Here is a 57,671-nt window from a genome sequence, read left to right as displayed (position 1 = left end):
CGGTAAATTGCTGGAATAAACCCCGCGCCGATACCCTGAATTTTATGAGGCCCTGATTGACCACCAACTAGTACTGGACTGCTGCTTGGCTCAACTGCGATCGCTTGAAAACTAGGCTTACGCTGTTTAATAACTTCTGCAACTCCCGTAACAGTCCCACCAGTACCCACTCCCGCCACAAGGATATCTACTTTTCCCTCGGTGTCTTTCCAGATTTCTTCTGCTGTGGTTTGGGCGTGAACTTTGGGGTTAGCGGGGTTGCGGAACTGCTGCAACATATAGGCATTGGGCGTTTGAGCGACAATTTCCTCTGCACGAGCGATCGCTCCTCGCATCCCCTCTACACCTGGTGTTAACTCTAGTTGAGCGCCATAAGCTCTGAGCATGGCTCGTCGTTCTTGGCTCATCGTGTCAGGCATTGTTAGAATCAGATGGTACCCCTTGGCCGCTGCCACCATTGCCAGCGCAATTCCTGTATTACCAGAAGTTGGCTCCACTAAAGTAGTTTTTCCAGCGTAAATCAAGCCTGCTTCCTCTGCTGTTTCCACCATGCTTACCCCAATCCGGTCTTTGACAGAAGCCGCTGGGTTCATGCTTTCTAGCTTCACAACAATCTGAGCCACAGCTCCCGATGTTTGGGGAATCTTGTTTAATTGAACTAAAGGAGTCCGTCCGACTAACTCTGTAATATCTTTCGCTATACCCATATTCGGTACTCCTTTTTGACTAAATGTAATACATTGGACTCTGCTGAGCACGAGCCTCTCTTTCTTGGCACAAGTCCTGGAGCGTATGACGTCTCAAAACCTCAATCGCGGCAGCGTTGGCTTGATCCCAGATTTCATAAACCAAACACCTTTCGAGAGTAGGAGGTTCAGAGCTTTCTTTCTCTTTGCGCTCACCTTCGACTAAAGTGACAATCTCCAGTAAGGTAATTTGCCAAGGTTCACGAACTAAAACAAAACCTCCTTTAGAGCCGCGTTGACTCTGCACCACACCAGTACGCCGGAGGTTGGTCAAAATTTGTTCTAGATAGCGTTCGGGTATAGGTTGTTTGGCAGTGATCTCGCTCATGGTCAGAGGAACTTTTTTTCCGTGATGGCTTGCCAGTTCTAAAAGTGCCAGTAGCGCGTATTCAACCTTGGAAGACAGATCCAGGAGAGCGTAGTTTTGGCTATTCAAGTCTGTACTCAATATACTACGGTTAGTCAATTGATTTATCGCGTTTTGTGCTAAATTAATTTTTTTCAAAGTGTTGGATGTGATAGCATCCCACTATCCACAAATAAACTATAAATCTATCGTCTTACCGTAGATTATCTTACAAAATTCCCAATAATGGCCTAATCTTTTCGGAAATTATGTGAATTTCTTTTCAGAGCCTTGCCTAGCAATGATGATCTCAACTAGAAAGTATGCTACTAACTGATTTGCGGACTATTTTTGAACGTGACCCCGCAGCCCGTAATTGGCTGGAGGTATTGTTTTGCTATCCTGGACTCCAAGCTTTACTGTGCCATCGAACGGCACACTGGCTATATAAAATGGGAGTTCCCTTTATACCTCGGTTTATTTCACACATTAGTCGGTTTTTAACTGGAATTGAAATCCATCCTGGGGCGTTAATTGGTCAAGGAGTATTTATTGACCACGGTATGGGAGTAGTGATTGGTGAGACAGCAATCGTGGGTGATTATGCCCTGATATATCAAGGTGTTACCCTCGGCGGTACTGGTAAAGAAAGCGGCAAACGCCATCCAACTTTAGGCTCTCATGTGGTTGTGGGAGCAGGTGCGAAGGTATTGGGTAATATTCAAATTGGCGATCGCGTCCGTATCGGAGCAGGTTCGGTAGTGTTGCGAGATGTGCCCAGCAACACCACAGTAGTCGGGATTCCAGGACGGGTGACTCGTCAGAACAATTTGAGTAGCAATGTTCTGGATCATGATAAAGTCCGGGATGTGGAAGCTGAAGTGATTCGAGCTTTATTTGAAAGAGTCAAAGCTCTAGAAAAACAGTTCGAGCAGATGGAATCTCCAGCAATGTCTCTAACAAAAGTTGCTAATGGACATACCGACAAAGCTAAAAGCAGTAATTCTGATGGGATGATTGAAGATTTTCTGGATGGTGCGGGAATCTAGGCATTTTCAGGGGTGTAGCCGACTAATTACCAATTCGTAATGCGCTACACCCCACTGCGTACCCCTACGGAAAAGCTACGCGGAGGTCTCGTAGAGAAGATAATAGTTTGCCATAACCTGATATATATATACTACGGTTAATCTATCGAAAAACAGTTTTATATATTATGGTGTCTTTATACTCAAGCTTTGCTGACCCGCTTAGTAAGAATTCTAAGCAACTTTTTACCCGGCGGGCATTCTTGCCAGAACAGGAAAATAATCTTTGGAAAATTGAAGCGGGTTTTGTTCGGACTTTTACCTATCTAGAAGATGGTACAACCGTTGCGCTGGGATTGTGGGGCCCTGGAGATGTCATCGGTAAAGCTTTGTCAAAATTGGAACCACATCAGATGGAATGTCTGACTAAAGTTGAGGCGGTAATCTTACCTTTAGAGGAATGGCCACAACTAACAGAAACTCTACTTGCTCACATCCAGCAGGCTGAAGAATTGATGGTTATTCGTAGTTATAAAAAAGTGGATACCATGCTGATCAAGCTGTTGGCATGGTTATCGAATAAGTTTGGTTCGGAAGTTGAAAAGGGACGTTTAATAGATATGCGTCTGACTCATGAAGACCTTGCGGAAATGTTGGGTTCAACTCGTGTGACAATTACTCGTATTCTTGGGCAGTTTGAGCAGGAAGGCTTGATTGATCGTCTGTCTCTGCATCGAATCGTGCTGCGAGAAGAAGATATTTGGTACTATGAAATTTAAATTATTTCAACAATTATAGCCATCGTTACTTGTTTAGTTGTTACGCATTGAAGTTGCACTTTAGTTGGATGTATTGAACTAATTTATTCATAACAGCTATAAAGCGATCGCTAGGAGTAGAGATGTGCATGTGCGCGACATCGACGATAAACTTCGAGCAAACTTAAATCAATGAAACCAATACCTGTTGCTTCTATTCTGCGCGTATGCAAAAAACAACACAACAGCATTAAACACCACAGTATGCTCTTAGAATTTAGTTATTTATATTGATATGTAAAGTATCATATTTAACAATCTTATCTGACTGCGAACTTGTGAAGAGGAATTTGCTCACTATCGTCAATCATTTTTAGTAAAGCAAGGGTATGATTACCGCATTAAAGTGTTGGAAAAAAATTAGGCATGATTAAACATCATCTGTGTTAACTAATAGTAAAGACATAATTAAATACTAAATATACTCTTAATTTATAGTCAGGCTTTAGTTTTCAGATAGGGAATTTTAATGGCTGAAGCCCTAACTACGAACTCTCGTTTATTTGCACTGACTCACTTACTAGCTTTAATTGCGTTGAGCAGTGCGATCGCTAAATCTTATCTATCATTAAATACCTAAATAGCTAAGTAATTACCATTGATGTGGAACAATTCATCTTCAATGTAGCTCAATTACTTTGTTCCTAAATTTACCTTTGTGGTAGTTGCTAATTTCTGAAATAACTGCATACCTCTATCGCTGCGTGTTCCCTTCAAGAACTGTTTTACTGACTCAATATCAGCTTCAGTCTAACTTCCAAACCTCCTAATCTTTGATTTTGTTACTATGTATCAGAGACACGCACTATATGCGGTGATTGCTTAAAGGAATATCTTTGAACACATTTTCCAAGGAATTGAAAAAAAATTCTAGAATGTTTTAGTGGCACTAGTATCTGCTTAAACCAGAAAAAAATATGAATTGAGGTAATAATTTTAATGATTAGAGTCCGCAAATGGCAATCTGGCTTTGCTTTACTAGTTGGATTGGGAATAGTGATTAGTGCTGTTACGCATTTGGTAATAGCAGCTCCTAAACTAGCTCAATCTAAATTTACAGATATTCAAGGTAACTGGTCTCAATCATGTATCACACAACTGGCTAGCAAAGGTATTATCAGTGGTTATCCAGAAGGTACTTTCCGACCAAATTCCTCTGTGACTCGATCTGAGTTCGCAGCAATGGTTAACAAGGCTTTCCCCAACGCAAAAAAGACTCGTAACTCAGTTAAGTTTGTCGATGTTCCCTCGAATTACTGGGCCTACAATGCGATTGAAACAGCTACTCAAACAGGATTCTTGTCAGGCTATCCCGGTAAAGTATTCAATCCCAGCCAAAACATTTCTCGCGCTCAAGCTTTAGTAGCTTTAGCTAGTGGCTTAAATTACTCTCCAACTCAGTTTGCTACTACAACGCTAAATAATAACTTTACTGATGCAAAAACGATTCCTGGCTATGCCTATGCTGGAATAGCAGCAGCAACCGAAAAAAATCTTGTCGTCAATTATCCCGATGTTAAGTCCCTAAAACCCAATAAATTAGCTAGTCGAGCTGATGTGTCAGCTTTTTTATGTCAAGCTTTAGCAGGTGGCTCTGAGCAAGCTTCGGGCATTCCTGAACAGTATATTGCAGGTCGTACTAGCTCAAAATCTAAATACTATTACGTAGACGCCAAAGGGTCAGATACAGCTAAAGGCACACAGTCTTCACCTTGGCGTACCCTAAACAAAGCCTTCGCGTCTGTTCCTCCTGACCAGGGATATACTATTCAAATTGGAGCCGGGACTTTTGATGTAGGCAAAAAAGTTTCAGTACCATCAGGAGTAAACCTTGTCGGTTCAGGAGTTAATTCAACTACTCTCACCGGAGAATTGCGGTTGGTTGGAGTTAAAAACATAACCATTAGTCGCATGAAATTTGATGGTAAAAATCGTGCCTATGAATTGGGTATGTATATTCTAGATGCCAATAAATTGACAATTCACGATTTGGCATTTAATAGCTATGCCACTACAGCGATCGATATGGAGAGGGTATCTGGTAGCAATATCTACAACATTAGCATTACAGATAGTTCCTATAACAATCGGATCGCTGGTGGAGGTGGTAAGCAATCACACGCTTTTGGTATCGGAAACCTGACAAATGTTAATTTGCATGACATGAATATCGACACCAGAAAACGTGGTGGCGGAGGAATGAGAACAATTAGCGAGGATTGGGTAGGGAAACCCAGCGGTTCCAAGTTTAAAGAGGGGAACTTAAGAAATGTCAAATTTTATAACTTAGATATTAAAGTCGATAAATGGAACGCTTGGGGAAGCGGTTATACTCCACAAATGGCTTTGGAGCTTTGGCACGCAAACTGTTACAACTGCGAGATTTATAACTCTACCTTTAGCAGTACGCTATCATTAGCATCCCCTGCTAATAAACAGCCAACTAGCATCCACGCACATCATAATCTCTGGTATGGGCCAGATAATCCCTTCTACGCTTGCGAGGTATCTAGCAACAATATCGAATTTGACCATAACTATATTCGCGGAGGCGCTTATCCCCTTGCCTCATTTGGGATTAAATTTCAAAACTTGAATGTCCATCACAACATCTTTGAAAAAACAGGTGGGCCTACTGTAGTCGGCCATTTTAGGGAGAAAAGGGACAATTTCAAGTTTACTAACAACACAGTGTATGCTAAAAACTCAAAAGATCCCTTCTTCCGGCTTTTTAAAGGGGATGGTGATAATCAGGAGATTCGTAATAACATTTTCTATAACTCATCTGATGAAATCAACAATTCGTTGGGAGCGTCGGCTGGTGTAGCGAATAACATCTTTTTCAACATCAAACCAGCGGGATCTCAGGCGACGAAGCTTGACCCTAAATTCAAACTTTCAGGAGCTTTACCTTCACCATACTATATGCCTAATAGCGGCAGTAAAACAGTTAACTTCGGTGCTATCAAAACAGGTGATCCAGTGTGGATAGTAGGAAAGAAGACTAGCGGAAACGGTTAAAGTAGATATAGCAGTTTTCAATTGAATAAATCACAATTTAGAAAGCTGCTTAAAACTGGCTTTAACCTTAATCAGCATTAAATAGACTTCTTGCAAAAATCCGAATAAAACCAAAAATAACCACAGATAAATATCTGTGGTTATTTTTGGTTCGATTTAACAAATATTGACTTATGCAAGAAGTCCAATGTAATTAAGAATTCTCATCCAGGATTGTTCCTTCTATATTGGCGCCATCTAAATTGGCTCCACTCAAATTTGTCTGGTTCAAGTCGGCTTGGGTGAGGTTGGCTTGAGTCAAGTCTGCTATGGTTAGATCTGCTCCACTCAAATCGGCTCCATCTAAATTTGCAGCTTTCAAGTTTGTCTTTTGTAACTCCGCCTCGCTGAGGTTTGCTTGAATTAACTTGGCAACAGTCAAGTCAGCCTGACTCAAATTAGCTCCATCTAAAAATGCTCCATCTAGAATGGCTCCATCTAAGATGGCTCCACCTAAATTGCTGCCACTAAGGTTGGCATGGCTCAAATTTGCTCCGTTGAGATCTGCCTCAATCAAACTAGTTTGCGCTAAGTTAGCATGGCTCAGATTAGCTCCATCTAATGTGGCTCTATCTAAAATTGCTCCACTAAGGTTAGCTTCCCTTAAATTTGCTTCACTCAGGTTGACAGCAGTAAAGTCTCTTACGCCTGCTGCATAGTTTTTCAGGAGTTCATCTGCTTTCATATCTGTTATGTCTGTTTTGCTAGTGTCTGTCGCTGTGCTAATGAAACGTTTAGTTGAGGCAATCCAGACTACCCAGATAGGCAGAAAATCGCCAGCACCGCAACATCAGGATTAGTATCGTGACTCAACAACAGTGAATGCTGGACTATTAACTAACTTTAGCTATCCTAAACTACTAGCGCCACTATCTATAGTTAGTAATTAATTTCATCCTTATGAGAGATATTTAGAGATTTAAAAATAATCCTACGCCGATCGCGCGATCGTTCGCCGAACTTTATGCCAAATTAACCCAGCAACAATCAACCCTAAACCCACTTGCCAGATAGAAGATTCCACCCAGAAAGCTAAGAAAAGACAAGATAAAAGACCTATCCAAGCCACCCATACAGGATAGAGTCGCTCGGTTGAGGTGAGGCGTAAAGCTGCTAGATTAGTAACTGCGTAGTAAATTAAGACACTGAAGGCACTAAACGACCAAGTTGTTTTCACATTGCCTAAAAGTACTAGTAAGGCGATCGCTATTCCCACAAATATCACAGCCCAGTATGGCGTTGTCTGTTGTTGGTTAAGACGTGCCAAAAATCTTGGAGCATCCGAGCGACGTCCCATTGCGAGTAATACGCGGGATAAACCTAAAATTAAGTTCAGTAGCACACCCAACATCGCTGTCATCGCCCCAATAGCTAAGACAAAGGCAGCACCCGAACCAGCAACACTGCGGACTGCTACCTCTAGGGGAGCGGCTTTTGTCTGTTGAGTGGCATTACCTAAGACATCTGCTCCCACAGCCCCAATCCCAACTGCTGCTACTGTTATATAAAGCACCATTGTCAGCAGCAGACAGACAATCATAGCTTTAGGAATAGTTTCTCTTGGTGAACGTGCTTCTTCCCCCATTGTGGCAATGCGGCCATAACCTGTATAGGCGACAAACATCAAGGCACTAGCATGGAGTATCGCTCCTGGTGAACTTGTAAAAAATGGTGTCAAATTGTCCATCCCTACCTCAGCAGCCCGCGGTAGACAAACTAGGACAAAGAACCCCAAAGATAATAACGTTACCGAGACAATCACGGTATTAGCAACATTAGATCGTCGGATACCACTTAAAACAACCAGCGTGACGATTACTACAGATAAAAGGGCTATGGGAACAATCCAAGTGGAATTCCAACCTAAGACGTTAAGCAAGTAGCCGGCAAAACCTAAAGCGGCGGTTGCAGCCGAAGCAGTCTTTGCTACCAAAAACATCCAACCAGCTGTAAAACCCAAAGCGGGGGTGAGATACTTGTAACCATATTCATAAGTGCCACCACTGACAGGTTGATTAGCTGCCAACTGGGCGCTGTTGAGTCCATTACAAGTAGCGACAATTGCCCCTATTGCTACCGCCAGAATTACCGCAGGCCCAGCAATCCCCGCTGCAATTCCAATACTGACAAATACACCCGTACCAACAATCGAACCCAGTCCCATCAGAGTTGCACCAGCAACCCCTAACTCTCTTTTCAGTTGGGGCGGTGAGTTTGTAAAGGACATCTTTGATCTCCCTGTGCGAACTGCAAGAAGTGGCGTTCATTGCTGAGGATATCATTACAGAGATGTTGGTAGATAATAATTATTTTTAATTACAATAAACATATAGTGTATAAATTATATATTTATTTTATTAAGAGCAAATTTTAGTTCTTTGTGGCTTTGTATTATCGTTTCTAAGAAACGCTATGACGTAAAAAAGCTTTATAAAAGAAAAACCTATGGTTATCAATATTTCTACAGTCACTTTATCCCAGCCTGAAAACCTAAAGCTGCATATCTTGCTAGAACGTGACAATCAAAAAAAGGTAACAGCTTACGTATTAGAATTTCCTAGTTTTCAAGTTGAAGCTTCCACTGAGAAACAAGCTTTAGAAGAGTTGCAAAAACTGCTGTATGCTCATCTTGAAAATCTAGAAATAATACCTGTAGAAATTATATTGTCTCAAAGTAAAACAGAAAATCCATGGCTGAAGTTTGCAGGTGTGTTTCAGGATGACCCAGATTTTACAGAAATTGCTGAAAATATTATAGCAGAACGTAACATACACGACTAGAAAAGGAGATTAAAGGTCTGATTGAGAGAAATTAATGAGCCTTTATATACTTGATACAGATCATGTTTCGCTATTACTGCAAGGTAACAAAGCTGTTGTCTCTAAGGTTGCTTTGGCAGTTCCTAATTTATCTATAATAATTATTACAGTCCAGGAAATATTTAACGGATGGGTTGTTAAAATTAACGACCGTTCTGAATCTGAAAATTTAGTAAGACTTTATACGCAGTTGTGGACTACGCAGGAATTTTTTAAAGGGATTAGGATACTTAACTTTGATATTGCTGCTTGCAACTACTATGAGCAGTTGCTTACAGAAAATCAGCAACTCAATAAAAAAAGACTACAAAAAGATTTGCGAATAGCATCAATTGCACTTCAGTAAATGCTGTGATGGTGACTCGCAACCAGAAGGATTTTTCGCAAATTCCTGATTTAACATTGGAAGATTGGACGCAGTGAGTTTTTTGTGAAAGGCGATCGCACTCTGTTAGCAACTAGCACGCATTGCATTGCTTTATAATGAGCGTGGAAATTTCATTGCTTTAGATATGCAAGATATCGAAGCGGTACATATCAAGTCCGAGTTGATATGGCTGATTGTAACTCTGGACTTTGTTACTACGGTATTGACCTATTCGATCAGTAAAAACAGTTGATTATACAAACAAAAGGGCATACTGAAGAGATTGAGGGACAAGCGAGAGAGGGAAGTACTTTCCTCCTCCACCTCTCTCCAGTACCCTTTCCTCTTCGTTTACCGTCTGATATGGCGACTAGCTAACTGAATAGCATCAGCAATATCAACATCGCCATCTCCGTCTGCATCCAAGAAAGAATTTAGTACTGGATTTCCGCCACTTTGGGGATTCTGAGCATTCGCACCAGATTTCAAGAAATTCAGCACAACAGGCACAAGCAGAGGTAGCAATTGTTGAATAGTGCCAGCATTCAACCCCGTGCGCTGAGCGGCAAATTCAGCTACCTGTTGTTGTATGTTAGGAGAAAACAGCGAATTAACGGCTTGGGGGTTAGGAGAATTCCCAGCATATTGATTCACCAAAGTTTGCGCTGCTTCATTACCTTCTGTGGCTTGCTTTTGTTGTAAAGCAGAACGCACCTGACTACCTACAACTGACAAAACTGATTGGATAGTAGAGGAGTCTGCTCCTGTGCTATTGCTTAACTGATCTACAGTGTTGATGATACTTCCCAGTTGTCCCAAACTGCCTTGTTGATTGGGATTAGCGACGGCACCAAGAATTTGATCGAAAAGTCCCATAAGTTTTTCTTCCTGTATTGTTATTTGCCACGCGATTAATCGCAGTCTACAAAGGTTAAACAAAAAATTATGTCATATCCTGTTCACTTAATTCCCTCCAATTCCCACAGAATCATTTTTTGCAAGTGAAGAGGCATCTTTTATTTTGGGTTTTTTAAGTGATTATTGTCTCCCTCGCAGGACGGGAAAAACAAGTCAATACTTTAAAGTGATTTATTCAAAAAATTCAGATAGTTGAGAAAGCTCATTATCATCAATTTGGTGGCCCCAGTAAGAATAAGTCACCCCAGCAGAATGTATGGATATGGGGCTTCATGATGGTATCGCCTTTGTGAGTCACCCACTCAAGTTTGTTAAGTCCTAACTACGAAATATGAGTGTAAAAATGTTAAGAATTATCATTCAGTTTGCGAAAGCGAAGTTAAATACTTAGCAGTCCAGGAGCAAGAATATCTTATGACCAGGGATAACTTCAGTGTTCGCCCGATGAACAGGTCGGAAGTAGATTTGGCAATTACTTGGGCCGCAGCTGAAGGCTGGAATCCAGGAAACTATGATGCTCAATCTTTTTATCAAACTGACAAGAACGGTTTTTTATTGGGCGAGTTGAACGATGAGCCAGTAGGCTGTATTTCTGCTGTTGCTTATGATCAACACTTCGGTTTTCTGGGTTTTTACATTGTCAAACCGGAGTTTCGTGGGCAGGGGTTGGGTATGAAAATTTGGAAGACAGCAATGGCTTATCTAGCTACTGACCGTAACATCGGTTTAGATGGGGTAATAGCTCAACAAGATAATTACAAAAAGTCTGGTTTCCAAATTGCTTACAACCATATTCGTTATGAAGGGGTTGGCGGCGGTGTTATGCCTCCTGGTATCGTTGAACTGAGAACAGTACCTTTTGAGGAGTTACTGGCTTACGATCGCCAACTTTTTCCTTCTAGGCGTTCGCTGTTTCTGCGACATTGGATTGAGCAACCAGGAAGTGCTGCATTAGGCGTTCTCAAAGATGGGTATCTTGTTGGTTATGGAGTTATCCGGTCTGCCCATACAGGTTTTAGGATTGGGCCGTTGTTTGCCAATGATCAAAAGATTGCTAAAGCACTATTTCAAGCCTTGCTTGCACAAAATCCTGATGTTCCAGTATTTATTGATGTGCCAGATGCCAACTTACAAGCGATCGCTTTAGTTCAACATTATGGCTGGCAGCCAGTCTTTCAAACTGCTCGGATGTATACCAAAGGAATGCCTAGCTTACCTATTAATTGCGTGTTTGGTGTGACAAGTTTGGAACTCGGTTAGAAATATATAGAGCGATCGCAGAACTTCTCGGTTTACTGAATGTACTTCGTTTTACTCAGCACAAGCTACGCTAACAGCACTCATTACTCATCACCGCTTTGGTGACTTTAATACACTTCTGTGGGAAAGGCTACGCCAACGAGAACACAAAACTACATAATTCGGTAAAATTGGGTAAAGCAATTTTTGCGCTTGTTAAATAAAGGCATCAGCAAACCCATGCAGCTGAAACTCAGTGAGTCCCGACTTCCCTTTGCTCCCCTATTGTTAATCGCCCCGTTTTTCCTGTGGGGAACGGCAATGGTGGCGATGAAAGGAGTAATACCCCACACAACACCGCTATTCATGGCGGGAGTGCGTTTGCTACCAGCCGGAGTGTTAATTTTAATCGCAGCAGCATTGATGGGTAGATCCCAGCCCAAGGGTTGGTCAGCATGGCTGTGGATTACCTTATTTGCTTTGGTGGATGGGACGTTATTTCAAGGCTTTTTAGCAGAGGGATTAGTCAGAACTAGTGCTGGGTTAGGGTCTGTGATGATTGACTCGCAACCTTTGGCTGTCGCCTTGCTGTCGTTGTGGTTATTCCAGGAACGCATCGGTTTTTGGGGCTGGCTAGGCTTAGGATTGGGAGTTACAGGTATTAGTTTGATTGGCTTACCGGATGAGTTGATTTTAAATTTTCTTGACTCCGGTGCAAATATCACACTAGGTAGCTGGCAAGATTTATTTGCTAGTGGTGAGTGGTTGATGCTGTTAGCCGCGCTATCAATGGCTGTGGGAACGGTGATGATCCGATTTGTGTGTAAATATGCTGACCCGGTATCTGCTACGGGATGGCACATGATTTTAGGTGGATTACCATTATGGGGAATTTCATCAGTTGTTGAATCCCAACAGTGGGAGAATCTGGGAGCGTCTGAGTGGGTGGCTTTGGGTTACGCTACCATATTTGGCAGTGCGATCGCCTACGGGTTATTTTTCTACTTTGCCTCTAGTGGTAGTCTTACTAGTCTCAGTTCCCTAACTTTTCTCACACCGATTTTTGCTCTGCTTTTTGGTAATCTCTTCCTCTCAGAAGTTCTTAGCCCGTTGCAGTGGATAGGAGTAGGCTTGACTTTAATCAGCATCTATCTCATCAACCAACGCGATACCTTATCTGGACAAAATAACACGGTTACTGTCAACGAAAAAACTACTACACAGCAGCAACAGCTTTTAGAACCACCGGCTAATAAGCTAAACCCCGTAACCCTAACAGTGAGAGAATCTGAACCAGAAATCTTGCCTTAACCCACAAGAGATGAAGAGATGGGCAAAGGAGTAACTAATGACAACTGAATACTGACAAGATTTTTTGTGTCACGTTATAAGTTAACATTTAGACCACTGGACGTTATTGTTGTATCCATGACTTCAAAAGCACGTTCAGGCTGAAACTTCCAAAATTATGAGGCTGCGCCGTTCCTCAATCTTAATATTTACCTGTTTTTCTTGCTTAGTTTACCCACGGGCAAGTACAGCTACACTTAACCTAGCACCGAAAATCGTAGAACTTGCACAAGCTAGTTCCACAGTATCCGCTCGGCAAACTGTTCTCAAACCCGGTAGTAGAGGGTCTGAGGTGCAGGAATTGCAAACCCAATTAAAGGATTTAGGATACTACAATCGTGGGATTAATGGACGCTACAACGCCAGTACACGAATGGCTGTAGCTAAATTCCAGAAAGCAAAGGGTTTAAAAAGAATAGACGGTATTGCTGATGTGACGACTCGGCGGAGTCTGCAAGCAGCTTTGGTAGTAAAAAATCCAATTGTCACTTCTGCGATTATTGATTCTCCAATTTTTGCTGCTCCTATCTCTACTCCCCAACCAATTGCTAAGCCCAAGCCAACTCAGCGAGGCTTAGTTTGGTGGTTACTATTGGGACTTGGGTCTTTGGGGACTATTGGCGCAATACTTTATCTGATGAAATGGATGCGTCAGGTCAGATTAGCGCAAAATTTCAAAATTTTAGATACCAAAACTTCAAGCGAAGCTAACAAAGACTCAGTTACACCACCGTTACCATCAGAGACGACACCAAATCAGCATCAAGATAAATCTGTAACTAGTTCACAAACAACACCTCAGACAAAACTGCTGCTACCAGAAAAAACTTCTCGTCTTGCTAAAGTCAATATTGTTGACGAATTGATGAAAGACTTAGGTAGTCACGACCCAATAAAGCGGCGCAAAGCTATTTGGGATTTAGGTCAGCAGGGAGACTCACGAGCAATTCAGCCATTGATGGAACTGATGGTTGATACAGATTCTCAACAAACTAGCTTAGTTTTGGCAGCTTTGGCAGAAATTGGCGTCCGCACACTCAAACCGATGAATCGTGCTTTAGCAATTTCAATGCAAGATAAAAGTCCACAAGTACGGCAAAATGCGATTCGTGACCTGACTCGTATTTATGACATGGTGGGTCAAATGAGTCAGGTGTTGCGCCATGCTCTGGAAGATCCCGATGCCGAAGTGCGGGCAACAGCAAAGTATGCTTTGAATCAGATCAATCGAATACGTAAATTGTCTGAACACTTGCCTGAACAAAAGAGTTTACCAGAAGATTCACACCAAGATTCACGACAATAAGCTTAAAAATATTTCAACTGGATTTGAATATTGGTGTTTGGCCCTGCTACTAAAAATGCTGCTTCGCCGAACTTAGGCGCACTTGTACGAACTTCTGGGTTTCTGAAAAACCCAAAGCCTTCGATAGGCATACCAAGTCCATTACGATTGAGGGTACGGTCATTATTTTGATCGTGGATGACAGCAACAGCGTAGTTACCTGCTTTTAAGTTCTCAAAGTTAACTAGTAAGGGAGTGTCGGTAATCTTGGTACACTGCTTTTGTAAGACGCGATCGCGGTTATTGGGAAACCCTTGACTACTGGCAAAAATACTAACGCAGACTTGCCCTTGTTTGTTCTTCAATCCATCAATTTCCACGGCAAGTTTACCGTTAAAACTTGCCTTAGCACTCAATGACGATGCTACATTTCCCATAACTGCTAGCAGCAGTATACTAAATCTTAATTTTTTGAGCATAAAGTTTTCAGTGGTATCGCTTTTAATAGTGTCTAATCTGCACTAACTGTAAGTTTATTGACTTTATTTTCAAAAGGCAAATTTTTACAGCTTAAGATTACGTTAAATTTATTAACTATCTATAAATATGAATAATATAAAATATTGATCATAGACGACTCCCAGAAATATTGATGAAATATCACAACATCAACGAAGTCCTGGAAAATAATCAGGCTTGGGTTGCGGAAAAACTAGCTATAGACCCAACTTATTTTGAAAAGTTGAGCCGTGGACAAAAACCACCTTTTCTCTACATTGGGTGTTCTGATAGTCGTCTGCCCTTAACAAATTTTACCCGCACGGAACCCGGAGAATTTTTTGTACATCGTAATATCGCCAATCAAGTTTCTTTGACGGATATTAACTTTTTAGCTGTTTTAGAATACGCAATTCTCCATTTAGAAGTTGAACACATTATTATTTGTGGACACTATGATTGTGGTGGGATTAAGGCGGCGTTAGAAGGGAGAACAACCGGAATTATTGATAACTGGGTGAATCCAATTCGAGAACTTTATTTACAAAAACAAGACGAAATTGATATTTTACCAACCAGAAAAGAACGTCTGAATCGCTTAGCAGAAATCAATGTTTTGGCACAGGTTAAAAATCTGTACCAAACTTCTATTATGCGTAAAGCACTCCACGACCAAAAAGCACCTCTTGTTCACGGTTGGCTACTTGATATCGGCACTGGATTAATCAAAGACTTAAATATATCAACTGTAAAATGGCAATTGCCTTCATGTCCTTTGTTTACTAAAGAACCTTTAATTACTTTGGCTTGTTAAACCAAGGGATGGGGTTGCAGGTTGTCGCTGTGAAGAACCACTTGAGGCATTATCTGTGGCTGTTCAACAAATTACTCCAAAGCAAGTTTACATTTCAGTGGTTGAGTCTGAGGGGCTAGTTGATACTAATTTATAATTGAAGACAATTTTAAATTCAGTTTTCTCTGTGTCTTTGTGCCTCTGTGGTGATAAAAATTAATTACATTACCACTAAGACACTAAGACACTAAGTAAAAGCGTTGCTGAGTGAAAGTATGAATTAGTATCACGCAGAGACGCAGAGGCACAGAGAATAAGAGTATAACTCTACTGTTCATACTCTCTGCGGATGACTGTTTCTGCCAAAATGAAATTACTTTTTGTCTCTACTCCTGTTGGGCCTCTGGGTAGTGGTATGGGTGGCGGTGTGGAATTGAGTTTATATAACATCGCTCAAGAAATGATTCGGCGAGGACATCAACTGCAAATCGTCGCCCCCGCTGGTTCGACTTGGAATGATCTACCGTTGGTGCAAATTCCTGGTAATTTACAAATCATTGCTCAAAGCCAGGAACGCACAGCCTCTATTACTATGCCGGAAAATTCTGTGCTGGCGAATATGTGGGATTATGCTCGTCAGGTTCAAGGTGACTATGACTTGATTGTGAATTTTGCTTACGATTGGTTGCCATTTTATCTAACACCTTTTTTTGGCTGTGCGATCGCCCATTTAGTCAGCATGGGTTCATTGAGTAATGCCTTAGACCAAATTATCAAACAATTAGTCAAGCAGTTTCCCGGTACAATTGGTTTCCATACTCAAACGCAAGCTGCTACTTTTGCGCTTGAGCAGGAGTGTCCTTATTTAAGTAACGGTATTGATTTATCACTATATGATTTTTGCAGCGAACCAAAACAGCAGTTAGCTTGGGTAGGTAGAATTGCACCAGAAAAAGGTTTGGAGGATGCAGTAGCAGCGTCGCAAAGCACAAATATTCCTCTAAAGATTATGGGTAAAATCCAGGATGAATTGTACTGGCAAAAAATTTGTCAGAATTACCCAAATGCACCTTTAGAATATCTAGGGTTTTTATCAACAAATCAAATGCAGCAGGTAATGCGTGAATGTCGCGGATTATTAATGACACCTCATTGGGTAGAAGCATTTGGAAATGTGACAATTGAGAGCTTAGCTTGTGGTGTACCAGTAATTTCCTATCGTCGGGGTGGACCTGCGGAAATTGTCAAAGATGGCAAAACTGGCTTTTTGGTAGAACCTGATAGCGTTGCTGGTTTAATAAATGCGATCGCCCGCCTTGATCAAATCAACCGATACACCTGTCGTCAGCAAGCAGAGACAGAATTTTCTCTTCAAGCATTAGGCGATCGCTTTGAAAACTGGTTCTACAAAATTTTAGATATTAATTGACCAGAAAGTATGGTGCGATCGCTTAGGTAAGTTGGCTAATTCACCTACTTAATAAAAAGCCCAAGGCAGTATTATCAGTGGGTGTAAAAATAACTTTAGATACTGTTCAGAAAATAGTTAAACTCATACCCACTTACGATAGCAACGAGCTGTAAGGTAGTGAGGGTGAAAAACTTCTAAAAAGTTAGTTTGAATGGTACGGAAGAAAGTATCTACTACTTTAGGATCGTCATTGTGAAAGGGATACTCTTGCTTAAAACCTTTAAAGAAATACCAGTTTAGAATAATCTTACCTTCAGGTGCTAGAGCTTGATGGAAATCTAGCATCTGCTGGCTGGGGTCTAGCAAATGTTCTAAAACGTCAAAGGAAATGATTGTATCAAAAGTCTCTTTTGCAGGTATCTCATGACAAAAATATATTTTTTCGCTCAACCCCATCCGTTTGACTCGTGAATAAACAAAATCGTGATTAACAGGATTAATATCGCAATAGATTACTTGTTCAACTTGAGGACAAAGGGCAGCGCCAATTGTATGAGTCCCAATACCACCGCCAAAATCTAACACTCGACCTTGGGCATGATCGGAAATCAACCGTAATGTATTTCCAATATAGTCGTGACTTGTTAGATGCCACGCTCCCAGTTCAAATAAATAAGCTTCTCCTACTTTGTCACGATAAAAAGTACTTGCTTTTTCCCAGTCAAAATCTTTATGTCCTAACTCAGCCATCTGTTGCTGACCAGCCTCTAACTTTGTCTCTAGTGTTTCTGAATCTAATTGCAAAAACTCTTGTAGATGCTGCTTTAAATTAAACGAATCTTGCCAATAGTTATCTAAGACAGGCTGATTAAGGGAGGTCAGCATTAGTGGATCACCAAAATAAATCTGAACTCCCTTATGATACTATGCAAAGGATATTAGATTTTTCTCGAAAATAATGGTTTTTCCAAAGTATGTGTTTTCGCTGATAGAGATTTAGCAATATTGATTATATAGACGATACAGAATTTTATTTTTAGATAAAAAACTTTCTATAACTCAAACACTAACCTAATCACAAACCTATTCTTACACAAGAGCAGAAACTAACATGACCATTACTCTTTTTACTCCGAAAATCAGAAACTACCTTTGCCATATCGGCTCTTTTTGTCGAGCTTCACTGCTGGCTAGTATCTTAAGTGTGTTTCTATTATTTTTATCTGGCTGTCAGAGTCCAACACAAAAAGACAATGGAGTAATTCATCTGACCTTGTGGCAAGGAATTAATCCCCCTGCAAATCGGGATGTATTTCAAAAGCTGGTAGACCGATTTAATCGGACTCATCCTGATATTCAAATGGAATCTATTTATGCAGGTCAACTTGATCAACAGATGCCCAAAGTGTTAGCCGCAGTTGTTGGTAATGTTCCGCCAGATATCTTGTTCTTTAACCCACAGATTACAGGTCAGCTTGTGGAACTTGGGGCGATTCGCTCCCTGGAAGATTGGTTGGACAAATCGCCACTCAAGTCAGAAATTATTCAGAATTGCTTTGGCGAAATGCAGTTAGATGGACATATTTGGTCAGTCCCTTTATTTGCAGGTAATATGAGCCTTTTTTATAGACCGGATCTGTTTAAAGCAGCAGGAATTACCGAGTTGCCAAAGACCTGGAAAGAATTAAGATATGTTGCCAAAAAATTAACAATAGACCGTAATGGCGATCGCACTCCAGATCAGTATGGTCTATCAATGCCTTTTGGTAAAGGAGAATGGACAGTTTTCAGTTGGTTTCCTTTCTTATTAAGTAGTGGTGGAACAGTAGTAGAAAATAACCATCCCAATTTGGTCAATCCAAAAGCGATCGCGGCCTTACAATTTTGGCAAGACTTAATTAAAGACGGCTCTACTAAATTCTCTGCACCAGAACGAGGATACGAAGAAGATGATTTTATTGCCGGTCGTGTTGCTATGCAGTTAACGGGGCCTTGGACATTCATTACGAAAAGTAAAGTTGATTATGATGTACTTCCTATTCCTAGTAATCTTCAAGCAGCAAGTGTGCTAGCTAGTGGCAATATGTTTGTGATGAAAACCACAGCTAAAAGAGAACAGGCAGCCTTGAAGTTTTTAGAATATGTTGTTAGTGAAGAATTCCAAACTGAATGGAGTATTGGCTCAGGTTTTTTACCCGTAAATTTGAAATCTGTCCAAAGTCAAGCTTATCAAGAATTCCTCAAGCAAAAACCTGTCCTGAAAGTCTTTCTTGATCAAATGTCTGTATCAGGTTCTCGACCGATTATACGCGGCTATAGTCGCTTGTCTGAAAGTTTGGGTCGAGCCATCGAAGCCACTATGTTAGGCGCATCTCCAGAAACAGCCTTGAAACAAGCCCAAACAAACCTTGAATTAATGTGGAATTAATACTCGTTCCGCTTGGATATATGTAATTTTTTTACTAATTTTTTATTCATGCAATCCAAAATATTACCACAGCCTCTCAAACCTGGTGACTTACTGCAAGTTATTGCCCCTAGTGGTGCTTTACGAGAATTGAAGGCATTTGAGCAGGGTTTAGAAATTTGGCGATCGCGCGGCTACCAAATCAAAATCATCCCAAAGATAGATGACAAATGGGGATATTTAGCAGGAACAGATGAAAACCGCCGTAACCAGTTAGCAGCAGCCTGGAAAGACCTAGATTGTCGCGGTATTCTCTGCGCTAGAGGTGGTTTCGGCAGCACCCGCATCTTAGAAAATTGGCATTGGCACTCAGGCGACTCTGCACTCCCAAAATGGTTAATTGGCTTTTCTGACATCACCGCCCTCTTGTGGAGCCTTTACAATGCAGGGTTTTCTAGCGTTCACGGCCCCGTGTTAACAACTCTCGCTGATGAACCAGATTGGTCAATTGAGCGATTATTTAATTGGGTAGAAGGGCGTCCTCTCGCCTCGCTTAAAGGTTGTGGTTGGGGTGGCGGTATTGCTACTGGGATTTTGCTACCAGGTAATCTCACGGTGGCGACTCATCTTTTAAGCACACTAATTCAACCCAATCTCGATGGTGTGATTTTGGCAATTGAAGATGTCACAGAAGCACCTTACCGCATCGACCGAATGCTGACTCAGTGGCGTTTAAGTGGTGCTTTATCAAAAGTCAGGGGGATTGCTTTGGGTGGTTTCAGTCGGTGTGAAGCACCGCCAAATGTGCCTAGCTTTAGTGTAGAAGAAGTTTTGCGCGATCGCTTAGGCGATTTAGAAATTCCTATTGTTTCTAACTTACCTTTTGGTCATGATGGGCCGAATGCAGTTTTACCAGTAGGCATAGAAGTAACTTTAGATGCAGATCAAGGAATATTGGATGTCATAACTCAATACCTTGACTAAATTGGTTTAACAGGAAATTACACTTTTCTAGGATTTCGTGTAATTCCTTCTATATAAACTTTATAAAAAGCTTGAACCCTACTTTCTCAAGCTAAAGCGCATAGGCATTCTGTCGGATGGATAAATCAAAAGGTTCTGCTGTAACTGTTGCACAGATGACCGGCCGTTGACTAACTCCCAGTCGAAGTAGCGCAGCAATAGTGCCAGCATCATCGTTGCTTCCAGCATTGACAGATGCTCTCCCAAGCAACGATGAGAACCTGAGCCAAAGTCTATCATTGGAAGTGAACTAATTTCCTTACTCTTGTCTAACCAACGCTCCGGCAGAAATTCTTCAGGATGAGGATAAATTTCTGGATCTCGTCCAGCAGCAAGCATTGACCAGAATACTTTTGTACCACGAGGAATAAGCTTACCCTCAATAACAATGTCGCGTTGGGCTTCCAATGAAGTCGAGCCGGAGGCGACTGAATAAAGGCGCAAAGTCTCCTTGACAATAGCGCGAAGGTAAGTCAGTTCCTTTAAGATTTCTGTATTAATGCCGCCTTGATGCCAAGCTTGATCAACCACAGCCTGTGCTTGCTGAAAAACCCGTTGATTTAAGGACAACTCTGCTACTGCAAAGGATAAAGTATGAGCTGTGGTGTCAGTACCAGCTATTAACAGTTCAATAACTTCTGCTATGAGTGTTTCCCGATTGTATTTGGGTTCTTTGGCAGCTATTTTCACTAACATTGATTCTTGGAACAAAGGACTTACCTGTGCTAGGTCGGTCTTATTTTGTTCTCTCATCTGTAAAGCTAAATCTACTCTGGGAGTAATAAACTCTTCTAAATATCGCCTTGCTGCCCAATAATCTCGTGAATTTTTAGTCGGCAGATATTTCATCCATCTCTTCTCGCCAGTCGCTACCCGTAGGAACCGATAGCCTACAGTAGCCATTGCCTCGTACACCTTGAGAACTTCGAGGGGTGGCCCTTCATGACTAGCGCTGTTTTTATCTACAGGAATCCCCAATACTAAACAGGAAATTACCCTCATCGTCAGTTCTACAAACAGAGGATCTACCTGAACTTCTTTTGGTGGAGCAGTTTCTTTAAGTCTCTCGATTACCTGTTCGCAAGCTTGGCTAATCATCTCAACATATTTGGAAAGACCGCTAGAACTAAATTCGAGGTTCCAAGCCTTGCGTCGCCACTGCCACTCATCTCCGTTTTGACCTAAAAGAATCGGCCCACTAATATCGTTCCAAGCTTTGCTCGTTCGCTGGGTTCTAACTAGGCTACCGTCTCTCATCCCATTTATGATAGTGTCTTCAATAACTTTTGGCTTACTCAAAACGAGAACTGGATAGCCAGTCCACAAAATATACATTGGCCCTAGCTGCTGGCTCCAATCAAACAATAATTGGAAGTATTTCTTCTGTTTTACTGCTGCTAATACTTGAGGGATATTTCCTAACAGCCAGTGTCTAGGAGGAGAGGGGAGCGAGTGTAGAGATTTGTAAGTGTTCTTTTGTTTCCACCAGCGCCAGCCAAGTATGACCGCTATGCAAGTAACGCCTGAGACGGTAACTAAATATGGAAATGAGTCAGAAAAAGCAATCTGAGCAGCAATCTTTTGGAACATGAATCCGCCTTCGTCCAACAAAAACTTCAGATTATACAGATACTAACGTATTGTTTCCAGATTCGTTTTATATGAAAGACTACCTCAAACTTCCGAGACTTTTATCTATATAGCGATGATTCGTATCATGATCAGACGACTCACATGATTTTTTACTCCTGAGAAATTCTCGTCTGGCGATGAGAGTTTCTTTTTAAGGTACACAAGCCAATTGCTGTTATAACTCCAAGAATTACTGCTGCAAATCCTTGTCCACTCCAATGCAGTACGTCAGTACGACTTGCTTCTGGAATCAAATCTTGTATGAGCGAAAGCAACCAAATCAAGATACTGATAAGTAAGAAAGAGATTGAAGGGAGAAAACTCCACCGCCAAACGCCTGCTGTGTATCGTCTTAATACCAACCATTGGCAAAGACCTAGCCAAATTCCCGAAATAATATATGCAATAGTAGACAAAAATCCAAAAATGAGAGTTGATTCAGCAGATAAAGTTTCATCTAACGATGAAGCAATAGATGAAATGTAATTGATCCAAGTTGTAGAAACGCTATTGGTAATCAGCCAACCTATGCTGGTAGCAAGTATCCACAGCCAACCTGATAAATATCCATAAATAATCAGCGCTTGGTCGGCGGCAAAAATCACTGCAAATACAACATTGCTGATAAATCTGACCAAAACGCTCGATGTTGGCTGTTGAGCTACTGTAGGCAAACTTTCTAGAATAATTTTTTCTAACGCTATGCTGGCAATGCCACCCACAACCCATCCAAGGATGCTCATCAAGGTAAACTGGATAAAGAACTTTCGTCTATGGGAGCGCGGAATCAAAAATTTTCCTGGGTTGGAATCGCTGTTAGTAGATGCAACTTGATAAGGACTGTTAGAGTCAGATTGCATATAAAGTTTAGTAAAGAAACTAATAGTACTTTTGCGGTGAACCTGCTGAAAAAGCGTAATCCCAGAATGATAAGCTAAACAGTGGCATAAAAAAGTGACTTAGGATGAAGTGATAAATGGGTGTTTCCTCAACGACTCCTCATCTCTTACGGGCTGCTCGTGGTGAAGTAGTAGATCGTCCCCCCGTATGGATGATGCGACAAGCGGGACGATATATGAAAGCTTATCGAGACTTACGGGAGAAGTATCCTTCATTTCGCGATCGCTCGGAAATCCCCGAAGTAGCGATTGAAGTTTCTTTGCAACCTTGGAGAGCTTTCCAGCCAGACGGAGTAATTTTATTTTCCGATATTGTTACACCCTTGCCCGGTTTGGGCATTGAAATGGACATTGCGGAAGGTAAAGGGCCAGTTATTTTCTCGCCCATCCGCACTCAAGAACAAATTGATCGCCTGCGTCCCTTAGAACCAGAAGCAGATCTACCATTTATCAAAACAATTTTGCAGGCGTTGCGCCAAGAAGTGGGCAACAAATCAACTGTGTTAGGCTTTGTGGGTGCGCCGTGGACGTTAGCGGCTTATGCGGTGGAAGGAAAAGGTTCTAAAACCTACTCCGTCATCAAAAACATGGCGTTCTCAGATCCAACAACACTGCATCAATTGTTAGCTAAATTAGCAGATGCGATCGCTGTTTACATGCGCTATCAAATTGACTGTGGTGCTCAAGTTGTGCAGATGTTTGATTCTTGGGCAGGGCAACTGAGTCCTCAAGATTATGACACCTTTGCTCTCCCTTATCAGCAAAGAGTTTTCCAACAAGTCAAGCAAACCCATCCCGATACACCTTTGATTCTGTTGGTTAGCGGTAGCGCGGGTGTGTTGGAAAGAATGGCAATATCTGGCGCTGATGTCGTCACCGTAGATTGGGCGGTGGATATGGCAGAAGCAAGAGCCAGATTAGGCAAGCACGTGAAAGTGCAAGGAAATCTTGACCCAGGAGTGTTATTTGGTTCCAAACAGTTTATCCGCGATCGCATCCTTGATACCGTTCGCAAAGCTGGCAATTGGGGTCACATTCTCAATCTTGGTCACGGTGTACTCCCAGAGACTCCAGAGGAAAATGTCGCTTTCTTCTTTGAAACGGCAAAGCAACTTGATGCGGCAGGAGTTGGAAGGTAAGAGGCAGGGGTCAAGGGTCAAGGGTCAAGAGTCAAGGGTCAAAGGTCAAGAGTTATTTTCTTCCCCTGCTTCCCCTGCCTCCCCTGCCTCCCCTGCTCCTCTGCTTTTCTGAATAATTTACAGTCAAGTTTTTATGAGAACTTTTACTGCGATCGTCGAACGCGACTCTGATACAAATCTATATGTCGGCTACGTTCCTGGTTTTCCTGGAGCGCATTCTCAAGGTGAAACCTGGGATGAGTTACACGAAAATCTACGTGAAGTAATTGAGATGCTACTAGAAGATGAAAATCTAGCTTTTGATACTGAATTCGTTGGTACACAGCAAATTGTAATTCGATAGAACATGAGCAATATTCCTGTTCTAAAGCCTCAGGAAGTTGTTCGGATTCTTGAGAATATTGGATTTGTGGAAGTGCGTCAGAAAGGTTCACATAAACAATTCCGTCATGAAGATGGACGAGGCACAACGGTTCCATTTCATAAAGGTCGAGACATATCACCAAGATTGCTACGACAAATCGCAAGTGATATTGATTTGACAGTCGAAGAAATGTTGGATGCCAGATGAAGTCTAACAACGCAGTGGAGCGAATGTACAGTGTCGTCGCGCTTCACTTGGGTTTAATCTTTTGCTGCTCACTTTTGCCTGCTTTGCACAGTACGAGTAATTTCTGTTGCGGAATATTTAACTTTATTTTTAACTCCTAACTTTTAAAACACCCACAATGAGCCAGAAACGGATTTTAGTCACCGGGGCAAGTGGCTGTATTGGTCACTATATCTCAGAAGCTTTAATTAAAAATACAAATCATGAGTTATTTCTATTAGTTAGAAATCCCAATAAGCTGCAAGTTGATATTCAAGCACGTCCAGGTATCACCGTCTTGCAAGGCGATATGCAGAAAATTAGCCATTTTACTGATTTGCTACAAACAATTGATATAGCAGTCCTTACAGCCACAGCTTGGGGTGGTGATGAGACATTTGATATTAATGTAACTAAAACTTTAGAGTTGCTGAACCTGCTCAATCCAGACCGCTGCGAACAAGTGATTTATTTTTCTACAGCTAGTGTTTTGGATTGCTACAATCAACCATTAAAAGAAGCAGGGGAAATTGGTACAGATTATATCCGTTCCAAATATCAATGCTTGCATGAAAAATCGAAGTTAGCGATCGCACCCAAAATTACCACTGTTTTTCCTACTTTAGTTTTAGGCGGCGATGCCAAAAAGCCTTATTCTCATGCTACATCTGGCATTCCAGAAGTTACGAAATATATTAATTTAATTCGCTTTTTGAAGGTAGACGGCAGCTTCCACTTTATTCACGGGCGAGACGTTGCCACTGTCGTGCAATATTTGATTGCTCATCCTCCCCATACAAATGAGCCACGTCAGTTTGTTTTAGGTCAAGCGCCGTTAACTGCTAATCAAGCAGTGAAAGAAGTTTGTGCTTATCTGGGCAAAAAAATTTACTTTCGCGTTCCCCTATCTTTAGGGTTAGCTAATTTGATTATTGCTGTGTTCCGCATTCAGATGGCTGCTTGGGATAGATTTTGCATGAATGATCGCCATTTCACTTATGAAAAAGCAATTAATCCTAGCAGTTTTAATTTACCAAATTACTGTGCAACTATGAGTGATGTTTTGAAAATTAGCGGTGTTAAAAGTGCTAAATAGTTTAGTTTATTAAAGGTAGTGGCTCTGTAGTGTTATTTAACTGCTCCTCATCATTATGTAATAGACTCATTACTTCATCCTTGTATTTCTGAAATATGGGATAACGCTTGACTTGAGGATCAGATTTGCTTGGCAATTGTATTTGCAATTCTTGCTTAATTGTGCCTGGTCGGGCGCTTAACACGTAGATGCGTTGAGATAGAAAAATTGCTTCCTCAACATCGTGAGTAATCATAAAAATTGTAGTGTTTGTGCTACGCCAAATTTCTAGTAGAAATTGCTGCATGACTTCTTTCGTCTGCACATCCAACGCACCAAAGGGTTCATCCATGAGCAAAATTTTGGGTCTTGATGCTAAAGCACGAGCGATCGCTACTCGTTGCTTCATCCCACCAGAAAGTTCCTGTGGTAGCGCTTTAGCAAATCCCGACAACCCAACTACTTCTAAATAATAAGCGGCTTGTTGTCGTCGCTTTAGTTTAGACACACCTTGCAGCTTTAAGCCAAATTCGACGTTTTCCATCACACTCATCCAGGGATAGAGAGTGTAGCTTTGAAATACCATACCGCGATCGCACCCTGGCCCTGTTACGCGCATTCCGTCAACCAAAATCTCCCCTGCTGTTGGAGTCTCTAACCCTGCAATTAACCGCAGCAATGTTGACTTACCAGAACCACTTTCTCCTACTGCACAGACAAACTCACCCTCTTCTATGTGCAAATTGATGTTTTTAAGTGCAGTCAACAAACCGCGTCTAGTTTTAAATTGTTTGTGGAGTTGATTAACTTCTAAATGCATAAAGCGTCTTTAAATTACGAATTACGAATTGCCTAATCTTTAGCCCACTTACAAGAAACGCGCAGTAACAACCGAAACAAAAGGTCAATTACTAAACCAATCAAGCCAATAACAATCAATCCAGCAAAAATTTCATCAGTTTTAAGATATCTTTGAGCAACACTAATCCTCCGACCTAAACCTTCTGTCGCCGCTACTAATTCCGAAACAATCACTAAGTTCCAAGATGCTGCCATGTTAACCCGACAAGCATCAATAATATTAGGCAGAATGAATGGGAAAATAACTTGCAGTAAAACTTGTTTTCTTTGACCTCCTAAAGTATAAGTAGTTTCTAATAAATGTTTAGGAACAAATTTGACTGCATCCATCACCATTAAGGTGTTAAAAAACAGAGTGCCGATAAAAATCAGCATTATTTTTGGAGTTTCTCCCAGCCCAAGATATAGAATTAGTAAAGGAATAAAAGCCGGGGCTGGCATATAGCGGACAATACCAATAATTGGTTCTAGCAATGCTCGGAAGCTCGCAAAAGTCCCCATTAAAGTACCTAAAGGGATGGAAACCATTGCCGCCAAAGAAAAACCAGCCACGACGCGAAACAAGCTAAAAGCAATATCTTTTTGTAAATCGCCACTTGCTAAAAGTCTTTGAAATGCACTCCAAACTTGACTGAGAGTAGGCAGAAATAAAGGCGGAATTAATTCAGTATTAGAAACAATCCACCAGACAAGTATAGGGACAGTAATTGACAAGAACATTAAAGTCCAAGCCAAGTTTTTAGGGATATCTTCAGCAATCCGCCAAAAAACGGTTTGTGGTAATATTTTATGAGGACGCTTAGAGTTTATTCCCTGTAAATCTTCAGCGTATTGGTTCATGATTTCTGTTTCGCGGCGTAGGCTTTGACAAAGCGATCGTCAAGGATTTGGTTAAGATTAGGTGCTTGTTTTGTCAAACCAGCTTCAACAAGAAATTTACTAATCTCCCCAGCAGCGTAACTCAAGGATTTCATGTCCTTACCGGGACTAAAAGCTTGCAAATTGTCTTCTAGCGAGAAGATTTTAGTACCTGCGTCGTATGCCTTATATTCTGAAACTGAGACGCCAGCGCGTTTCGCCATAATTTCGTAAGCTTTGTTTGGATTGGCTTTGATGAAATCTAAAGTAGCAAACCAAGTATTCACTAAAGCTTGTACATCTTGCGGACGTTCGTTAATAAGTCTGCGGTTGACAACTAAATGGTCGGGAATCGCACCAGGAAAGTCTTTAGAACTAAATAATTCTTTGCTACCAGAACGTGATAAAGCTTTTGTTGTAAAAGGTGCAAAAACTCCGACTGCATCAACTTGACCAGCCACAAAAGCGGCTGCTGCTGCACCGGTTTCTAGTGGTTGAAACTGAATATCAGCTTGAGTTAAACCTGCTTTTTTCAAACCCAGCAATAACAAAAAATGGTCAACTGTTCCTTCTTCAGCAGCAACTTTTTTACCTTTAAGGTCGGCAATGCGATTGATTCCTTCTCGGACAACAATTTTGTCGTTTCCAGTTGAATTATCGTTGACTAAAACAATTACTTGATCTGAACCTGCTGCAACTGAGCTAATCGTATCATTCAAGGTTTGGGTGTTGGCATTAAGTTGGCCTGCTCGCAGGGCATTAATAGAATCTAAATAGCCATCAAACCACTTCAAATCTACATTAACTTTGTTTGCTTCAAATAACTTTTGCTCTTGAGAAACTTGCCACGGAAACCAACCTGGCCAAGCACTAAAACCAACCTGAACTGGTGCAGTGTTAACTGAGGTAGTAGAATTGCTCTGCGTAGAATTTTGCTGGTTGGGAGTACAACTGATTGCGATAACAAGACTGAGTAAAAAGACTGTGAATAGAGATGATAATTTGCGAATATTCATTATATTTAACTCGGACTTACGCTTCGTTGTAAGGGACTTAAGTTGAGAATTTGCGTCTACGTTGTTATAAAGTTAAGTAAAATTGACTTTTGCAGGTAGAAGATATATTAATCGTGTTTGAGTTGTGAAAATTATTTTTCTTTGTAATGTTCGCGTAGCGTGCCGAAGGCATACCGCCAAGGACGCCAACAAAGAGAAGAGAACATTTCACGAATTATTTAGGAATGTTATGGAAATGGGAATATCCTAGCTAACCGCTTTCATAATAGGTTGGATGTTTAACAAATAGCGTGTCCAAATACTATTGGTTTATGGAGACAATGACCTATTTGTGAAGTAGGGAAATGCTACTAATTGCTAATGAATATGCACAACATTGGGGATTGCTGCTGTAGATGAAGAATTCTGGTGTGCCTTCAAAACTTGCGATCGCACCCAATTAAACCAAACTTCTAATCCCTCATCTGCTTTAGTAGAAACAGGAATAATCTCAACATCAGGATTCATCTGACGGACGTTTGCCTCAATACGACTAATATCAACATCTAGATAGGGAGCCAAATCTATTTTCGTAATCAGCAGACAATCTGCTTCTTGAAACATAATCGGGTATTTCAGTGGTTTATCTTCGCCTTCAGTAATACTTAGCAAAGCAACTTTGGCATGTTCTCCTACTTCAAATTCAGCAGGACAAACTAAATTACCAACATTCTCTACTAGCACTAAATCAAAGTCTGAAGGATTGTATTCCTGTTCCAGTTGGTGAATCCCGCCTGCTACCATTTTGGAATCTAAATGACAGGAACGACCTGTATTAATTGCAATCACAGGAACATTATATTTCCGCAGGCGTTCTGCATCTAAATTGGTTGTCATATCGCCTTCAATGACAGCAATTTTTAACTCATTAGTTAGAGCCGCAAGGGTGCGTTCTAGTAGTGCCGTTTTACCAGCACCAGGACTACTCATGATGTTGAAACAGGTAATTCCCCATTTATCAAAATGCGCTCGGTTGTGGTCAGCGCCTTGTTGATTGGCATGGAGCAAGTTAATTCCTAATACCGCGTCAAACGTTTGATGCATAAGCGTATTCAATCCTGTCAATTTTCAACTCTCTACCTGAGCGAATATCGTCCATTGGAGAATTACACTCAGGACAAGCGTACTGTAAACCAATTTGTGGTGAATATTCTTGTTGACAACGATGACAAAAGGCAATTAGTGGTGTTTCCTGAATTATCAGTTTTGCTTTTTCTAAAAAGGTGTTACGCGTTTGGACTTCAAAAGCAAATTGCAAGCTTACAGGTTCAACACAAGTGAACTTCCCAACAATTAAGTGAACTTGAGAAATTTCTGGTCGCTCAGGTTGGGATTCCCACCAATCTTTTACTGTTAAAATTAGTGCCTTTGTCATGTCAGCTTCGTGCAAAATTTACCTCCATTCCTCAACTAACTCTGGTTCTGCTGCGGGATGAATATATGCAGGTTTTTCTTTGCGTGGTAATTGACCTGAGACAACTAAATGCGCCATCGTATCACAAATTACTCGCGCCGCCATTAATGATGTCATATCACTAACGTCGTAAGGCGGTGAAACTTCTACAATTTCCAGTCCACAAACAGGTGCGTTTTGAACAATTTTGCCTAACAAATACAGAGCCTCACGTGGTAATAATCCACCGGGTTCCGGCCAGCCAGTTCCAGGGACAAATCCGGCATCAATGCAGTCAATATCGAAACTGACATAAACGCAATCTGTACCGTCTAATGCTCTTTCTAAAGCAAAGTTGACGGCTGCATCTAGCCCCATTTCAGTGATGTCTGTCACTGTTAAAATATTCGTAGCTCTTTCTCGACAAACTTTTACACCTTGACGTGGTACTTGCCAACCACCAATTCCTAATTGAACTAAGTTTTTTGCTGGTGCATTTTTGATATTTGTGGCATGAAACCAGGGACAAGTATGCATTCTTTCATCTAGGTCTGTTTCTTGAGTATCCACATGGCGATCAAAGTGAATAATACCCACTTTCTTATCGCCTAAATGACGGCAAATACCACGGACTGTGGGAAAGCCAATTGAATGATCACCTCCCATAATTATAGGGAATGCACCAGAACTAAAGATATGTGCAATACCTTTAGAAATCTGATCAAAGGACTTTTCATTGTTAGCTGGAATGGTAAAAATATCGCCGACATCGCATAGAGTAATCTGCTCGCGCAAGTCCACACCTAGTTCAAAGTTATAAGGGGTATATAATGCTGAGATTCGGCGGATTCCTTGGGGGCCAAAACGCGTTCCGGGTCGATAAGTAGTTCCAGAATCATGTGGTACACCAACGATCGCAACGTCGTATTCACCAACTTTCCGCACATCTTCTAAATAGGGTGCTTTTAAGAAAGTGTTAATCCCGGCAAAGTGGGGAAGCTCCCCGCGAGAAAATGTGGGAATCGAGCGATCGCGTATACTTTCTGCTGCTTCTAACCCATATTCTAGCCCTTTGGAAACTTCCTGCTGCCAGCCTGTTAGCGGTAAATGTGCTTCTTTTTCCAGCGCTCGACCCGCTTGCGTAGAAGGTGGTTGGAAAGGAGAATTGGAATCAGAAAAAGATTGTTCAGTCATGTTTCGGGAAGTTGAAATTTTTAAGATTTGCCAGGCAAAACTATAGCCCGGGTAAGCCATAACAGATAATATTCTGCTATGTACCTCCCGGGCTTTTTTCCCGCCGTGTGACCAGTTTTTTCTAAACTGGGTGCTTCTCTCGGACCAGTCATTTAACTACAAAAATGTTAAATCGGAACCCTAGAAGCTATTAATTTTTACCCAATTGCTAGTAGTTTTTTTGGTACTTAGTTTTTTATACTCAAGTTTATAAATATCAAAAGGTATTGAGATAAAAAGTATCATAAGTTACAAATACCTCAAAGTTTTTTCAAAAGGTTTTATCAAAAGTGACAATGTTGCTGTTATGAGAGCGCGATTCTCCTGGGGAGAGGCTGCGCCAACGCCTGATTTTTCAGAAAGTTATTCCAGCAGTCGTAATTGATACAAATGTTTATAAAATTTGATTATTTTTATGCCTGATTCCGTATTATAGGAAAGAATCAAAACTGGGCAACAGCACACGAAATTTTCTGGCATCTGATGCAAAAGTCTCGTAGTTTCTAGCCTTTTAGCCTGTTTTTGCACTTATGATATTAATGCGATTCTGACTTACAACCAAATGTTACGCATTCTTCTAATTGATGACAACCCAAACGATCGCCTTTTAGCAATTCGACAACTGGAACGAGAGTTTATTGACCTCCAAGTAGAACAAGTTGCTATGGCAGAAGAACTAGCTCAGGCCTTAGAAAGGGGGCAGTTTAACTTAGTTGTCACCGATTATCAATTGCGTTGGAGTAATGGTTTAGAAGTGCTACGGGCAATTAAAGCGCGTTATCCTGATTGTCCAGTGATTATGTTCACTAACAGTGGTACTCAGGAAATTGCAGTAGAGGCAATGAAGTCTGGATTGGATGACTATGTTGTTAAGTCACCCCAGCACCAAGTGCGCTTGAGTGCCGCAGTTCGCTCTGCCTTAGAACGAGTTGAAGCTCGCCAGAAAGCAGCGAATTTAGAAGCTCGTTTCCAAACTTTGCTTAATCGGTTAAATGTTGGGATTTATCGGGCAAGTTTGGATGGTGCTTTACTAGAGTGCAACCCAGCATTCCTGCGTCTTATTGGATTGGGAACACTGCCCCAAGAGCAGACGAGTCAGTTCAGAGAGCCTTATTTTCAAACAGAAGACCATCCTCATCTGATCAGCCAATTGCAACAAATTGGTGAGGTGCGCGATCGCGAGATGCAACTGCGACGAGCAGATGGTAGTTTAATTTGGGTGCGTATCAGTCAAACCTTCACACAAATGAATGGCAACGGCATCATTGACGGTTTGATAGAGGATATTAGCGATCGTAAACACGCAGAGTTAGAACGAGAGCAACTACTGATCCGTGAACAAGCTGCCAGGATGGAAGCTGAAATTGAAAAGCAAAATTATAGTTTACTGTCTGAAGCTAGCAGACTATTAGCATCTTCGCTCGATTACCACACAACTCTGACAAAGTTAGCCAACTTAGTCGTTCCCACTTTAGCTGATTGCTGTTTTATTGATGTTGTCGAAAGCAATCTTACAGTATTTGAGGAACCAATTATTGCTGCCGCAACCCCTGAAATAGAAGCACTAGCGCTTGTACTAAGACGGCTTTATTCCAATTCAATTGATGCTGATTTTGGCGTGCGAAATGTGCTTAGAACAGGTAAGCCGCAGTTAGTCAGTGATGCGTCAGATGCGTTTTTCTTGACAATGAGACAGGATGCAGAACCCTTGCGGCTGATGCGTCAGATCAACATTCAATCCTATATGATTGTGCCGCTAGTAGCTCGCGATGCCTACGGCGAGATACACCTACGCAAGTTAGGTACGATTACTTTTGTGACAAACCAACCGAACCGTCGCTACAGTAAAACCAATTTAGCAATGGCTAAAGCACTGGCTCAACGGGCAGCTATCACAATTGATAACGCTCGCCTTTACCAGCAAGCAATAGACGCGAATCGAATTAAAGATGAGTTTCTCGCTGTTCTATCTCACGAAATTAGAACTCCATTAAATCCCATCTTGGGTTGGGCAAAACTTCTACGTAGTAACAAGCTTGATCAAAAAAAGACTGCTTTTGCTCTTGAAACCATTGAACGTAATGCTCAGTTACAAACTAAACTCATTGAAGATCTACTAGATATTTCCCGCATCTTGCGAGGCAAGCTAAGCCTGAATGTTTGCCCTGTTGATTTAGCAAGCATTGTTAGAGCTGCGATGGAAACAGTGCGGTTGTCAGCTGAGGTCAAATCAATTCAAATTCACTCCAATCTCGATTCTACTGTTAGTCAAGTATTTGGGGATTCGGGGCGTTTGCAGCAAGTCGTCTGGAATTTGCTCTCCAACGCGATTAAGTTTACTCCAGAAGGCGGACAAGTTGAGGTTTATTTAGAGCCAGTTGGTTCCCAGGCTCAAATTCGGATTACAGACACAGGCAAAGGAATCAGCCGAGATTTTCTCCCCTATGTATTTGACACCTTCCGTCAAGCCGATAGCGCAACAACTAGAAAATTTGGCGGCTTGGGATTGGGACTAGCAATTGTCCGTTATCTAGTAGAAATGCATGGTGGAACTGTTTTTGCAGAAAGTTTAGGAGAAGGTCAAGGAGCAACCTTCATTGTAAATTTACCTATGATAGTTACCGATTCACTGGTAAGTAATGAAAAAAGTGATGCAACGACTGCCGAAACTTCAGCTTTTGATAGTCTTCAAATTTTAGCTGTGGATGATGATCCTGATTCTTTAGAGTTAGTTACCTTCATCCTTGAAGAGTGTGGAGCAACAGTCAGGGCTGTGTCATCAGCAGCAGAGGTATTAGCAGCCTTAGCACAGTCAAAATCAGATTTACTGGTAAGTGATATCGGGATGCCAGAAATGGATGGTTATATGCTGCTTAGACAAGTCAGGTCACTTCCTCCAGAACAAGGAGGGCAAATTCCAGCGATCGCTCTTACAGCTTATGCTGGAGAAGGAAACGAGCAGCAAGCAATTTCAGCAGGTTTTCAAGCGCATATTTCAAAGCCAATAGACCCAGCCCTGTTAATTGCAACGATTGCTAACTTAGTCCAAGAAGCTAAGGAGAAATAAGGCAGTAAGCGGAGTAGAGAAGAGGTATTTTTATTGAAATCGGCGGGAAACTTCAGAGAGTAACTGGCAGGAAGAGAGATAACCCTTCGACTAACGCTCCTACGGACGCTCGTTCCTCGCTAACTCACCGCCCGCCGACTTAGGACATAAACCTTAACACAATGACTTAATCCATTGCCATTCCTGGGTTAGTCCGTCTCTCAGTGAGACTTGCGGCTGATACCCCAGAATTGTCTGAGCTTTAGATACATCGGCAGCTGTGTGACGAGCGTCTCCCATCGCCTTTTCTATATGGTTTCTTTTGATTGGTTTCCCAACAATTTCCTCAATTATGTCCAAGACTTCTGCTAAAACTACCCTACTACCACCACCAATGTTAAAGATTTCTCCTACTGCTTGAGGTACAGTAGCCGCGGCTAAATTGGCGGCGATGACATCACTCACAAACGTAAACTCTCGTGTTTGCTGTCCATCGCCATAAATCGGAATTGCCTCATTTTGTAAAATAGATTTAAAAAATTTATTAAATGCCATATCTGGGCGCTGTCTGGGGCCATAAACTGTGAAATAGCGCAATGAAACACAAGGCACGCCAAAGTTTTTGTGATACTGTCCACACAGAAGCTCAGCCGCTAGCTTAGTAATGCCGTAAGGAGAAACTGGTTGGGGGCAAATTCCTTCGTGGGTCGGTAATGTTTCTGCGTCACCATACACACTTGACGAAGAGGCAAATACTAACCTTTGTAAATTTTTAGCATCCTTTGCTGCTTCTAGCAAAACTTGTGTAGCGTTAATATTGCGTTCGGTGTAATCTCGGAAAGATTGACCCCAACTCGCTCTTACACCTGCCTGTGCAGCTTGATGGTAAACTACATCAACATCTTTTAGAAGTGTCTGCCAATCTAAAAATTGCATATCTCCTTCGATTAATGTAAAGCCAGGTTGCCAGTGTAAGTGTGCAACATTCTTACGCTTTAACATTGGATCGTAGTAATCATTAAATTCATCAATCCCAAGAACTTCTTGCCCTTGTTCTAACAATGTTTCTATAAGTTGAGAACCGATAAACCCTGCGGCTCCAGTGACGATAACTTTAACCATGTTCCTGACTTTTTTGAGATTTTATTAAGCACAATACTAACAGGTTAATACTTGTCACCAATATCGTCATCACTTGACTATTGTTTTTGAGCGTTCATTTCAACTGTCAATAAACTCATAAAAATACTCATAAAAATACTCATAACATTATATTTTTGTTAAGAGAAAATTAAGTATATTTATTGAATGCTTACTATTAATCTGAATTACAAATGTACTAGTTTTCTAAGTTAAATATTTAAGAGTAAATACGGCATAAATTCAATAATCAAAGCAGGTTACTAGATACGAGCAATGAAACCCGCTTATATTGGTTTGTGCTTCTATGCTCAGTCAGAGGGGGCTTGCATAAGCATAAGAATTAGTGAAAAATTGATCCGCGAGCAGCTTGAGGCATTCTCGTTTTGCAAGGGACGTACGAGGAAATCAGTGAAAGTTTTAGTTGTCGGTAATGGTGGGCGCGAACACGCTCTGGCATGGAAACTATTGCAATCTAAGCAAGTTGAGCAGGTTGTCTGTGTGCCGGGGAATGGAGGCACAGCAAGCATGGAACGTTGTCAGAACTTGCCTCTAGCAGTGGATGATTTTGAAGGCATAAGCCAATACGCTTTGAACAATGGCATTTCTCTGGTAGTAGTTGGGCCAGAAGTGCCTTTAGCTAAGGGAATCACCGATTACCTCCAAAATAAAGGACTGATGGTATTTGGCCCAGCCAGAGCAGGAGCGCAAATTGAGGCGAGTAAAGCTTGGGCAAAAGCCTTAATGCACGAGGCGGGAATTCCAACGGCACAGGCTGCGGTTTTTACGGAGTTAGCAGCAGCAAAATCCTATGTGAGAACTCAGGGGATACCGATTGTTATTAAAGCTGATGGCTTGGCGGCTGGGAAGGGTGTAACGGTTGCCGAAACGATTGAGCAAGCCCAGAGTGCGATTGATACTATTTTTCAAGGGCAGTTTGGCAGTGCTGGTAAATTTGTTGTCATTGAAGAATGTTTGATTGGGCAAGAGGTATCAGTTTTAGCATTGACTGATGGGTTAACGATTCGGTCTTTGTTGCCAGCTCAAGATCATAAGCGAATTGGTGAGGGCGATACGGGTGAAAATACTGGCGGGATGGGAGCCTATGCTCCAGCACCCATTGCCACACCGGAGTTGATGGCACGCGTTCAAACAGAAGTATTAGATAAGGCGATCGCCACTTTCCGAGCCAAGGGCATTGATTACCGAGGCGTGCTGTATGCTGGGTTGATGATTGCACCCGATGGCCACTTTAAAGTTCTAGAATTTAACTGTCGTTTCGGCGATCCAGAAACTCAGGTGATTTTGCCACTATTAGCAACACCTCTAGAAGAATTGCTTTTGGCTTGTGTACAGCAGCGGTTAGGCGAATTGCCACCCATAGCTTGGAAAGAGGGGGCATGTGCCACTGTCGTAGCCGCATCAGGTGGTTATCCAAGCGAATACAAGAAAAGTCAGGTGATTACGGGCATTGCAGAGGCAGAGGCAGCAGGCGCAACTGTGTTTCATGCAGGTACGAAGTTGAACCAGCAGCAAGAAGTAGTAACCGATGGGGGAAGAGTGTTAAATGTGACTGGCATAGGAGAAAATTTTGAGCAAGCGATCGCTCAAGCATACGCCGGAATTAAACATATTCAGTTTGAGGGGATGTATTACCGTAGAGATATCGGTCATAGAGTGATGAGTGGGAAGCGCTGAAATAAGGTAAATTCGTTAAAACTACTTTAATAAGGATATCCCCCTGCACTTCCTCATTTCCCCATCTCCCTCTAACATGTTTATCAAAATAACTGTTAATTTTTTAGTTGTTGGGGTTTACAGCAAAAACTGCTAACAACTTTATTTAAGATGCTAGTTCTGTTAAAAACAATCCGAGAAGCGATCGCCAATTGGTGGTCAGAATTCACCCTCCAAACCAAGCTGTTGGCCGTCGCCACTTTGGTGGTTTCGTTGGTGATGAGTGGTCTTACTTTCTGGGCGGTGAATACAATTCAGCAGGATGCGCGTCTGAATGACACCCGTTTCGGTCGTGACTTAGGGCTACTGCTTGCTGCCAACGTTGCTCCCCTGATTGCTGACCACAATCTCACTGAGGTTGCCCAGTTTTCGCAACGCTTCTACAGCAGTACCTCTAGTGTGCGTTACATGCTCTACGCTGACGAAAGTGGGGAAATCTTCTTTGGGATTCCTTTCTGGGACGCGCAGGTAGAAAACTCCCTCACCATTGAGCGGCGAATCCAACTACCAGAAGATTACCCTGGTGATGGGGAAAAGCCGATGGTGCGGCAACACATGACTCCAGATGGGGCAGTCACCGATGTGTTTGTTCCTCTAATTGTTAATCAAAAATACTTAGGTGTATTAGCGATCGGCATTAATCCCAACCAGACCGCTGTCATCTCCACTAATTTCACCCGCGATGTTACCATTGCGGTTTTTATCACGATTTGGGTAATGGTGATTTTGGCAGGAGTGATTAACGCCTTAACCATCACTAAGCCAATTAAAGAACTGCTAGTAGGGGTAAAACAAATTGCTAGCGGGAATTTCAAGCAACGCATTGATTTACCTCTAGGGGGCGAATTAGGAGAGCTAATTTTAAGCTTTAATGACATGGCGGAGCGCTTAGAGAGTTATGACGAGCAAAATATTGAGGAAATTACGGCAGAAAAAGCCAAGCTAGAAACTCTGGTTTCAACGATCGCCGATGGTGCTGTGCTGATTGACAACAACATGCAGGTGATTTTAGTCAACCCTACAGCAGAGCGAATTTTTGGTTGGGAAGCCGCTGAAGTAGTAGGTAGTAATGTTTTGCATCACTTACCCTCAGCAGTCCAAATGGAAATTACCCGTCCCTTGTACGAAATGGCAGCAGGTGAGTGTGAAAGTGCTGAATTCCGTATTTGTCTCAATCAACCCACCAAGCGCACAATCCGTATTCTGTTGACTACAGTACTCAACCTGCAACGAGAAAGCATCAAAGGCATTGCTATTACTGTGCAAGATATTACCCGCGAGGTAGAACTCAACGAGGCAAAAAGTCAGTTTATTAGCAACGTTTCTCACGAATTGCGAACGCCTTTATTTAACATCAAAACCTACATAGAAACTCTGCACGACTACGGCGAAGAATTGGGTTTAGAAGAACGGCAAGAGTTCCTAGAAACTGTGAATCATGAAACCGATCGCCTAACTCGCCTAGTGAATGATGTTTTGGATTTGTCAAAACTCGAATCTGGTCGCAGTTACAGCTTCGATGGAGTGGATTTAGCGCAAGCGATCGAGCAAACACTGCGTACTTACCAACTCAATGCTAAGGATAAAGGTGTTGAACTAATTCAGGAAGTCGCTCCAAATTTGCCGCTAGTATTGGGTAACTATGATTTGTTGGTACAAGTATTTGGTAATCTGATCGGTAATGCCCTCAAATTCACCACGGCAGGTGGTAAAGTTGCAATCCGCGCCTACCAGCTAGATCCCAAACTCAACTCTTCTGGAACGCTACGCGAACACAATCAGTCTTCTCAAGTGCGGATTGAAATCTCCGATACTGGAATTGGCATCGCCACAGAAGACCAACACTCAATTTTTGAGCGCTTCTTTCGTGTAGAAAACCGAGTTCATACCCTAGAAGGCACTGGTTTGGGTTTATCGATTGTGAGAAATATCATCGACAGACATCGTAGTAAAGTCCATTTAGTGAGTGAAGTCGGTGTTGGCACTACTTTTTGGTTCGACTTAACTGTCTTTGATGAGGAAAAACCACTGAAGTTGGTTGATCTGACTATTGAAACACCCAAAATTGCGACAGCCTAAAGGCTATTTACTGTTTGGGTGTAGCCTCACCCAATTTAATTAAAAAGGCGATCGCAATACTGACAAATAGAATTAACGTCATACTCAAAGCTGAACCAAATCCCCAATTTTGAGTAGCTCCTAAAAACTGGTTATAAACTAGCCGCGCCGCCGTCATACTAGAAGCACCACCAAGTAATTCTGGGTCGATAAAATCCCCTAAGCCTGTGATAAATACAAGCATGGAACCAGCAGCAATTCCAGGCAAAATTTGGGGTACGGTCACTTGCCAAAAAGCCTGCAATGGATTTGCACCTAAATCCGCTGCTGCTTCTAGCAATCGCTTATCTAGCTTTTCAAGAGAAGCATATAAAATTAAAACCATGTAAGGTAATAAGCCGTAGCTCATACCAATTAATACGGCTGGAATTCGGTTAAGTAATTCCAAAGTCGGCAAGCCTAAATTAGTTAGCAAACTGTTTAATAAACCAGTAGGACGAAGAATTGTTATCCAAGCATAAGAACGCAGTAACGAAGAAGTCCACAAAGGTAAGACAAAGGCTATTATGAGCAAGTTTCGCCAACGCTTTGGTGCTATCTGAGCAATCCAATAGGCGACGGGAAAGCCCAAGATTAAACAAATTATGGTAGTACCAAACGCTAAAAAGAGCGATCGCCAAATTACTTGTAAGTAAAGAGGGTCAAGTATCCGTATGTAGTTTTTGAACCCACTGGGGTTGACTACATCCCCAGGTCGAATATCAGGCACTAAACTCAATTCAAAAATTATCAATGTTGGCAACACCAACAAAAGCAATAACCAAATTCCAGATGGTGCAAGTAATGTTAACGCCTCTACCCAGTTGACTTGGGGACGGGGCAACTTTGGGACTTCAGCAAGATTATCGGGGGAATCTAGTTGAGAATGATGAATTTGATTAGACACAATCCTAATTTATTATTTAGAAGTTACAAATTAATACTCTTGATCCTTGACCCTTGCCTTTTTAACTACTAGTTAATTCAGTCCAATAACGCTCATAAACCTCATTAAATTCTCCTAGAGGAGTAATACGTTCACACTTTTCTAAAAGTGAGTCTGGAGGAAATAAATTAATATTGTCTTTGATTTGCTTTGGCAATTGCTCAAATCCAGCGCGATTCGGCGTAGCAATGCTCAGACGTTGGCTAATTTGGGCTGCTACTTCTGGTTGCAGAATTAAGTTAATCCAAGCATAAGCTCCAGACGGATTAGGGGCTGTTTTAGGAATTACAATAGTGTCAGTCCATAGTGAAGAACCACTGCGAGGAATTACATATTTTAGTTTAGGATTTTCTTGAGAAATCCTCACTGCATCTGCTGAATAACACATTGCCAATAATAAATCTCCTGCCAGAATTTGATTTTGCCAAGCATCTGTGTCAAAAGCTGCGATCGCAGGCTTCAATACCTTCAATTTTTCATAAGCTTGTTTGATTTCTGTTTCATTTTGTGAGTTGTAAGAATAACCCAGCATCCGCAACACTGCACCCATTACCTCTCGAACATCATTGAGCAAGGTTATCCGCTTATTAAGTTGTTCCTGGTTTCGCCAAAGATACTCCCAATCTTCTGGTGGATTTTTAATGTTTTCGGAGTTGTAAAGTAAACCTGTTGTCCCCCAGTTAAAAGGGATACTGTAGCGATTATTGTGGTCATAACTAGGATTACTAAACCGTGGAAATAAATTCTCTAAACCAACTAAGCGATCGTGATTTATTTCTGTTAATAAACCTTTATCTACCATCTTCTGTACCATGTAATCAGATGGGTAGATAATGCTATAACTGCTACCACCTCCAGCTTGAAATTTAGCCAGCATAACATCATTGGAATCATACACATCTGCAAGCACTTTCATGCCAGTTTGAGCGCTAAAAGTTTTCAGTAATTCTTTGTCAGTATATTGCGTCCACGTATAGATATAAAGTTGATCACGTTGCTCAGAAATAGTAGAATTAGCTCGCACATCAGCTAGCCTCCAGCCACAACTAGTCAAAGAAAGGCTAGAAAGTGCTGCTAACTTTTTTAAGAATTGTCGTCTGTTTGTCATTTGTCAGGAGTCAAGGATCAAGGGTCAAGAGTCAAGGGTTATTCTTTTTCTGAGACATTACCAATAGATTTGAGATATGAATTTAATTTGGATCTAAGTTCATCAATGATTAATTTGAGTTTATCTACTTGTTCAACTGTTAATAAATTACGCATATAAGCTCGTCTTAACCGATGTTGAGTTTCGTTTAAAGAACCTCTTGCTCTTTTAATGAATCTTCTGTTGTCTTGATAACTGCCTCTACCAACACCTTCCGCTATATTTGCCCCAATACTATCTGCTGAACTACCATCTGTGTACCCATAGTATTTTTGGCAAATATATCCCATCCGTCAACTATTTTCCAAATTTCATCAGCTAATTTCTCTGCTAATTTATAAACTCGTAATTCTTGAAAATAACTACTAGACATCTATGGAGTATAAATCCTTAACCCTTAAATGTTGACCTTTGACTATTGACCAATATCTAAACAATCAGTTATCTAAATAATCAGTTGAATTTTGACCCTTGAACGCCACTTGCTTCAAGTCGGCAGAGCCGCCCAACGCAGTGGCTCCCCTTGACTTTTGACTATTGACCAATAGCTAAACAATCGGTTTCTGCCCACCAAGCGTAGATGGGTGTATCACGGTCTGGCAAACTTCCAAAAGTATTGGGTTGTAATACATTGATGCTGATGCCATTTATTAATTCCACAACGTAATTGATGTGAGTACCCAAATACATAACGTTGATTAACCGTCCTTCAAAGCAGTTAGCAGGCAAATTGGGTGGATAAAGCGAAAGCTGTATTTTTTCTGGGCGCAGGCTTACTACCACCGCTTGAGATAATTCAGTTGGTGTATCTTCAGCACGACTGATGACAATTGAGAGTCCCGTTTTCGTCAAAATTTGAATGTTGGAAGAGTCTACTGCAACGATTTCACCACTGAATAAATTAGTATCGCCAATAAAATCAGCGACAAAAGATGTGCAAGGACGCTCGTAAATTTGCTTAGGAGTACCTACTTGCTCAATTTTGCCTTGATTCATCACAGCAATGCGATCGCTCAACGAAAGCGCCTCCTCTTGGTCGTGTGTCACCATAACAAAGGTCAATCCCAGGTCTTTGTGTAAATTGGATAACTCAACCTGCATTTCTTTACGTAGTTTTAAATCTAACGCTCCTAATGGTTCATCCAGCAGTACGACGGCGGGACGATTAACCAGGGCCCTTGCCAAAGCTACCCGTTGCTGTTGACCACCAGAAAGTTGATTGGGAAAGCGCGATCGCAAACTTTCCATTTTCACGAGTTTTAAAGCTTCTTGAACTCTACTAGCAATTTCTGATTTGTGTAGTTTTTTTAGCCGTAGTCCAAAAGCGATGTTATCCCACACATTCAGATGGTTAAACAGAGCATAACTTTGAAATACAGTGTTGACGGGTCGTCGGTAAGGAGGCACATTAGTCATTGGCTGACCCTGTATCAAAACTTTACCGGCGTCAGCTTTTTCAAACCCAGCAATTAAACGTAGTGTAGTGGTCTTGCCACACCCAGAGGGGCCTAAAACACTAAAAAATTCACCCTGTCTGACATCCAAGTCTATTCCGTGTACCGCTGGTTCTTGGTTAAAAAACTTGAACACATTACGTAATTCAACATCTAGTGGTTGAAAGGTCGTTATCCCCCTTTGATTCTGCATGACAGGTTGAGCCATAATCTTCAGTAGAATGCAGTGATATTACGTGATTTTGATAATTGATGTAGCCTATTAAGCAAACTAAATTACCACACTTTGGTTTATTGTATCCGGCAAAAACAATTGCTCAAAAATATACTCGCCCTATTGTTACGCAATAAATACTGAGATAGTTAAAAACTTATATACAGTTAATACTGATGGCAATATCACTCTTTGTCTTGTACCAATTCTCTAGAAGGAAGACTACAGATATAAACCTGAAAACCCAAATTACATCTTCCTGTTGTCAATTACGTTTAGCGTAGCCCCAGAGTGAATTGGTTATTATGTCTTTATTCCCATCACTAGGCAATAAAAAAGATACACGTACAGTAGGACGTGGTTTTCAACCAATATTTTTAATCATATTTACCTTATTGATGATTGGTGGTATCGAAGCCCGTCTAGCATATTTGCAAATTGTTGAAGGCCCAAAACTTCGGCAACGAGCAGAGGCGAACCGGGTTCGATTGATTCTTAAACAACCCGAACGAGGCAATATTTTTGACCGTAATGGCAAACTGTTAGCCAGTACTCGCTATCCTAGCTCTGTATATTTGTGGCCAATGGCTCATACCAAGCCTTCCTGGTCAGTTGTAGGACCGCGTTTGCAGAAAATTCTTAACATCCCGCAAGAAGAGATGGAGAAGAAATTAGAAGAAGCAGGTGCTAACTCTTCTTCACTTATTCGGATTGCTCGTGATCTCAATGAGGCGCAAATCACAGCAGTGAAAGAATATAAAAACGAACTCAAAGATGTAGAAATTAATATAGATGCCGTACGCTATTACCCTCATGCTCAAGAATTAGCACATATATTGGGTTATACACGCGAACTGACCGCCGAACAGTTGACACAAAAGAAGCAGGAAGGTTATCGCCTGGGAGATGTAATTGGTCAGATGGGGGTAGAAAAAGCTTATGAAAAAATGCTCCGGGGCGAATGGGGCGGTCAGCAGGTGGAAGTGGATGGTGCTGGTCGGCCAATCCGGGTTTTGGGAGAGAAACAAGCAAAACCTGGCAATGACTTGCACTTGAACATAGACTTGGATGTGCAAAGAGCAGCAGAAAAAGCTTTGGGAAAATACCAAGGTGCGATCGTCGCACTTGACCCAAATAACGGTGCTATTTTAGCAATGGTGTCTTATCCTACCTTTGACCCAAATATTTTCTCCAAGCAAAAACTCTCCCAAAAAGATTGGGAAAGCGTACAAGGTAAAGACCATCCCTTGGTTAATCGTGCCCTGAGTGCCTTTCCACCCGCCAGTACCTTCAAAATTGTCACCACGACAGCCGGGCTAGAATCGGGTCAATTTTCTCCTGACACAGTACTACAGACCTTTGGTTCCCTGACTATTGGTGGAGTAACTTTTGGTGAATGGAACCACGCCGGATTTGGCCCATTGGGATTTCCAGGGGCGATGGCTATGAGTAGTGATACCTTCTTCTATCAAGTTGGTAAAAAAGTCGGTGGCCCAACTTTAATCGAATGGAGTCGCAAATATGGGTTTGGTCAAAAAACTGGTATTGAGTTTGTCAATGAAGAATTGAAAGGTTTAGTTCCAGATGAAATATGGAAACTGAAAGTTTTGAAGACACGCTGGACTGTAGGCGATACTATTAATATGTCAATTGGTCAAGGCGCTCTACAAGTAACGCCTTTACAAGCGGCAATTATGTTTTCTGTTCCAGCTAATGGTGGATATCGAGTTAAGCCACATTTGCTTAGAGAGCATAAAGCAAACATCTGGCGAGAACCTATGAATATGAGGCCAATAACTATCAAAGTTCTCCGCGATGGACTGCGGAAGGTAGTAACTGATGGTACAGGTAAACGCTTGAACGTGCCATCAATTGCCCCAGCATCAGGAAAGAGTGGGACTGCTGAAGCTGGTGCTGGTCGCCCAAATCATACTTGGTTTGGTGCTTATGCCCCCAGCAATAAGCCGGAAATTGTAGTTGTGGCGTTTGGTGAAAACTCCGGCGATCATGGTGGTACTGTTTGTGGGCCGATGGTCTTACAAGTGCTAGAAGCTTATTTTCAGCACAAGTATCCAGGCAAGTATGAAAAACCTCAATCTGAAGAATCAGCAGCTAAAATTCAGAATTCCGGGAATATTATTGGAGACTAGATCAAGGCTCAGTTCGCCTCATATCCAATAGACTTGGATCATCTAGACTAGTTTTTAGTTGAAACGTTGAAGAACATCATTCTTTCTGATTCTGTATCGAAGATTTTGAGTCATAATTTTAAGTATAGTTTTCTGCTTAATTATGCTGGAATAAATATTATCGTATATTTAGCATACTAAATATAAAATTGTAGTTTATCGTATTAATTTAAAATGATTAATTAACATCAGACTATCCTAATTATTTTGCTGCTAAATACTCGCCAATAATTTAGCAAAATTGTATATAAATAATATTAATTCTAAAATTATCTTTATCTTATGGCCCTATTGCAACCATCTCCACTGAGCATCAAAAAAAATACACGTACAGTCGGACGCAGCTTCCAGCCAACATTTTTAATTATATTTACCCTATTGATGGTGGCTGGAATCAGCACTCGTCTGGCATATTTGCAAATTATTGAAGGGACACATCATCGAAAGCGAGCAGAAGCGAACCGGATTCGGTTGATTCCTAAACACCCAGAACGCGGCAATATTTTTGATCGTAATGGCAAACTTTTAGCCAGTACTCGCTATCCTCGGTCTGTATACTTATGGCCGATGGCACATACTAAGCCCGCATGGTCGGTTGTGGGATCGCGTTTATCCCAAATTCTCGACATCTCCCAAGAAGAGATGGAAAAGAAGCTAGAAGATGCAGGTGCTAACTCTTCTTCACTCATTCGGATTGCTCGTGACTTAAACGAAGCACAAATCACGGCATTGAAGGAGTATGGAAACGAACTCCAAGATGTGGAAATTCATACCGAAGCTGTTCGCTATTATCCGCATGGCAAGGAATTGGCACATATACTAGGCTATACACGCGAATTGACCGCTGAGCAGTTAAAAGAAAAGCAAAAGGAAGGCTATCGATTGGGCGATGTGATTGGTCAGATGGCAATCGAAAAGGCTTATGAGAAAACGCTGCGGGGTGAATGGGGTGGTCAGCAAGTGGAAGTAGATGGTTCTGGTCGGCCGCTGCGAGTTTTGGGCGAGAAACAAGCAAAAGCCGGTAATGATTTGCACTTGACCATAAATTTAGATGTGCAAAAGGCAGCAGAAAAAGCTTTAGGCGATCGCAATGGTGCGATCGTGGCACTTGACCCTAAGAATGGTGCTGTTTTAGCAATGGTATCTCACCCTACCTTTGACCCAAATATTTTCTCCAAGCAGAAACTTACCCAAAAAGATTGGGAAACTGTACAAGGCGCAGACCATCCCTTGGTTAATCGTGCCCTCAGCGCCTTCCCACCCGCCAGTACCTTCAAAATTGTCACTGTGACTGCTGGGCTAGAATCGGGTAAATTTTCTCCTAAGACAGTCCTACAAACCTACGGTTCTCTAAACATTGGTGGAACTCGCTTTGGGGAATGGAATCACACCGGATTTGGGCCGTTAGGTTTTGTTGGGGCATTACAGTGGAGCAGCGATACCTTCTTCTATCAAATTGGTAGGGGAGTTGGTGGCCCAACTTTGATTGAATGGACTCGCAAGTATGGATTTGGCAAAAAAACTGGACTTGAGTTTGTCAACGAAGAATCAAAAGGCTTGGTTCCAGATGAGATATGGAAACAGAAAGTTTGGAAGATGCCTTGGACTGTAGGTGACAGCATTAATATGTCTATTGGTCAAGGTGCTTTACAAACCACACCTTTGCAAGTTGCGATCATGTTTGCTGTGCCAGCGAATGGCGGTTATCGAGTCCAGCCGCACTTACTCAAGGACAATGAAGAAGCAAGAAGCTGGCGAGAATCTTTAAATATGAAACCGACTACTATAAATGTCCTCCGCGAGGGGCTGCGGAAAGTCGTGGCTGAAGGTACAGGTAAGGTTTTGAACCAGCCAACAATTCCCCCTGTGGCTGGTAAAAGTGGTACTGCTGAAGCATGGAAGGGTCGTGTTAAGCAAAATCACGCTTGGTTTGGTGCTTATGCACCCGCTGAAAAGCCAGAAATTCTCATCGTGGCATTTGCCGAACATTCCGGCGGTGGCGGTGGTAGCGTTGCTGCCCCAATGATCTTACAAATTATGGAAGACTATTTCCAGCGAAAGTATCCAGGCAAGTTTCAAAAACCAGAGATTGAGAACCCAATAAATAGCCGTCGCAACTAAGGATAAGGGGAAGGGAGAAGGTTGCTCTGAAACCCAATATTCGGGGCTGATTCTTCCCCTATTCCCTATTGTAGATTTTCTCCTAACTCCCTCAACCTTGCAGCTAAACGTTCTGCGCGTTGATGTTCGGCTTCTGCGCGTTGATGTTCGGCTTCTGCGCATTGATGTTCGGCTTCTGCACGTTGGCTTTCGGTTTCTGCGCGTTGGTGTGCTGCCTCCTCTGGTAAGAAAACTAAATTTTCTTCGCGATCATAAAATCGCAACCAAGTTGCAGTTTCTCGGTCTATTGTTCCTTCCCAAGTTCCCAACCAAAATCCTAATGTTTCGCACCACAAGTAACCTTGCTCATTAGCAACTAAAGGCTGATAGCGAAAATTTACATCTAATCGCCATCCTTGTAAAGAATTGGGATCAAAAGGGTCAAAAACGAAATAGTCTCTAGTTTTAAAAACTTTTTCATAAAGATTTTTTTTCTCCCCCATATCCACATTTCTTGTTGAGGGGGACATTAATTCGACAATTACATCAGGATAGCGTCCGTCCTCATCCCACACAACCCAACCTTGACGAGAACGATTTCCTTCGACGTTGAGAGCTACAAAAAAATCCGGCCCCCTGAAATCCCGATTTCGCACCTGAGTACGACTATAGTAAACAAACATATTACCACCGACGAAGTAATCATTGCGGTCTGACCAAGCTTGTTGTAACGACCGAATTAAAACGTTCATGGCAATACGGTGGCGGTTACTTTCCAATGGTTCTCCGTCATCAAATATTAAATCTGTCGGTGGCAAAGGAGGTTCCCAGTCTGGGACAGGAGGCGTTGGGAAACTCTGGTTTTGAGTAATATTAGTTGACATCGCATAACCTCCCAACTTGAGATTTATTGAGATTTGTCTTAATTCTTGGCAATATATTCATTATTTTCTAACAAAAAATCTCCAAAAGGGTGCAGTGACACGAAGCTGAAACACCTCCGGCGTAACAAACAAAGTCAGATGATTCCATTAGACTGTGCGATCGCTTTTATTGTGGTATCTGAGCGGGTTTCAAATTTCTGGCTTTGTAGAACGTTTCTAAGCTGTTGCGATCGCCCACATAACGCCAGTGCCAAGGCTCATAACTCACACCCTGAGCGTTGTCTTTAGGAAATGACATCTCAAAGCTGAAGCGTGCTGCATTCGCTTGTAGCCACTGATAGGCTTTGGTATTGTCAAAATTGACTTGGAGATTAGTTGCTGGTACTGCTCCATCTCCAATGTCCACAGCATAACCTGTGTGATGTTCGCTATGACCAGGAGGAGCACTGAGGGCTGCTCTTTGAGCTGGGGTTTGATTTCGCTGAGCGCTAACATTAAAAAATAACTGTTCCTGCTCTTTCACCGAACGAAAGCCAGAAATTGGCGCTAGAATTACACCTGCACTCCGCGCCGCTTGTGCCATCGCCTGAAACTTTTCAGCAGCAGCTTTTCGCATTTTGATCCACCCATTGGCGTTAATCGTTACTAATTCCGACTCAGGTGCTTCCGGGTATGTTAAATGTCCCAACAGAGCATCGCCACCATTACCTTGGGGATTGACAGAATTACTAAATTCTGGTTTGGGTGCTGGTGAAGTTTGAGAATCAGCGGTTTTTTTGGGTGCAGTGACGAAAAACAAAAAACCACTAATCAAAGCTAGCACGACAAATCCCACTACTCCCCCAATCAGCAAAACCTGGGTGCGTACACGTACCTTAGTTCCTAAATCAGGAGTATCGCGTAAAGCCGCTGGAATATCATCACCAGGCTCACCTGATGAGCTTTGCGGTTTTCCAGAAAACCCAACTTTATTCAAAGGTCAACTCCTGCTTTTGATTTATAACAGATTGTAGACTGGACAGAAATAAACATATTGGGTAACATTTTACATCTGTATTCCTAGGCGTAATCTTGACAAATCTCCTAGAACTATACGTCAAGCTGGTGGGATTAGTCCTAGTAGGATTTATTTTGGGACGTAAATTACCTAACACAGTGCCCAATCTTTTGGGGCAAACACTTTTCTGGGTGGGAGTACCTATAAGCATAGTAGCTTTTTTACGCCAAGCTGACTTATCGGCGCAAATTTGGATTGCACCTGCGATCGCCTATTTAGCTATTTTACTAGGGGCATTTTTAGCTTGGTTGGGAATTAAAGTGCAAGCCTATTTCACAAATACCATTCCCCAACAATCAACTCAGGGTAGTTTAATCCTGGCAGCAATGGTAGGTAACACAGGTTATCTAGGCTTTCCCATCACTTTAGCAATAGCTGGACAAGAGTACTTTGCCTGGGCATTATTCTACGATTTACTGGGGTCACTCTTCGGAGCTTATGCCTTGGGTGTGGCGCTTGCATCTCATTTTGGCAGCAGCGTCAGCAATTATTGGCAAATTGCTAAAGCAATCTTAATTAATCCTGCTTTATGGAGTTTCGGCTTAGGCTTACTGTTTCGACAGGTAAAAATCCCCCCAGTAGTGGAATTCTGCCTAGAAAAACTTGCCTGGAGTACTGTTGCTTTGTCTCTGGTGTTAATTGGAATGCGACTCTCGCGGCTCAATTCTTGGCATAGCCTACCACAGGCAGGGATAAGCTTAGTAATCAAAATGCTGCTAGTTCCCTTGATTTTAGGAAGCACTTTACCATTTTTTGGTGTAACTGGTTCCGCCGCACAGGTGATTGTGTTACAAATGGCAATGCCTCCAGCCTTCGCCACCCTAGTAATTGCCGAAACCTTCAATCTTGATTGCGATTTCGCTGTGACTGCCTTAGCAGGCGGAGGTATTGTATTACTGCTGACTCTCCCAGTTTGGCTGTGGCTGTTTTGATTTAGTTATTTGTCATTGGTCATTTGATCCTCTACCCTCGCTTCTCCTCCTCCCCGTTCAGCATGGCTGACTTATCTTGGCTGCAAGTTCTGCGGGATTCATATACTCGTAGTGTTCAAAAGGTTGATGAATCCAAGGGTTGTCGGATAGGTAATCTACGTAGTAATCAGGTGTTATAACTGAACAGGCTTTATACCAAAGTACCGCGGTGCGAATTTCTTCAATTAGGAAATCGCTATTTTGCTTGAGCCAAGGTATAGTTTGCTGGAGTGTGATCCCAGAGTCTACCAAGTCATCCACAAGGAGAATGCGCGAACCTAACTTCTCGGTAGTCATTGTCAAGTGATGCGAGAAGATTAAATTACTTCTTTCCTGCTTGCCAGGGCCACTGTAAGATGATGCTGCTAAAATTGCCAGCGGTTGCTGGTATATACGAGACAGAATATCTCCAACTCGCAGTCCTCCTCTAGCAAGACAGATAATCTGGTTGAATTCCCAACCGGATTGATAAATCTGAATAGCCAGTTGTTCGATTTTTTGGTGATAATCTGACCAAGAAACGTAAATGTCTGGCATAAGGTTGAAGGAAGTGATTAATCGCTAGTAAGGCAAACGCAAGCTTTTTATTTTAGTATGATCGCAAGATATTATGAACGATTCAACCGCTGATGGCGATGCCCAACGAACTCTTGAAAGTGAAAAATTGCCTTTTAAAACAAAACTGGCTTATGGTGCAGGGGATTTAGGTCCAGCGATTACTGCAAATATCTCCATCTTTTTTCTGCTAGTTTTCTTTACCAATGTTGCTGGTATTCCGGCGGGTTTAGCTGGCAGTATTTTGATGATTGGTAAAATCTGGGATGCGGTAAACGATCCAATGGTTGGGTTACTGACTGATAAAACAAAATCTCGTCGTTGGGGTCGTCGTCTTCCTTGGCTGTTGTATGGAGCAATTCCCTTTGGAATTTTCTTTTTCTTGCAGTGGATTGTACCGCAATTTAGTGCTGAACAGAGTAATAACATTTGGCCGTTATTCTGGTATTACGTAGCAATTGGGTTGATATCTCAGGTTTTTTACACCGTTGTAAATTTGCCTTATACGGCAATGACTCCAGAACTAACTCAGGATTATGACGAACGTACTAGCCTCAACAGCTTTCGCTTTACGTTTTCCATTGGTGGCAGCATTCTATCGCTGATTTTATCGAAAATTGTTTTTTCTCAGATTGCCGATCGCCAGCAACAATATATAGTTTTAGCAGCAATTTGCACTGTAATTTCTATATTGTCGTTGTATTGGTGCGTTTTTGGAACACGCGATCGCATTTTAGCTTTTGAAGCAAAACGCATTCAACTTGAAGAACCGCCATCTATTCCCATCGGCGAACAGCTAAAAATCGTCTTCAAAAATCGACCTTTTCTATTTGTTATCGGTATATATCTTTTTTCTTGGTTAGGCGTGCAGATAACAGCCAGCATTATTCCTTACTTTGCAGTCAACTGTATGCGCCTCCAAGAATCAGACGTACCTACAGTTATGATTGCAGTCCAAGGAACCGCCTTAGTTATGCTATTTGTCTGGGGTGCATTGAGCAAAAAAGTGGGGAAAAAAGTTGTTTATTTTATGGGAATGAGTTTATGGATAATAGCAGCAGCCGGACTGTTTTTTTTGCAGCCTGGTCAAATAGGTTTGATGTATTTAATGGCTGTGATGGCAGGTTTTGGAGTTTCCACAGCTTATCTAGTTCCCTGGTCGATGATTCCAGATGTAATTGAATTAGATGAACTCCAAACCGGACAACGCCGAGAAGGGATTTTTTACGGCTTCATGGTTTTGCTGCAAAAATTTGGTTTAGCTTTCGGGCTATTTATAGTAGGTAATGCTTTGCAAGTATATGGTTTTAAAGAATCTGTACCAGGACAAAGCACACTACCCATACAACCTGATTCTGCACTATTAGCTATTCGCATAGCCATTGGGCCTTTGCCTACTATTTGTTTAATTTGTGGCTTATTTTTAACGTATTTCTACCCTATTACTCGCGAGATGCACGCGGAAATCATGCTAAAACTCAAAGAACGGCAGGAAATGAAGGGGAGATGACTGGATGTGCGAGGGTAGGAAAAGCAGGACAAATGACAACTGAACTTTTGACCCTTAACTCTTAAACAAATGACTTTTTACCAGGCTTATACGTTACCTGGGTTAGTGAAGATATTACCCAGACCAATAGCAGATAATATAGGAAACCCGAGAGGATTCCCAGACTTGGTTGTAAACACGAGGGCTAATCGTTAAAGTGTCTGGAAATCCTCGCAAGCTCAGCTTAACACCCTTCAAGAACTTAACGGTTGGTGTTTCACCTGCACCTCTACCAAAAGTATGAAGTAAATATTACGAAATAATGTGATTAAAAACACATCACGCTTATTGGACTTTTATTACAAGCTTTTGTAGGCTCGTAAAAATAGCAAGTAACGCGATGTGCAACTTTATTGTTATGCTGTTCGTGTTAGCAAATCTCTTTATGAAGAGACAGTTTGATTAGGTTGAGAAGATGACTTGCTACTAAAGAACTTCCAGATTCTTTGAATAGCTATTATTAGAACACCAATTACAATGATTCCCGCTACCACTGGTAAAGCGATCGCTAATACAGACAGTACAATAGCGATAACCAGTTCAGTGGTTGAAAAAACTGGATTAGTTAATCCACCTGAGACACCCGTAGACCCAAGCCGCAAGATGTTCATTAATCCCTTAGTTAACCCGGCGGTTCCACCACCTGCAACTAAAGCTAACGTCCATTGCGCCAGTGGATTCATCTCAGGAGCAAGAGATGCTGTTACAATCGTCCCAGCAATAATTGCCGCAGGCGTGGAAACAATATCCAGCAGATGATCCAACCAAGGAACGTAATAACCGCTGATTTCAAGCAAACAAGCGATCGCAAATACAATTAAAGCTTGAGGTGTTTCTACCCAATCAAAGTCAGTGGGCAAATCTAAATGTCCAACAACTGAAGCTACACTTAGTGCCAGCAGTGGTACAAAAACTCTAAAGCCAGCCGCCGCGCTTAAACTGATACCCAGTAATAATTCGATAAATGTATTGAGATTGAATAAAGTATTGAAATCAATAGTAGGACTCAAGTTATCCTCCTAATGGTTTTTCGATTTTTGAGCTGATGGGAGCGACAACTCTAAGCTTTGATCACAGGATAAGAGACTGTGCAGAAATATTTCATCCTACTATATGGGTATTGACAACGCTTTATCTGGTGAGAGTCGTGCATTAACTTTATTACCGTCAATGCCATCTCCTTTCCTACTGATACCCTGCTGCTTGTAATGAAAACAATCTGGCATAGCGCCCTTTAACCTGCAACAATTCCTCGTGAGTTCCCTGTTCCACAACTTTCCCATCTTCTATAACCACAATTTTATCGGCCATACGTACCGTCGAAAAACGATGGGAAATCAAGAATACCATCTGACTTTGAGTAAGGCTGCGAAAATGATTAAAAATATCAAACTCAGCTTGGGCATCCATTGCCGATGTTGGTTCATCCAACACCAAAATATCAGCTTGAGTTCGCATAAAAGCACGTGCCAGAGCAATTTTCTGCCACTGTCCTCCAGAGAGTTCCTGTCCTCCCTTGAACCAACGGCCAAGCTGGGTTTGGAAGCTTTGGGGCAATTGTTGAATAAAAGGTTGCGCCATGCCTTTTTGGGCAGCAATTTGCCAACGCGTTTTGTCTTCTAGGTACTCTACATCACCCACGCCAATATTTTCCCCTACAGTAAACTGGTAGCGAACAAAGTTTTGGAAAATTACACCAATGCGACGCCGTAGCACATCTACATCCCATTCCTGCAAATCCAAACCTTCTAGTAAGATACGTCCAGAATCAGGGGTATAAAGTCGAGTAAGTAATTTGATTAAAGTAGTTTTACCAGAACCGTTTTCACCGACAATTGCAAGTTTCTCTCCGGGTTTCAATTGTAGCGAGATGTTTGTCAAAGCAGGCTTTGAACTTCCTGGATAACTAAACGATACATTCTCGAAGCGGATACCATCTTGAGGATTTAAACCTTTGATAGCTTTCCCCCAAGATTTTGGGACTTTTTCTTCTAAAAAGTTGTATAGATTTGATAAATATAGGTTGTCTTCATACACCCCTCCAATATTCGTGAGGATACCAGAGAAAGTAGACTGTCCTTGACGGAATACAATTAGATACATTGTCATATCTCCCAAGGAAACCCTACCCACCGCTGTTTCCAGGACAATCCAAGCGTATGCCATGTAAAAAGCGGCAGTACTCACTAAACTTAGAAGATATCCCCACAGTCCGCGTCGCAGAGTTAGATCTCGGTCTTCGCCGTAGAGTTGATGAAAAAGGTTGCGATAACGTCCTAGTAGCATCTGACCCAACTGGTAAAGTTTGACTTCTGTAACGAAGTCTTCTCTCGCCAGTAGATTTTCTAAGTAATGCTGTTGGCGGGTTTCTGGCGTACGCCAACTAAACAGGCGAAAGGCTTCTCCAGCAAACTTCGTTTCTGCAATGAATGCAGGCATAGCTGCCAAAATCAGCGCCACTACTGCCCAAAGTGAGAATTTAACTAGTAAAACGCCATAGGTAACAAGAGAAACAGCACTTTGCACTAGCCCAAAAGTGCGGTTTATTAGGGAAAGAGGACGAACTGATGCTTCTCGCCGTGCATTGCTCAATTTATCATAGAATTCTGAGTCTTCAAATTGCCACAGATCGAGTGTCAGTGCCTTTTCCAGAATAAGTACATTCACTCGCTGACCAAGTAACGCTCGTAACAACGACTGACAAACACTGATTCCTCTTTGACTACCTGCTAGTAAAACTACAGCGAATGCTTCTAATCCCACGTATAACAGAGGGTGAGAACTATTGATAAGACTATTGTTCTGTGTATTACCCTGTGAAATAAAAACTACTGCATCAACAATTAATTTACTGATGTAGGCGATCGCAGCTGGTAAAAGACCAGCCACTAAAGTTAAAGTAGCCAGAATAATGGTGAGTGAGTGGCTAGTAGTCCATACCAAGCTTACAGCCCTTCCACTGTAGCGAAAAACCATCAGTGATTGGTGTAACGCATTTCGTTTCACTCTAGGCATTTTTTAGTTTCCATTGGACTGTAGACTTTGACCAGTTATCTAAACAACAGCCGTGCTGGGTGTGCTGCAATTCGATTCTTAACCGGCTTGATCGCGCGGCCCGTTGCTTTCTCACTATCCAGTTTTCCAAGTCTTTGACCAATGTCATTTTTTAGGCGTGCTTATTTTGGTTCAATACTAGTATAAACCTACTACCAAAAGGCTTTACCGTATAAGTCTGAGCCGCCTGTAACTTTCCTTTTTTACTGTCACCCGATGCTTTCAGTAAAGCAACCAACCAAAAAGATTTTTGAATGAATGGTTCACCTAGTACTGTTACTATAAATTGCACCCAACCGAGAACCACCATAATCTAGATGAAATTCAGGAAATTGGTAAAGCGATCGCACACTTTACACTCACCTACCGACGACAATAGCACCTACTGATACAGCTACATTCGGAAATGCAACTGGATAAATTATCCCAACCGTTAGTGTAAACTTTGATCTATATTCCCCATCTTGGGGGTCTTGAAACATCACAAGCTGTCTTCTTTTGAGGTTAACTACCCAGATTCAGGAATGTTGACCTCTGCATAGATTTTAGTTTTCGTTTCTAAGTCCTTGTCTAAACTGGAATCTGAATATTCAATCAGCCAAAAAATATTTTCAGGATAAGGGTGATGTTTTAGGTATTCACGCCCTAATCATTGCACAATAGCAATGTCAGGCTCAGGCTCAGAGTTGTTAGAGAGCGTAATTGGCTTATCTAGACGAATAATTGCGCGCGATCGCCTAACAATTTAATTAGATATTCCCCTGCTTCACTACTGAAATAAGCGTGAGGTTCCCCTTCCGGTGATATTTCGACAATTTCCCCCTTGAGTAGTTTCACACGCCGATCATCCAAGATACCTGCTGCAATCATGCGGTGATACTCGTCTATTGTCCATTTAGCAGTAGTTAGGGTCATAGCGATCGCTAGTCTTCGCTCTTGTTATTCACATCCTAGCCTAACCAAAATTAGCCCTTCATCTAAAAGATAGAGAATAGAAAAGAAGCTATTGGGATCACTCGTTTATTTCACGCGACATAGTGTTAAAGCTCTTACTTCTTACGTAAACTCTCAATTTGGGTAGATTTAGCTTCACCATAGATCATCTCTCTAGCCCAATGTTCGCAGTTATAGCTCAGTTTGTTCCAAAGTTTATCTTTTGCATTAAGAATTTTCTCTCTTGATTCGTGGATACGAGCTTCAATTTGGCTATCTATAACTGATTCTGCACGTTCTTTAAATATCCAATCCGATGTGTAGCAAGCAAAATGAACATACCCAATTCCCACATCCACAATTCTACCTTCTGGTTTTACTGTCTCACCTGTAAAAAAGTGTGCAACCCTATAACCATTGGGGGTAGCTCTCACAACACCATAATGATCGTAATCTCTAGCTTCCTGATCTTTACATGGGTATGTAACTAAATCATTTGGACGTATCATCTGACCATTGTTATCAAATATGTCAGGTTCTCTATCTAAAAGTATGATTAGTTGCGAAAGTCTTGCTAACTGAGTATCTATGATTTCCAATAAAGTAGCAGACCACTTTGAGTTATAGTCATTTACATAATTTTTGCTCTCTTTATATTTATTTATCACCCAGGCTTGATGCTTTTGTAGTCTGCAAACTGCTTGGAAGTGTAATTCTGTACTAATTTTAACAAAAGCGCTATCAAAGTCTATCTCTAAAATCTCAGAAATAGCTTGACAAGTTTTAATAATAGTTTGATCTCTTGTATGCTTTGATATTTGACTAATTGCATTCTTCACAGTGTCGCCGTCATACAAACGATCCTGTACTTCGGCGAACAATCGAAGAATTTTAGAAGGATTTGGGTGCATTGAGATTGATCTTGGAATTTGATCTCTCTGGTTCCTGTTTTTCTGTCTTCTCATTGAGCTTTTTTTCAATGTGATGTTCAAATGCCGTTAAAGCTATTTTCGACGAAGAGAGAGCAATATTTGATGCAATTTTTTCACCATTAATGCCGCTAGACATATAATTTTTGTTCCTTATTTATAGATATTTTTAAACCTTTCAATTAACTTTAATCGATTTTTGATTACAGATACACCTGTATAATTACGTGAAATTAAAAGTTTTCTTGACTCATTCGAGATTTTAGAATTTTACGGATCGCTATTATTTAAAGTGGAATTTTCATACTCAAATCCAACCACTTCGACTGAGTAATCGGTGCACTACTAGAAATATAGTCCACTCCCGTCTCTGCTACAGCACGAATCGTGTCCAAAGTCACATTCCCTGATGCTTCAATTTTAACGTGGCTATCCTGCTGACGAATCAACTGTACCGCCTGATGCATCATTTCCAAAGGCATATTGTCCAACATAATAATGTTGGCTTTGTACTGTAAAGCTTCTTTCACCTGCTCTAGATTTTCAGTCTCTACTTCTATTGTCAGAGGATAAGGTATCCGAGAACGAATGCGAGTAATTGCTTCTCCGATTCCTCCAGCCGCCGCAATATGATTGTCCTTAATCATCACCGCATCATCCAACCCCATGCGGTGATTAATCGCCCCACCCAAAGCAGTCGCGTATTTTTCCAAAAGCCTCAGTCCTGGAGTTGTTTTGCGCGTATCGACTAACTGAGCAGATAAATCGGCAATTTGCTTTACGTATATATTAGTGAGGGTTGCAATCCCACTCAACCGCATAGCCA

The 57,671-nt window shown here is 41.7% G+C and carries 52 protein-coding genes, 1 pseudogene and 1 riboswitch (1 of these 54 running past the window's edge); of the genes and pseudogenes, 23 read left to right on the top strand and 30 right to left on the bottom strand.

Annotated elements, in window-relative coordinates:
• On the bottom strand, positions 1 to 707 hold the 5' portion of the coding sequence (gene cysK / locus HCR01_RS29155) for a cysteine synthase A (protein WP_193199509.1). 256 nt of this gene lie to the left of the window's left edge; the window shows 707 of its 963 coding nt (coding positions 1-707); the start codon lies at positions 705 to 707; the stop codon falls past the left edge of the window.
• Positions 708 to 726: 19 nt separating this feature from the next.
• Entirely contained in the window at positions 727 to 1,194 is a 468-nt protein-coding gene (locus HCR01_RS29150) for an RrF2 family transcriptional regulator (RefSeq protein ID WP_226889710.1), read from the bottom strand.
• 221 nt (positions 1,195 to 1,415) lie between these two features.
• Between HCR01_RS29150 and cysE the strand changes: the two genes are divergently transcribed.
• From cysE to HCR01_RS29135, 3 genes are all read left to right on the top strand, one after another.
• Entirely contained in the window at positions 1,416 to 2,141 is a 726-nt protein-coding gene (gene cysE, locus HCR01_RS29145) for a serine O-acetyltransferase (RefSeq protein ID WP_193199508.1), read from the top strand.
• 167 nt (positions 2,142 to 2,308) lie between these two features.
• The gene (locus HCR01_RS29140) at positions 2,309 to 2,899 is read left to right on the top strand and encodes a Crp/Fnr family transcriptional regulator (RefSeq protein WP_193199507.1); all 591 of its coding nucleotides are present in this window, start codon (positions 2,309 to 2,311) and stop codon (positions 2,897 to 2,899) included.
• Positions 2,900 to 3,877: 978 nt separating this feature from the next.
• The gene (locus HCR01_RS29135) at positions 3,878 to 5,959 is read left to right on the top strand and encodes an S-layer homology domain-containing protein (RefSeq protein WP_193199506.1); all 2,082 of its coding nucleotides are present in this window, start codon (positions 3,878 to 3,880) and stop codon (positions 5,957 to 5,959) included.
• Positions 5,960 to 6,152: 193 nt separating this feature from the next.
• Here HCR01_RS29135 and HCR01_RS29130 read toward each other — a convergent pair whose 3' ends face one another.
• Together HCR01_RS29130 and HCR01_RS29125 are read right to left on the bottom strand one after the other, a co-directional pair.
• Positions 6,153 to 6,683 (bottom strand): pentapeptide repeat-containing protein, encoded by a 531-nt coding sequence (locus tag HCR01_RS29130; RefSeq protein WP_193199505.1) that lies wholly within the window; start codon positions 6,681 to 6,683, stop codon positions 6,153 to 6,155.
• A gap of 246 nt (positions 6,684 to 6,929) precedes the next feature.
• Positions 6,930 to 8,225: an APC family permease gene (locus HCR01_RS29125; RefSeq protein ID WP_193199504.1), complete on the bottom strand. Its 1,296-nt coding sequence runs from the start codon at positions 8,223 to 8,225 to the stop codon at positions 6,930 to 6,932.
• Positions 8,226 to 8,443: 218 nt separating this feature from the next.
• Here HCR01_RS29125 and HCR01_RS29120 point away from each other — a divergent pair, with 218 nt between their 5' ends.
• Together HCR01_RS29120 and HCR01_RS29115 are read left to right on the top strand one after the other, a co-directional pair.
• Positions 8,444 to 8,779 (top strand): hypothetical protein, encoded by a 336-nt coding sequence (locus HCR01_RS29120; protein ID WP_193199503.1) that lies wholly within the window; start codon positions 8,444 to 8,446, stop codon positions 8,777 to 8,779.
• Between the two features lie 34 nt (positions 8,780 to 8,813).
• A complete protein-coding gene (locus HCR01_RS29115) occupies positions 8,814 to 9,164 on the top strand; it encodes a type II toxin-antitoxin system VapC family toxin (RefSeq protein ID WP_226889707.1) in 351 nt (116 codons plus the stop codon).
• 372 nt (positions 9,165 to 9,536) lie between these two features.
• Here HCR01_RS29115 and HCR01_RS29110 read toward each other — a convergent pair whose 3' ends face one another.
• Positions 9,537 to 10,061, bottom strand: a complete 525-nt coding sequence (locus tag HCR01_RS29110) for a DUF937 domain-containing protein (protein WP_162399716.1) — start codon at positions 10,059 to 10,061, stop codon at positions 9,537 to 9,539.
• Positions 10,062 to 10,517: 456 nt separating this feature from the next.
• On the opposite strand from HCR01_RS29110, the gene HCR01_RS29105 reads away from it, so the two are divergent.
• The 3 genes from HCR01_RS29105 (at position 10,518) to HCR01_RS29095 (ending at position 13,998) form a co-directional block, all read left to right on the top strand.
• On the top strand, positions 10,518 to 11,363 hold the full coding sequence (locus HCR01_RS29105) for a GNAT family N-acetyltransferase (protein ID WP_193199502.1): 846 nt from the start codon (positions 10,518 to 10,520) through the stop codon (positions 11,361 to 11,363).
• A gap of 219 nt (positions 11,364 to 11,582) precedes the next feature.
• Entirely contained in the window at positions 11,583 to 12,653 is a 1,071-nt protein-coding gene (locus tag HCR01_RS29100; RefSeq protein ID WP_193199501.1) for a DMT family transporter, read from the top strand.
• 157 nt (positions 12,654 to 12,810) lie between these two features.
• A complete protein-coding gene (locus HCR01_RS29095) occupies positions 12,811 to 13,998 on the top strand; it encodes a peptidoglycan-binding protein (RefSeq protein ID WP_193199500.1) in 1,188 nt (395 codons plus the stop codon).
• A 2-nt stretch (positions 13,999 to 14,000) separates the two neighbouring features.
• Here the strand turns inward: HCR01_RS29095 and HCR01_RS29090 are convergent, their stop codons facing one another.
• The gene (locus HCR01_RS29090) at positions 14,001 to 14,456 is read right to left on the bottom strand and encodes a DUF2141 domain-containing protein (protein WP_193199499.1); all 456 of its coding nucleotides are present in this window, start codon (positions 14,454 to 14,456) and stop codon (positions 14,001 to 14,003) included.
• 173 nt (positions 14,457 to 14,629) lie between these two features.
• Here HCR01_RS29090 and HCR01_RS29085 point away from each other — a divergent pair, with 173 nt between their 5' ends.
• Both HCR01_RS29085 and HCR01_RS29080 read left to right on the top strand, forming a co-directional pair.
• Positions 14,630 to 15,289 (top strand): carbonic anhydrase, encoded by a 660-nt coding sequence (locus HCR01_RS29085; RefSeq protein WP_193199498.1) that lies wholly within the window; start codon positions 14,630 to 14,632, stop codon positions 15,287 to 15,289.
• A 346-nt stretch (positions 15,290 to 15,635) separates the two neighbouring features.
• Positions 15,636 to 16,697 (top strand): glycosyltransferase family 4 protein, encoded by a 1,062-nt coding sequence (locus tag HCR01_RS29080; RefSeq protein ID WP_413773982.1) that lies wholly within the window; start codon positions 15,636 to 15,638, stop codon positions 16,695 to 16,697.
• 123 nt (positions 16,698 to 16,820) lie between these two features.
• Here HCR01_RS29080 and HCR01_RS29075 read toward each other — a convergent pair whose 3' ends face one another.
• On the bottom strand, positions 16,821 to 17,564 hold the full coding sequence (locus HCR01_RS29075) for a class I SAM-dependent methyltransferase (protein WP_193199496.1): 744 nt from the start codon (positions 17,562 to 17,564) through the stop codon (positions 16,821 to 16,823).
• Between the two features lie 226 nt (positions 17,565 to 17,790).
• On the opposite strand from HCR01_RS29075, the gene HCR01_RS29070 reads away from it, so the two are divergent.
• Both HCR01_RS29070 and HCR01_RS29065 read left to right on the top strand, forming a co-directional pair.
• The gene (locus tag HCR01_RS29070) at positions 17,791 to 19,107 is read left to right on the top strand and encodes an ABC transporter substrate-binding protein (RefSeq protein ID WP_193199495.1); all 1,317 of its coding nucleotides are present in this window, start codon (positions 17,791 to 17,793) and stop codon (positions 19,105 to 19,107) included.
• 48 nt (positions 19,108 to 19,155) lie between these two features.
• Entirely contained in the window at positions 19,156 to 20,070 is a 915-nt protein-coding gene (locus tag HCR01_RS29065; protein ID WP_193199494.1) for a S66 peptidase family protein, read from the top strand.
• Positions 20,071 to 20,148: 78 nt separating this feature from the next.
• Here the strand turns inward: HCR01_RS29065 and HCR01_RS29060 are convergent, their stop codons facing one another.
• Together HCR01_RS29060 and HCR01_RS29055 are read right to left on the bottom strand one after the other, a co-directional pair.
• Positions 20,149 to 21,699: a cytochrome P450 gene (locus tag HCR01_RS29060; protein WP_193199493.1), complete on the bottom strand. Its 1,551-nt coding sequence runs from the start codon at positions 21,697 to 21,699 to the stop codon at positions 20,149 to 20,151.
• A 152-nt stretch (positions 21,700 to 21,851) separates the two neighbouring features.
• Entirely contained in the window at positions 21,852 to 22,601 is a 750-nt protein-coding gene (locus HCR01_RS29055) for a hypothetical protein (RefSeq protein WP_193199492.1), read from the bottom strand.
• A gap of 116 nt (positions 22,602 to 22,717) precedes the next feature.
• On the opposite strand from HCR01_RS29055, the gene hemE reads away from it, so the two are divergent.
• The 4 genes from hemE (at position 22,718) to HCR01_RS29035 (ending at position 25,464) form a co-directional block, all read left to right on the top strand.
• Complete coding sequence (gene hemE / locus HCR01_RS29050; protein ID WP_193199491.1) at positions 22,718 to 23,779, top strand: uroporphyrinogen decarboxylase; 1,062 nt, start codon at positions 22,718 to 22,720, stop codon at positions 23,777 to 23,779.
• A gap of 133 nt (positions 23,780 to 23,912) precedes the next feature.
• Complete coding sequence (locus HCR01_RS29045) at positions 23,913 to 24,122, top strand: type II toxin-antitoxin system HicB family antitoxin (protein ID WP_193199490.1); 210 nt, start codon at positions 23,913 to 23,915, stop codon at positions 24,120 to 24,122.
• A gap of 3 nt (positions 24,123 to 24,125) precedes the next feature.
• Positions 24,126 to 24,350: a type II toxin-antitoxin system HicA family toxin gene (locus tag HCR01_RS29040; protein ID WP_193199489.1), complete on the top strand. Its 225-nt coding sequence runs from the start codon at positions 24,126 to 24,128 to the stop codon at positions 24,348 to 24,350.
• Between the two features lie 157 nt (positions 24,351 to 24,507).
• On the top strand, positions 24,508 to 25,464 hold the full coding sequence (locus tag HCR01_RS29035; RefSeq protein WP_193199488.1) for an NAD-dependent epimerase/dehydratase family protein: 957 nt from the start codon (positions 24,508 to 24,510) through the stop codon (positions 25,462 to 25,464).
• A gap of 1 nt (position 25,465) precedes the next feature.
• Here the strand turns inward: HCR01_RS29035 and HCR01_RS29030 are convergent, their stop codons facing one another.
• The 6 genes from HCR01_RS29030 to speB all read right to left on the bottom strand — a co-directional run bounded on the left by HCR01_RS29030 (position 25,466) and on the right by speB (position 30,804).
• Entirely contained in the window at positions 25,466 to 26,263 is a 798-nt protein-coding gene (locus HCR01_RS29030; RefSeq protein ID WP_193199487.1) for an ABC transporter ATP-binding protein, read from the bottom strand.
• Between the two features lie 32 nt (positions 26,264 to 26,295).
• Positions 26,296 to 27,144 carry an ABC transporter permease gene (locus HCR01_RS29025; protein WP_193199486.1) on the bottom strand — a complete coding sequence of 283 codons (849 nt, stop codon included), beginning with the start codon at positions 27,142 to 27,144 and terminating at the stop codon, positions 26,296 to 26,298.
• Positions 27,141 to 28,178: an ABC transporter substrate-binding protein gene (locus HCR01_RS29020; protein WP_193199485.1), complete on the bottom strand. Its 1,038-nt coding sequence runs from the start codon at positions 28,176 to 28,178 to the stop codon at positions 27,141 to 27,143. Before HCR01_RS29020 ends, HCR01_RS29025 begins: the two co-directional genes overlap by 4 nt.
• Positions 28,179 to 28,535: 357 nt before the next feature.
• Positions 28,536 to 29,261, bottom strand: a complete 726-nt coding sequence (gene hypB / locus HCR01_RS29015) for a hydrogenase nickel incorporation protein HypB (RefSeq protein ID WP_193199484.1) — start codon at positions 29,259 to 29,261, stop codon at positions 28,536 to 28,538.
• Positions 29,245 to 29,607 carry a hydrogenase maturation nickel metallochaperone HypA gene (hypA, locus tag HCR01_RS29010; RefSeq protein ID WP_264299952.1) on the bottom strand — a complete coding sequence of 121 codons (363 nt, stop codon included), beginning with the start codon at positions 29,605 to 29,607 and terminating at the stop codon, positions 29,245 to 29,247. The genes hypB and hypA overlap by 17 nt, the downstream gene beginning before the upstream one ends.
• Positions 29,608 to 29,610: 3 nt before the next feature.
• Positions 29,611 to 30,804: an agmatinase gene (gene speB, locus HCR01_RS29005; protein ID WP_193199483.1), complete on the bottom strand. Its 1,194-nt coding sequence runs from the start codon at positions 30,802 to 30,804 to the stop codon at positions 29,611 to 29,613.
• Between the two features lie 82 nt (positions 30,805 to 30,886).
• Positions 30,887 to 30,999, bottom strand: a riboswitch (guanidine-I (ykkC/yxkD leader).
• Between the two features lie 406 nt (positions 31,000 to 31,405).
• Here speB and HCR01_RS29000 point away from each other — a divergent pair.
• A complete protein-coding gene (locus HCR01_RS29000; protein ID WP_193199482.1) occupies positions 31,406 to 33,910 on the top strand; it encodes a response regulator in 2,505 nt (834 codons plus the stop codon).
• A gap of 153 nt (positions 33,911 to 34,063) precedes the next feature.
• On the opposite strand, the gene HCR01_RS28995 is transcribed toward HCR01_RS29000, so the two are convergent.
• On the bottom strand, positions 34,064 to 35,011 hold the full coding sequence (locus HCR01_RS28995) for an NAD-dependent epimerase/dehydratase family protein (RefSeq protein WP_193199481.1): 948 nt from the start codon (positions 35,009 to 35,011) through the stop codon (positions 34,064 to 34,066).
• Positions 35,012 to 35,440: 429 nt separating this feature from the next.
• Here HCR01_RS28995 and purD point away from each other — a divergent pair, with 429 nt between their 5' ends.
• Entirely contained in the window at positions 35,441 to 36,727 is a 1,287-nt protein-coding gene (gene purD / locus HCR01_RS28990; RefSeq protein ID WP_193199480.1) for a phosphoribosylamine--glycine ligase, read from the top strand.
• Between the two features lie 150 nt (positions 36,728 to 36,877).
• On the top strand, positions 36,878 to 38,845 hold the full coding sequence (gene nblS / locus HCR01_RS28985; protein WP_193199479.1) for a two-component system sensor histidine kinase NblS: 1,968 nt from the start codon (positions 36,878 to 36,880) through the stop codon (positions 38,843 to 38,845).
• Positions 38,846 to 38,852: 7 nt separating this feature from the next.
• On the opposite strand, the gene HCR01_RS28980 is transcribed toward nblS, so the two are convergent.
• From HCR01_RS28980 to HCR01_RS28965, 5 genes are all read right to left on the bottom strand, one after another.
• Complete coding sequence (locus HCR01_RS28980; RefSeq protein WP_193199478.1) at positions 38,853 to 39,770, bottom strand: ABC transporter permease; 918 nt, start codon at positions 39,768 to 39,770, stop codon at positions 38,853 to 38,855.
• Positions 39,771 to 39,831: 61 nt separating this feature from the next.
• Complete coding sequence (locus HCR01_RS28975) at positions 39,832 to 40,917, bottom strand: ABC transporter substrate-binding protein (RefSeq protein WP_193199477.1); 1,086 nt, start codon at positions 40,915 to 40,917, stop codon at positions 39,832 to 39,834.
• Between the two features lie 38 nt (positions 40,918 to 40,955).
• Positions 40,956 to 41,246 (bottom strand): four helix bundle protein, encoded by a 291-nt coding sequence (locus HCR01_RS28970; protein WP_320073202.1) that lies wholly within the window; start codon positions 41,244 to 41,246, stop codon positions 40,956 to 40,958.
• Positions 41,174 to 41,329 carry a hypothetical protein gene (locus tag HCR01_RS40560; RefSeq protein ID WP_320073203.1) on the bottom strand — a complete coding sequence of 52 codons (156 nt, stop codon included), beginning with the start codon at positions 41,327 to 41,329 and terminating at the stop codon, positions 41,174 to 41,176. The genes HCR01_RS28970 and HCR01_RS40560 overlap by 73 nt, the downstream gene beginning before the upstream one ends.
• 161 nt (positions 41,330 to 41,490) lie before the next feature.
• Positions 41,491 to 42,618, bottom strand: a complete 1,128-nt coding sequence (locus HCR01_RS28965; RefSeq protein ID WP_193199476.1) for an ABC transporter ATP-binding protein — start codon at positions 42,616 to 42,618, stop codon at positions 41,491 to 41,493.
• 311 nt (positions 42,619 to 42,929) lie between these two features.
• Between HCR01_RS28965 and mrdA (HCR01_RS28960) the strand changes: the two genes are divergently transcribed.
• Together mrdA (HCR01_RS28960) and mrdA (HCR01_RS28955) are read left to right on the top strand one after the other, a co-directional pair.
• Positions 42,930 to 44,774, top strand: a complete 1,845-nt coding sequence (gene mrdA, locus HCR01_RS28960) for a penicillin-binding protein 2 (RefSeq protein WP_193199475.1) — start codon at positions 42,930 to 42,932, stop codon at positions 44,772 to 44,774.
• A 321-nt stretch (positions 44,775 to 45,095) separates the two neighbouring features.
• Positions 45,096 to 46,934, top strand: coding sequence for a penicillin-binding protein 2 (gene mrdA, locus HCR01_RS28955; RefSeq protein WP_193199474.1), 1,839 nt, complete (start codon positions 45,096 to 45,098; stop codon positions 46,932 to 46,934).
• 65 nt (positions 46,935 to 46,999) lie between these two features.
• Here mrdA (HCR01_RS28955) and HCR01_RS28950 read toward each other — a convergent pair whose 3' ends face one another.
• Together HCR01_RS28950 and HCR01_RS28945 are read right to left on the bottom strand one after the other, a co-directional pair.
• Positions 47,000 to 47,797, bottom strand: a complete 798-nt coding sequence (locus HCR01_RS28950; RefSeq protein ID WP_193199473.1) for a Uma2 family endonuclease — start codon at positions 47,795 to 47,797, stop codon at positions 47,000 to 47,002.
• Between the two features lie 166 nt (positions 47,798 to 47,963).
• Positions 47,964 to 48,773 carry a D-alanyl-D-alanine carboxypeptidase family protein gene (locus HCR01_RS28945; RefSeq protein WP_193199472.1) on the bottom strand — a complete coding sequence of 270 codons (810 nt, stop codon included), beginning with the start codon at positions 48,771 to 48,773 and terminating at the stop codon, positions 47,964 to 47,966.
• A gap of 95 nt (positions 48,774 to 48,868) precedes the next feature.
• Here HCR01_RS28945 and HCR01_RS28940 point away from each other — a divergent pair, with 95 nt between their 5' ends.
• Positions 48,869 to 49,786 (top strand): AEC family transporter, encoded by a 918-nt coding sequence (locus HCR01_RS28940; RefSeq protein ID WP_193199471.1) that lies wholly within the window; start codon positions 48,869 to 48,871, stop codon positions 49,784 to 49,786.
• A 57-nt stretch (positions 49,787 to 49,843) separates the two neighbouring features.
• On the opposite strand, the gene HCR01_RS28935 is transcribed toward HCR01_RS28940, so the two are convergent.
• Positions 49,844 to 50,362 (bottom strand): phosphoribosyltransferase, encoded by a 519-nt coding sequence (locus tag HCR01_RS28935; protein WP_193199470.1) that lies wholly within the window; start codon positions 50,360 to 50,362, stop codon positions 49,844 to 49,846.
• Positions 50,363 to 50,435: 73 nt separating this feature from the next.
• Here HCR01_RS28935 and HCR01_RS28930 point away from each other — a divergent pair, with 73 nt between their 5' ends.
• Entirely contained in the window at positions 50,436 to 51,890 is a 1,455-nt protein-coding gene (locus tag HCR01_RS28930) for an MFS transporter (RefSeq protein ID WP_193199469.1), read from the top strand.
• A gap of 422 nt (positions 51,891 to 52,312) precedes the next feature.
• Here HCR01_RS28930 and HCR01_RS28925 read toward each other — a convergent pair whose 3' ends face one another.
• The 6 genes and pseudogenes from HCR01_RS28925 to nadC all read right to left on the bottom strand — a co-directional run.
• A complete protein-coding gene (locus HCR01_RS28925) occupies positions 52,313 to 52,939 on the bottom strand; it encodes a DUF4126 domain-containing protein (protein ID WP_226889706.1) in 627 nt (208 codons plus the stop codon).
• 175 nt (positions 52,940 to 53,114) lie between these two features.
• Positions 53,115 to 54,944, bottom strand: coding sequence for an ABC transporter ATP-binding protein (locus HCR01_RS28920; protein WP_193199468.1), 1,830 nt, complete (start codon positions 54,942 to 54,944; stop codon positions 53,115 to 53,117).
• Positions 54,945 to 55,342: 398 nt separating this feature from the next.
• Positions 55,343 to 55,898 (bottom strand): annotated as a pseudogene (locus HCR01_RS28915) (Uma2 family endonuclease).
• A gap of 134 nt (positions 55,899 to 56,032) precedes the next feature.
• Complete coding sequence (locus tag HCR01_RS28910) at positions 56,033 to 56,755, bottom strand: hypothetical protein (protein WP_193199467.1); 723 nt, start codon at positions 56,753 to 56,755, stop codon at positions 56,033 to 56,035.
• A gap of 52 nt (positions 56,756 to 56,807) precedes the next feature.
• Positions 56,808 to 56,984 carry a hypothetical protein gene (locus HCR01_RS28905; protein ID WP_193199466.1) on the bottom strand — a complete coding sequence of 59 codons (177 nt, stop codon included), beginning with the start codon at positions 56,982 to 56,984 and terminating at the stop codon, positions 56,808 to 56,810.
• Between the two features lie 148 nt (positions 56,985 to 57,132).
• The coding region (nadC, locus tag HCR01_RS28900) for a carboxylating nicotinate-nucleotide diphosphorylase (RefSeq protein WP_193199465.1) at positions 57,133 to 57,671 on the bottom strand (539 nt) is incomplete at its 5' end.

The sequence above is a fragment of the Nostoc sp. MG11 genome, from assembly GCF_014904695.1.
In the GTDB taxonomy this organism is placed as follows: domain Bacteria; phylum Cyanobacteriota; class Cyanobacteriia; order Cyanobacteriales; family Nostocaceae; genus Komarekiella.
This window is presented reverse-complemented; position numbering and strand designations above follow the sequence as displayed.

Bases quoted from the DNA above. Each gene is read 5' to 3' on its own strand.
- cysE (WP_193199508.1), top strand. From the start codon at position 1,416: ATGCTACTAACTGATTTGCGGACTATTTTTGAACGTGACCCCGCAGCC.
- HCR01_RS29140 (WP_193199507.1), top strand. From the start codon at position 2,309: ATGGTGTCTTTATACTCAAGCTTTGCTGACCCGCTTAGTAAGAATTCT.
- HCR01_RS29135 (WP_193199506.1), top strand. From the start codon at position 3,878: ATGATTAGAGTCCGCAAATGGCAATCTGGCTTTGCTTTACTAGTTGGA.
- HCR01_RS29130 (WP_193199505.1), bottom strand. From the start codon at position 6,683: ATGAAAGCAGATGAACTCCTGAAAAACTATGCAGCAGGCGTAAGAGAC.
- HCR01_RS29125 (WP_193199504.1), bottom strand. From the start codon at position 8,225: ATGTCCTTTACAAACTCACCGCCCCAACTGAAAAGAGAGTTAGGGGTT.
- HCR01_RS29120 (WP_193199503.1), top strand. From the start codon at position 8,444: ATGGTTATCAATATTTCTACAGTCACTTTATCCCAGCCTGAAAACCTA.
- HCR01_RS29115 (WP_226889707.1), top strand. From the start codon at position 8,814: ATGAGCCTTTATATACTTGATACAGATCATGTTTCGCTATTACTGCAA.
- HCR01_RS29110 (WP_162399716.1), bottom strand. From the start codon at position 10,061: ATGGGACTTTTCGATCAAATTCTTGGTGCCGTCGCTAATCCCAATCAA.
- HCR01_RS29105 (WP_193199502.1), top strand. From the start codon at position 10,518: ATGACCAGGGATAACTTCAGTGTTCGCCCGATGAACAGGTCGGAAGTA.
- HCR01_RS29100 (WP_193199501.1), top strand. From the start codon at position 11,583: ATGCAGCTGAAACTCAGTGAGTCCCGACTTCCCTTTGCTCCCCTATTG.
- HCR01_RS29095 (WP_193199500.1), top strand. From the start codon at position 12,811: ATGAGGCTGCGCCGTTCCTCAATCTTAATATTTACCTGTTTTTCTTGC.
- HCR01_RS29090 (WP_193199499.1), bottom strand. From the start codon at position 14,456: ATGCTCAAAAAATTAAGATTTAGTATACTGCTGCTAGCAGTTATGGGA.
- HCR01_RS29085 (WP_193199498.1), top strand. From the start codon at position 14,630: ATGAAATATCACAACATCAACGAAGTCCTGGAAAATAATCAGGCTTGG.
- HCR01_RS29080 (WP_413773982.1), top strand. From the start codon at position 15,636: ATGAAATTACTTTTTGTCTCTACTCCTGTTGGGCCTCTGGGTAGTGGT.
- HCR01_RS29075 (WP_193199496.1), bottom strand. From the start codon at position 17,564: ATGCTGACCTCCCTTAATCAGCCTGTCTTAGATAACTATTGGCAAGAT.
- HCR01_RS29070 (WP_193199495.1), top strand. From the start codon at position 17,791: ATGACCATTACTCTTTTTACTCCGAAAATCAGAAACTACCTTTGCCAT.
- HCR01_RS29065 (WP_193199494.1), top strand. From the start codon at position 19,156: ATGCAATCCAAAATATTACCACAGCCTCTCAAACCTGGTGACTTACTG.
- HCR01_RS29060 (WP_193199493.1), bottom strand. From the start codon at position 21,699: ATGTTCCAAAAGATTGCTGCTCAGATTGCTTTTTCTGACTCATTTCCA.
- HCR01_RS29055 (WP_193199492.1), bottom strand. From the start codon at position 22,601: ATGCAATCTGACTCTAACAGTCCTTATCAAGTTGCATCTACTAACAGC.
- hemE (WP_193199491.1), top strand. From the start codon at position 22,718: ATGGGTGTTTCCTCAACGACTCCTCATCTCTTACGGGCTGCTCGTGGT.
- HCR01_RS29045 (WP_193199490.1), top strand. From the start codon at position 23,913: ATGAGAACTTTTACTGCGATCGTCGAACGCGACTCTGATACAAATCTA.
- HCR01_RS29040 (WP_193199489.1), top strand. From the start codon at position 24,126: ATGAGCAATATTCCTGTTCTAAAGCCTCAGGAAGTTGTTCGGATTCTT.
- HCR01_RS29035 (WP_193199488.1), top strand. From the start codon at position 24,508: ATGAGCCAGAAACGGATTTTAGTCACCGGGGCAAGTGGCTGTATTGGT.
- HCR01_RS29030 (WP_193199487.1), bottom strand. From the start codon at position 26,263: ATGCATTTAGAAGTTAATCAACTCCACAAACAATTTAAAACTAGACGC.
- HCR01_RS29025 (WP_193199486.1), bottom strand. From the start codon at position 27,144: ATGAACCAATACGCTGAAGATTTACAGGGAATAAACTCTAAGCGTCCT.
- HCR01_RS29020 (WP_193199485.1), bottom strand. From the start codon at position 28,178: ATGAATATTCGCAAATTATCATCTCTATTCACAGTCTTTTTACTCAGT.
- hypB (WP_193199484.1), bottom strand. From the start codon at position 29,261: ATGCATCAAACGTTTGACGCGGTATTAGGAATTAACTTGCTCCATGCC.
- speB (WP_193199483.1), bottom strand. From the start codon at position 30,804: ATGACTGAACAATCTTTTTCTGATTCCAATTCTCCTTTCCAACCACCT.
- HCR01_RS29000 (WP_193199482.1), top strand. From the start codon at position 31,406: ATGTTACGCATTCTTCTAATTGATGACAACCCAAACGATCGCCTTTTA.
- HCR01_RS28995 (WP_193199481.1), bottom strand. From the start codon at position 35,011: ATGGTTAAAGTTATCGTCACTGGAGCCGCAGGGTTTATCGGTTCTCAA.
- nblS (WP_193199479.1), top strand. From the start codon at position 36,878: ATGCTAGTTCTGTTAAAAACAATCCGAGAAGCGATCGCCAATTGGTGG.
- HCR01_RS28975 (WP_193199477.1), bottom strand. From the start codon at position 40,917: ATGACAAACAGACGACAATTCTTAAAAAAGTTAGCAGCACTTTCTAGC.
- HCR01_RS28970 (WP_320073202.1), bottom strand. From the start codon at position 41,246: ATGGGATATATTTGCCAAAAATACTATGGGTACACAGATGGTAGTTCA.
- HCR01_RS40560 (WP_320073203.1), bottom strand. From the start codon at position 41,329: ATGTCTAGTAGTTATTTTCAAGAATTACGAGTTTATAAATTAGCAGAG.
- HCR01_RS28965 (WP_193199476.1), bottom strand. From the start codon at position 42,618: ATGGCTCAACCTGTCATGCAGAATCAAAGGGGGATAACGACCTTTCAA.
- mrdA (WP_193199475.1), top strand. From the start codon at position 42,930: ATGTCTTTATTCCCATCACTAGGCAATAAAAAAGATACACGTACAGTA.
- mrdA (WP_193199474.1), top strand. From the start codon at position 45,096: ATGGCCCTATTGCAACCATCTCCACTGAGCATCAAAAAAAATACACGT.
- HCR01_RS28950 (WP_193199473.1), bottom strand. From the start codon at position 47,797: ATGTCAACTAATATTACTCAAAACCAGAGTTTCCCAACGCCTCCTGTC.
- HCR01_RS28935 (WP_193199470.1), bottom strand. From the start codon at position 50,362: ATGCCAGACATTTACGTTTCTTGGTCAGATTATCACCAAAAAATCGAA.
- HCR01_RS28930 (WP_193199469.1), top strand. From the start codon at position 50,436: ATGAACGATTCAACCGCTGATGGCGATGCCCAACGAACTCTTGAAAGT.
- HCR01_RS28920 (WP_193199468.1), bottom strand. From the start codon at position 54,944: ATGCCTAGAGTGAAACGAAATGCGTTACACCAATCACTGATGGTTTTT.
- HCR01_RS28905 (WP_193199466.1), bottom strand. From the start codon at position 56,984: ATGTCTAGCGGCATTAATGGTGAAAAAATTGCATCAAATATTGCTCTC.